Here is a 57369-nt window from a genome sequence, read left to right on the forward strand (position 1 = left end):
TTTAGCCTCTTCTGCCGCTTTTTTCTGGGCGTCAGCCGCAGATTTCGCCTGGGCATCCGCCTGAGCTTTGGCATCGGCTTTCGCTTTTGCCGCGGCGGCTTCTGCCTGTTTTTGCTCTTGTTGAGCCTGCTTCGCCGCGTCCGCTGCCTGTTTCTGCTCAGCCGCCTGTTGTGCGGCCTGCTGTTTGGCTTCTTCCTGCGCCTGCAGACGCTCTTTCTCCATCTGCTTTAGCTGCTTCTGTTCAGCAGCCTGCTTTTGCTGCAGCTCTTCCGCCTGCTGCTGCGCCTGTTTCTGGCGCTGCTGCTCGGCACGTTTGCTTTCGCTCTGCTGATTTTGCTGACGATTGTACTGTTCTACCACCGCGCCAGAATCGACCATCACTGCATCAATATCGCTACCGCCACCGCCGCCGCTGGCGTCGATGTTTTCGTCAAACGAGCTCCATACCAGTAGTGCAATCAAAATGATGTGCAAAATGACTGATACGGTTATGGCACGTTTTAACTTTTCGTCTTGCTCGGTTGCCTTCGACACTCTCGGTTCCCAAAAACGGTTCGAATGAATTAAATCGGCTGCGTCATTAATCCGACAGACTTAACGCCGGCCTGATGCAGCAAGTTGAGCGCCTTGATGATCTCGTCATAAGGCACTTCTTTGGCTCCGCCAATCAGGAACACGGTTTTCGGGTTAGCCGTGATGCGACGCTGCGCCTCGGCAACCACCTGTTCCGGTGGCAGCTGCTCCATCCGATCGTGATCAACCACCAGGCTGTACTGCCCGACTCCGGAAACTTCGACGATCACCGGAGGGTTATCATCGCTGGAGACGGTCTTAGAATCCGTTGCGTCCGGCAGATCGACTTCCACGCTCTGGGTGATGATCGGCGCCGTTGCCATGAAAATCAGCAGCAGCACCAGCAGCACGTCCAGCAGCGGTACGATATTTATCTCGGACTTAACTTCGCGGCGACCACCGCGACCACGTTTTCTGGCCATGCTAACCTCCGACTTACTTGCTGACGTCGCTTGAGAATGCCTGACGATGCAGGATAGCCGTGAACTCTTCCATGAAGTTATCGTAGTTCTGCTCCAGCTTGTTAACGCGCTGGCTCAGGCGGTTATAGGCCATAACCGCCGGGATGGCTGCAAACAGACCAATCGCCGTGGCGATCAGTGCTTCAGCGATACCCGGTGCCACCATTTGCAAGGTGGCCTGCTTCACCGCGCCCAGCGCGATAAAGGCATGCATGATCCCCCACACTGTACCAAACAGACCGATATACGGACTGATTGAACCGACGGTGCCAAGGAAAGGAATGTGGTTTTCAAGCGCTTCCAGTTCACGGTTCATGGAGATGCGCATAGCGCGCGTCGCGCCCTCTACCACCGCTTCCGGCGCGTGATTGTTGGCACGATGCAGACGGGCAAACTCTTTAAAGCCTGCGTAGAAAATCTGCTCAGAACCGCCCAGCTCATCGCGACGGGCCTGGCTTTCCTGATAGAGACGAGACAGCTCGATACCAGACCAGAACTTATCTTCGAAGGCATCCGCATCACGCGTGGCAGCATTCAGAATACGGGTACGCTGAATGATAACGGCCCAGGAGGCGATAGAAAACCCGATCAAAATCAACATGATAAGTTTGACCAGAAGGCTCGCCTTCAGGAACAAATCAAGAATGTTCATGTCAGTCACTGCTTGAACTCCGCGACAATAGACTTGGGAAGCGCTATCGGCTTCATTAGATGTGGATTGATGCAGGCAATAAGGACTTCTGCTTCATTGAGCACACGGCCTTCTGCATTAACGATGCGTTGTGCGAATGTCATGGTCGTTCTGCTCATGGCAATGACCTCGCTCTGCACGTCGAGCATATCATCGAGACGGGCAGCTGCAAGGTAATCGACCGTGATACGACGCACGACAAAGCCGACCTGCTGTTCCAGCAAAGCCTGCTGATTGAAATGGTGCTGGCGCAACATTTCAGTCCGTGCCCGTTCATAAAAAGCGACATAGCTGGCATGGTAAACCACACCACCGGCGTCGGTATCTTCGTAATAGACACGCACCGGCCATCGAAACAGCGTTGTACTCACTCTACATCCCGGTAATGCTAATCATTGGTACAGGAAAACGTTGCTACTATACGCAAGAGCTAACTGCTTGGGAATGGATTGCCAGAGGGTTACGAAAATAATTATCCGGCGGTAACAACTTCACTGATTTCAGCATATTTGTTAAACAATGATTGACAAAAAAGCAGGTAAAAAAAGATTGGCGAAGGCGGGAATGAAGTGGAATTTAGCGGGAAAAATTATGGGCCAGAGAAACCTGGCCCATGGCATGCTTAAAGGAAGAAAAATCCGACCCCGCTCAGCAATATCAGCAGCGCGGGCAGTGGCGCAAATAACCCACGCCAGCGCAGACGCTGGGGGCGGAATCCGACACCGTGGATCACCCCGGCACACACCGCCCACATCAGCAGTAACCCCTGCCAGATAGTCAGCTCGCTGCTGTTGGCTGCGAAGCGTGACGGGTCCCAAAACATGCAGCCCGCCAGCAGCAACGCCGCCACCAGGGACAGCGCCCGTAACGGGCCCTTATCCATCAGTTGATAGAGACGAGCGATGCCCTCCCCCATTACGATTTCTCTTCAGCGCTTGCCGCTTCAGCCTGCTCTAACGCCAGGGCTGTAATAATACCGAAGGCACAGGCCAGCAGCGTGCCGAGGATCCAGGCAAAATACCACATGATGACGCTCCTTCTGTTAATAGAGAGAATTGCTGTTACCTTCAATATGCTCTTTGGTCAGGCGACCAAACATTTTGTAGTAACACCAGGTTGTATAAGCCAGGATGATTGGCACAAAGATAATGGCTGCCACGGTCATCACTTTCAGGGTCAGCAACGTCGACGTTGCATCCCACATCGTCAGGCTGACGTTAGGTACGGTGCTGGAAGGCATCACGAACGGGAACATCGCTACCCCCGCAGTCAGGATCACGCAGGCCATGGTTAAGGAAGAGAAGACAAATGCCCACGCCCCTTTCTCCAGCCGCGAACACATAATGGTCAGCAGCGGCAGCACCACGCCCAGCGCCGGAATGGTCCAGAGAATCGGTGCATTATTGAAATTCACCATCCAGGCACCCGCCTGCTGACTCACTTCTTTCACCAGCGGGTTGGACGGGCCGTTATGATCCAGTACCGAGGTCACCACGTAACCATCAATCCCGTAAACGACCCAGATGCCTGCCAGCACAAAGCACACCATCATCACCAGCGCACAGATCTGCGCGGTGATGCGCGCGCGCAGGTGCAGCTCACCCACGGTACGCATCTGCAGATAAGTTGCCCCCTGAGTCAGGAACATCATCAGGCTAACGATACCTGCCAGCAGGCCAAACGGGTTAAGCAGCTGGAAGAAGTTGCCTGTGTAGAACAGGCGCAGGTCAGTATCAATGTGGAAAGGCACGCCCTGCAGCAGGTTACCGAACGCCACCCCGATCACCAGCGGTGGTACGAAGCTGCCAATAAAGATTGCCCAGTCCCACATTCCACGCCAGCGCGGATCTTCTATTTTCGAGCGGTAGTCAAAACCGACCGGACGGAAGAACAGCGAGGCCAGCACCAGGATCATCGCCACGTAGAAGCCGGAGAAGGCCGCCGCATAAACGGTAGGCCAGGCGGCAAACAGTGCACCGCCGGCAGTGATCAGCCAAACCTGGTTGCCGTCCCAGTGCGGGGCGATACTGTTGATCATGATGCGGCGTTCGGTATCGGTACGGCCGAGAATGCGCGACAGCACCCCCACCCCCATATCGAAACCATCGGTGATGGCGAATCCGATACACAGGATGCCAATCAGCAGCCACCAGATAAAACGCATTAGTTCATAAGTTAACATGTGTGCACTCCTGTCTTATCGAACCGGCTGCGGCGCAGTGGCGGACTGTTCAAAGTGATAGCGCCCGGTTTTCAAGCTGCTTGGGCCAAGGCGCGCAAACTTGAACATCAGATACATTTCAGCGACCAGGAATAGCGTGTACAGACCGCAAATCAGTCCGATGGAGAACAGCAGATCGCCAATGGTCAGTGACGAGTTCGCCACGGCGGTTGGCAGCACTTCACCGATGGCCCACGGCTGGCGGCCGTATTCAGCAACAAACCAGCCTGACTCAATGGCGATCCACGGTAACGGAATACCGTATAGCGCGCATTTAAGTAGCAGCGGGCACTTGCCGATGCGATTGCGGATCACCGACCAGAACGACAGGCCGATAATCAACAGCATCAGTACGCCACACAGCACCATAATGCGGAATGAGAAATAGAGCGGCGCCACGGCAGGAATCGAATCTTTAGTGGCCTGCTGGATTTGTGCTTCGCTGGCATCCGCCACGTTCGGCGTATAGCGTTTCAGCAACAGCCCGTAACCGAGGTCCTTCTTGGCCGCGTTGAATTCAGCACGTACGGCAGGATCCTGATTGCCGGTGCGAAGCTGCTGCAGCAGCTGATAAGCCTTCATGCCGTTACGAATACGCACTTCGTGCTCGCTCATCAGCTCTTTCAGGCCGGTCACCTGCTTATCCACGGAGCGAGTGGCAATTAAGCCCAGCGCCCAGGGGATCTGAATAGCATAGTTATTGCGCTGTGCTTCCTGATCGGGAATACCAAACAGGGTAAACGCCGCCGGGGCTGGCTGGGTTTCCCATTCGGCTTCAATAGCCGCCAGTTTGGTTTTCTGCACGTCACCGACTTCGTAGCCTGATTCATCACCCAGCACGATGACGGAGAGGATAGCGGCCATGCCAAAGCTGGCGGCAATGGCAAAGGAGCGTTTAGCAAAGGCCATATCGCGCCCGCGCAGAAGATAGTAGGAGCTGACCCCAAGGATAAACATCGCACCGCAGGTATAGCCTGCCGCCACGGTGTGAACGAATTTAACCTGAGCAACGGGGTTGAGGACCAGTTCAGAGAAGCTGATCATCTCCATGCGCATGGTTTCGAAATTGAAATCGGAGGCAACCGGGTTTTGCATCCAGCCATTTGCCACCAGAATCCACAGCGCAGAAAGGTTTGAGCCTAATGCCACCAGCCAGGTCACAGCCATATGCTGTACTTTACCCAGACGATCCCAGCCGAAGAAGAATAGCCCGACAAAGGTGGATTCAAGGAAGAACGCCATTAAACCTTCAATGGCGAGCGGAGCACCGAAGATATCCCCGACATAGTGAGAGTAGTAAGACCAGTTGGTGCCGAACTGAAACTCCATGGTAAGTCCGGTGGCGACGCCCAGAGCAAAGTTAATACCAAATAACTTGCCCCAGAATTTGGTCATATCTTTATAGATCTGTTTGCCGGACAGAACATATACGGTTTCCATGATTGCCAGTAAAAACGCCATACCCAGCGTTAATGGCACAAACAGGAAATGATACATGGCAGTCAAGGCAAACTGTAATCGCGACAGTTCGACAATATCCAACATTTCGACTCCTTGCTCCGCTAGCAGATCGCGCTGAATAATATCCGAGTAAAACACTCAGTTATTCTCGACGAAATCTCCAACAAATGAAATTTTATCCCATGGTAGTTTTCGACGCAGGGCGCGACGCCTTAGCCTGACGACTCAAGGTTACCAACGGCTTAAACACGCTAATTTTAGAGGTTTTACTATTGTACGCCTTTATACACACAACTTTAAAGCGGTTTTGTGACGACAGTATTATTTTTCCCTTTTCACATCAATTTGCTGAGTGATATAGGTAAACCCGCCAAATTGATACAGCGCAATTTAAACTAAAAGCTAAGACACTTTCCAGCAATAAAGACGATAAATAAAACTGCTTTTCTTGATCCAGATTAAGATAATGACTGGCATTAATATGGTAGTAAAAAGGAGATGTTAAGTTATTGTATGCACTTTCCAGATGGGCGTTAAATATAAACACAAGATCGTGGTTATTTTAGGTTAAATGATTTTTACCTGATGGATGGATAAAAAATAAAGTTAAATCTCAAGCTGATAAAAGTGTGGCATAAGAAGATAAAAAAGCCACCCGCAGGTGGCTTTTTTTGCTGTATTGCACAGCGTGCTTACTGAGGCAGAACCGCTTTCACCGCGTCGCCGATGTCAGCCAGGCTGCGCACGGTTTTCACGCCTGCCGCTTCCAGTGCAGCAAACTTCTCGTCAGCTGTCCCTTTACCGCCTGCAATAATTGCACCCGCATGGCCCATACGCTTACCTTTAGGCGCGGTCACGCCTGCAATGTAACCGACAACCGGCTTGGTGACGTACTCTTTGATAAACGCAGCCGCTTCTTCTTCTGCGCTACCACCGATCTCACCGATCATCACAATCGCTTCAGTCTGTGGGTCGTCCTGGAACAGCTTCAGGATATCGATAAAGTTAGAGCCCGGAATCGGGTCACCACCGATACCCACGCAGGTAGACTGGCCGTAGCCAATGTCTGTAGTCTGCTTAACGGCTTCATATGTCAGCGTACCAGAGCGGGAAACGATACCGATACGGCCCGGCTGGTGGATGTGACCTGGCATGATGCCGATTTTGCACTCGCCTGGGGTGATAACACCCGGGCAGTTTGGACCGATCATACGCACGCCAGCTTCATCCAGCTTCACTTTTACCGTCAGCATATCCAGCGTTGGAATACCTTCAGTGATGGTGATGATCAGCTTGATGCCTGCATCGATAGCTTCCAGGATACCGTCTTTGCAGAACGGAGCAGGAACATAGATCACAGAGGCAGTTGCCCCCGTGGCTTCTACGGCTTCGCGTACGGTGTTGAATACCGGCAGACCGAGGTGCTCAGTACCGCCTTTGCCTGGGGTGACACCGCCAACCAGCTGAGTACCATAAGCTAATGCCTGCTCGGAGTGGAAAGTACCCTGCCCACCGGTGAAGCCCTGGCAGATAACTTTGGTGTTTTTATCGATCAAAATAGACATTATTTACCCTCCGCTGCGGCAACAACGCGCTGCGCCGCGTCACTCAGGCTGGTTGCTGCAATAATATTCAGGCCGCTGTCTGCCAGTTTTTTGGCACCCAACTCGGCATTGTTACCTTCCAGACGGACCACTACCGGTACGTTCACGCCCACTTCAGCGACCGCGCCAATAATACCGTCAGCAATCAGGTCGCAGCGTACGATGCCGCCGAAGATGTTAACGAATACGGCTTTCACCGCGTCGTCAGACAGGATGATTTTGAACGCTTCGGTGACGCGCTCTTTGGTTGCGCCGCCGCCAACGTCCAGGAAGTTAGCTGGCTGGCCACCGCTCAGCTTCACGATGTCCATGGTGCCCATTGCCAGACCGGCGCCGTTTACCATGCAGCCGATGTTACCTTCCAGTGCCACATAGTTCAGTTCCCACTGCGCTGCGTGTGCTTCGCGTGAGTCTTCCTGGCTTGGGTCACGCATTTCGCGTAGCTCAGGCTGGCGGAAAAGTGCGTTGCCGTCGGCAGTCAGTTTACCGTCCAGGCAGACCAGATCGCCCTGCTTGGTGATGACCAGCGGGTTGATCTCAACCAGTGCCAGGTCACGCTCCAGGAACAGCGTTGCCAGACCCATGAAGATCTTGGTGAACTGGCCAACCTGCTTACCGGTCAGACCCAGTTTGAACGCCAGCTCACGGCCCTGATAGGGCTGTGGTCCAGTCAGCGGGTCCAGCGCCATTTTATGGATCAGGTGCGGGGTTTCTTCCGCTACTTTCTCAATTTCTACGCCGCCCTCAGTAGAGGCCATAAACACCACACGACGCGTGCCACGGTCGACTACCGCGCCCAGGTACAGCTCCTGGTCGATGTCGGTCGCAGATTCAACCAGAATCTGGTTAACCGGCTGACCATGTGCGTCTGTCTGGTAGGTCACCAGACGTTTGCCCAGCCAGTTTTCAGCGAATGCGCGGATGTCTTCTTTACTGTTTACCACTTTCACACCGCCCGCTTTACCACGGCCACCGGCATGAACCTGACATTTCACTACCCACGGGCCGGCACCAATTTTAGAGGCGGCTTCTTCTGCTTCGCGTGGCGTGGTGCAGGCATAACCGGTTGGTGCCGGTAAGCCATACCGTGCAAACAACTGTTTTGCCTGATATTCGTGTAAGTTCATGATGTTCTATCCATTCAGGTCTGAAAAGACTTAGCCACGTTGTGGCTACACATAGGGTTGGGCACGGCGCAAGGCCGTGCCCAGGGGGTTAGACATCCAGCAGCAGACGCTGTGGATCTTCCAGCAGTTCTTTGATTGCGACCAGATAGCCGACAGATTCGCGGCCATCGATCAGACGGTGATCGTAAGAAAGTGCCAGATACATCATTGGCTGGATCACCACCTGACCATTCACCGCCATTGGACGATCTTTAATGGCGTGCATGCCAAGGATCGCGCTCTGCGGTGGGTTGATGATCGGGGTAGACATCAACGAGCCGAACACACCACCGTTGGTGATGGTGAAATTACCGCCGGTCAGTTCATCAACGGTCAGCTTACCGTCGCGCCCTTTCACCGCCAGCTCTTTAATTTTCTTCTCGATATCTGCCATGCTCAGCGCATCAACATCTTTTAGCACTGGCGTCACCAGGCCGCGCGGCGTGGAAACCGCGATGCTGACGTCGAAGTAGTTGTGGTAAACCACATCTTCGCCATCAATGGAGGCATTCACTTCCGGGTAACGCTTCAGCGCTTCAACCACCGCTTTGATGTAGAAGGACATAAAGCCCAGACGCACACCATGACGTTTCTCGAACGCTTCACCGTACTGCTTACGCAGTGACATGATTGGCTGCATGTTCACTTCGTTGAAGGTGGTCAGCATGGCAGTGCTGTTCTTCGCTTCCAGCAGACGTTCAGCGACGCGTTTGCGCAGGCGCGTCATCGGAACGCGTTTTTCGCTACGGTTGCCGAGTGAAGTTGCTGAAGCAGCAGCAGCAGGTGCCGCTTTAGGTTCTTCCGCTTTCGCAGGTGCCTTAGCCAGATGTTTTTCCACATCTTCACGCGTGATTCGGCCACCGACACCCGTGCCTTTAATGGCTGCGGCATCAAGGCTGTGCTCAGCAATCAGGCGACGGATCGCCGGGCTCAGTGCGTCATTGCTCTCTTCTTCCAGCGAAGCAGTCTGGCGCTGTGCCGGAGTAGAATCATTGCTTTCTGCTTTAGCTGAGGTCTCTTTACCGCCGCTGTTGCCTTCTTTCAGGCGACCCAGCGCCTGGCGAGAAAGCACGGTCGCGCCTTCTTCTTCCAGAATCGCTTCCAGCACACCATCCGCAGGTGCAGGAACTTCCAGCACCACTTTATCGGTTTCAATTTCTACCAGCACTTCATCACGCTTAACGCTGTCGCCGGGCTTTTTATGCCAGGTTGCCACGCTGGCATCGGCGACGGATTCAGGCAGGTCAGGAACAACGATATCTACGCTACTCATTATTTATCCTTAATTATTCAACGTTCAGCGCGTCATTAACCAGATCTTGCTGCTGCGTCTGGTGAACGGACATATAGCCTACTGCCGGTGATGCAGATGCAGGACGACCGGCATAACGTAATGAAGCCCCAAACGGCACGACTTCGCGGAAATGGTGCTGGCTGCAATACCAGGCACCCTGGTTCAGTGGCTCTTCCTGACACCAGACAAAGTCATGCACGTGGGAATACTGTTGCAGCACATCCTGCACCGCTTTATGCGGGAACGGATAGAGCTGCTCAATACGCACGATGGCGACATTGGTTTGTTCATTTTTACGGCGCTTGTCAAGCAGGTCGTAGTAGACCTTACCGGAGCACAGCACAACGCGTTTCACGCCCTGAGGATCAAGGTCGTCGATCTCACCAATTGCCGTCTGGAACGCACCATTGGCCAGCTCTTCCAGTGAAGATACTGCCTGTGGATGACGTAACAGTGACTTCGGTGACATCACCACCAGCGGACGGCGCATGCCGCGCAGAGCCTGACGGCGCAGCATGTGGTATACCTGTGCTGGCGTTGAAGGCACGCAAACCTGCATGTTCTGCTCGGCGCAAAGCTGCAGATAACGCTCAAGGCGTGCGGAAGAGTGTTCCGGACCCTGGCCTTCGTAACCATGCGGCAGCAGCATCACCAGGCCACACATACGGCCCCATTTCTGTTCGCCAGAGCTGATGAACTGGTCGATAACCACCTGAGCACCGTTGGCGAAGTCACCGAACTGCGCTTCCCAAATAGTCAGGGTGCGCGGTTCCGCAGTCGCATAACCATATTCAAATGCCAGCACGGCTTCTTCCGACAGGACGGAGTCCCAGACTTTGAAGATGCCCTGACCGTTATGAACGTGCTGCAACGGCGTGTAAGTCGAGCCGTTAGCCTGATTGTGGATGACGGCATGACGGTGGAAGAAGGTTCCGCGCCCCATATCCTCACCGGAGAGACGGCATGGAATGCCTTCATCAACCAGCGTGGCATAAGCGAGGTTTTCTGCAGCGCCCCAGTCGAACATTTTGTTGCCGGCCGCCATCTCTGCACGGTCATTGTAAATCTTGGCAACGCGCGACTGCATTTCCACCGCTTCCGGCACCGTACTGATGCGCTTAGCCAGTTCCTGCAGGCGCTTCAGTTCGATGGTTTCAGGATAACCTTCATCCCAGTCATGGTTCAGATAAGGCGACCATGTAAAGGAGTGCAGGCTCATCGGGCGCCATTCCGGCACAACGCACTCACCGGCATCCAGCGCATCACGGTACAGGTTGACCATTTCCGTGGCATCTTCCAGGCTGGCGACTTTTTCAGCTTCCAGCTTGTCAGCATAGATTTTACGCGGTGTCGGGTGCTTCTTGATTTTCTGGTACATCACCGGCTGCGTGGCGCTTGGCTCATCAGCTTCGTTGTGACCGTGACGGCGATAGCAGACCAGATCGATAAACACATCGCGTTTAAAGGTGTTACGGAAATCCAACGCCAGGCGGGTAACAAAGGCCACCGCTTCCGGGTCGTCGGCATTGACGTGGAAGATAGGTGCCAGCACCATTTTACCAATATCAGTACAGTACTGCGTAGAGCGGGCATCTTTCGGGTTTGAGGTGGTGAAACCAATTTGGTTATTGATCACGATACGCACGGTACCGCCCACTTCATAGCCGCGCGCCTGGGACATGTTCAGGGTTTCCTGCACCACGCCCTGCCCGATTACCGCGGCATCGCCGTGAATGGTAATCGGTAATACTTTATTGCTGCTCGGTTCATCCAGACGGTCAAGACGGGCGCGTACCGATCCCATCACTACCGGGCTGACGATCTCCAGATGCGACGGGTTAAACGCCAGCGCCAGGTGAACCATGCCGCCTTCGGTTTCCACATCCGAAGAGAAGCCCATATGGTACTTCACGTCGCCGGTGCCGAGGTGCTCTTTATGCTTGCCGGAGAATTCGTCGAACAGGTCCTGAGGCTTTTTGCCCAGCACGTTGATCAGTACGTTCAGACGACCACGGTGCGCCATACCCAGCACCACTTCGCGCGTGCCGCTCTTACCGGCGTGGCGGATCATCTCATTGAGCATTGGCACCAGCGCATCGCCACCTTCCAGTGAGAAGCGTTTGGCACCCGGGAATTTCGCCCCGAGGTAACGCTCCAGACCTTCTGCTGCGGTCAGCTGTTTGAGGAAGCCTTTTTTCTCTTCAACAGAGTAAGAGGCCTGCCCCACTACGGATTCCAGACGCTGTTGGATCCAGCGCTTTTCTTCCGTGTTGGTGATGTGCATGTACTCCGCACCGATCGAACCGCAATAGGTCTGTTTCAGTGCAGCATACAGGTCCGCCAGTTTTAGCGTCTCTTTGCCAATGGCGAAGGACCCGACGTTAAAACTCTCCTGGAAATCTGCATCGCTCAGGCCGTGATAGGCTGGATCGAGATCCGGAACATCTTCCTGTTTCCACAGGCCAAGCGGATCGAGGTTTGCCTGCTGATGACCGCGGAATCGGAACGCGTTTATCAGCTGCAGTACCTTGACCTGTTTGGCATTGGTTTCAGGGTCGCTAACGGAGGCCGTATAGCGCGAGGCATCTTTCGCCAGACGGCGGAAATATTCGCGCGTGGTGGAGTGAAATTGCTCAGGTCTAACCCCAGTGCCAGGAAGCTGCTGGAAAAGGGTCTTCCAGGCATCATCGACAGAGTCAGGATCGGTTAAAAAGTCCTCATAGAGCTGCTCTATGTAGGACTGGTTCGCGCCGGCCAGCCAGGTGGAGTCCAGCCAGGGTTTCATCGCGCTGTTCTGCATTGTGATCCCTTAAGCATATGTGTGCTTTTTTTTCGCCGTGGTTGTATTAGTGGAACCTTTGCAAGTCCCCGCCGCGTTAACGGCTTACCGTGGTACGGTTCTTCGATACGAGCGAAAGGCCCGTAAGGGAACCTTTGCAAAGGGTTTCCGGCAGGGTTACAGCACCGAAAACACCTTACAAAGATCGCCTGGTAAAACACCGGGAACCTGAGGCTCCCGGTATTTAACGCTATGCGCCCCGCTGCAGCAGCATCGACTTAATATGGCCGATCGCACGCGTTGGGTTCAGCCCTTTCGGACATACGCTTACACAGTTCATAATGCTGTGACAGCGGAAAACGCTGAAAGCATCATTCAGATTGTCGAGGCGCGCATCGGTTTCGGTGTCGCGGCTGTCAATCAGGAAACGGTAAGCGGCCAGCAGGCCTGCCGGACCGATAAATTTGTCCGGATTCCACCAGAATGACGGGCATGAGGTGGAGCAGCAGGCGCAAAGAATACATTCGTACAGGCCATCGAGCTTTTCACGCTGTTCTGGCTCCTGCAGGTGCTCCCTTGCTGGTGGATTCTGCCCATTATTCAACAGGTAAGGCTTAATTTTCTCATATTGAGTATAGAATTGCCCCATGTCTACCACCAAATCGCGGATTACCGGTAAACCGGGCAGCGGGCGGATGACAATCTTCTGTTTACCATTGCCCAATGCAGAGACGGGGGTAATACAGGCAAGACCATTTTTACCGTTCATGTTGATACCGTCGGAACCACACACTCCTTCACGGCAGGAGCGGCGGAACGCTAACGTCGGGTCTTTCTCTTTCAGACGCATCAGCGCGTCCAGCAGCATCATGTCACGGCCGTCTTCTGACTCCAGCGTATATTCCTGCATACGCGGAGCATCGTCGACTTCCGGGTTATAGCGATAGATGGAAAATTCGAGTCTCATGATTATCTCCGCAAACTAGTATGTACGCGCTTTCGGCGGGAAGGCCGCACGCAGTTTCGGCTGCATGTTCACCTCACGGCGCGTCATGCTTTCACTTTGCGGCAGATACAGGCTGTGGCATAACCAGTTTGCATCGTCACGTTCAGGATAGTCGAAGCGGCTGTGTGCCCCACGGCTTTCGGTACGGAAGTTAGCTGCAACTGCGGTTGCGTAAGCTGTTTCCATCAGGTTATCCAACTCCAGACACTCAACACGCTGAGTATTGAAATCTGGAGAACGGTCATCCAGGCGGGCATTCTTCAGGCGCTCACGCAGCACTTTCAGCTCTGCCAGCCCTTTTGCCATGGCATCGCCTTCGCGGAATACCGAGAAGTTATGCTGCATACAGGTTTGCAACGCTTTACGCAGTTCAGCCGGATCTTCACCGGTCACGTTGTTGTTCCAGCGGTTGAGACGTGCCAGAGAAGCGTCGACCTCTTCTTCGGTGGCATCGCGCAGTTCGCCCTGTTCGGCAATCGACTCTTGCAAATGCACACCGGCCGCACGACCAAATACCACCAGATCCAGCAGCGAGTTTCCGCCCAGTCGATTTGAACCGTGCACGGACACGCAGGCAATTTCTCCCACGGCGAACAGGCCCGGGATCAGCACATCTTCGCCTTTGTCGTTAACGGTTAACGCCTGGCCAGTCACGCGTGTTGGAATACCGCCCATCATATAGTGGCAGGTAGGAATGACCGGAATCGGCTCTTTTACCGGATCAACGTGAGCAAAGGTGCGGGACAGCTCCAGAATACCCGGCAGGCGGGACTCCAGGACATCTTTGCCCAGGTGATCCAGCTTCAGTTTGATGTGTGGCCCCCAAGGCCCCTCGCAGCCGCGCCCTTCGCGGATCTCGATCATCATTGAGCGCGCGACCACATCGCGACCGGCGAGGTCTTTGGCATTCGGTGCGTAACGCTCCATAAAGCGCTCGCCGTGTTTATTCAGCAGATATCCGCCTTCACCACGACAGCCTTCCGTTACCAGTACACCCGCCCCGGCAATGCCGGTTGGATGGAACTGCCACATTTCCATGTCCTGCACCGGCACACCGGCTCGCAGCGCCATGCCGACACCATCGCCGGTACAGATATGGGCGTTAGTGGTCGACTGATAAATACGCCCGGCTCCGCCGGTTGCGAGAACAGTGGCTCGCGCTTTAAAGTAGACGACTTCACCATCTTCAATATTCAGCGCAGTGCAGCCGACAATAGCGCCATCGGCATTTTTCACCAGATCCAGCGCATACCATTCGGAGAAGATAGTGGTTTTGTTCTTCAGATTCTGCTGATACAGCGTATGCAGCAGAGCATGCCCGGTACGGTCAGCGGCAGCGGCAGTACGTGCCGCCTGTTCACCGCCGAAGTTTTTCGACTGACCGCCGAACGGACGCTGATAGATGCGGCCATCTTCCAGACGAGAAAATGGCAGCCCCATATGTTCCAATTCGGTCACCGCTTCCGGGCCGGTTTTACACATATACTCAATCGCATCCTGGTCGCCGATATAGTCGGAACCTTTCACCGTGTCGTACATGTGCCATTCCCAGTTGTCATCATGGGTATTACCCAAGGCAACGGTGATACCACCCTGCGCAGACACGGTATGGGAACGGGTTGGGAAAACTTTAGACAACAGGGCACAGCTCTGGCCCGATTGGGAAATTTGTAACGCGGCGCGCATACCTGCGCCGCCTGCGCCGATTACCACGGCATCAAATTCTCTTACTGGCAACTTCATTACGCACCCCACACTACTACAGTTCCATAAATCGCATATACCAACAGCGCAACCACAATCACCAGCTGCAGCATCATGCGCATCGCCAGTGGTTTAATGTAGTCGGTCAGTACCTGCCACATGCCGATCCAGCCGTGCACCAAAATGGAGAACAGCGTCAGAAGGGTGAACACTTTAGTAAAGGAGGATGCAAAAAATCCGCGCCAGATGTCATAGGTCAGGGTCCCAGACATCACAATAAAACCGAGGATATACAGCACATACAGGGTCATAACCATGGCGGCAGCACGCAGCAGCAACCAGTCATGAATGCCGTTGCGACCCAGTGCAGAAGCGTTGCTTACCATACGAGGACTCCAGCCAGGATTGAGAGCACGACAGTGATACCGAATGCAATTTGCGCGGAGAGCTTGCCAGTTTGCAAGGTTTCACCCAGGAAGCCAAAGTCCATCATCATATGGCGAATGCCGCCGGCGATATGATACGCCAGTGCGGTTAAGATGCCCCACATAATGAATTTAGCGATAAAGCTGTCCATCACGGCAGATGCCTGCAGGAAGCCTTCGGGTGAAGAGAGCGACAGACCCAGTAGCCAGAGCAGAATCCCGATCGCCACGAAGGTGATCACGCCGGAGACGCGGTGGAGAATGGACGCAATTGCAGTTAAGGGAAACCGGATCGTAGTGAGATCCAAGTTGACAGGTCTTTGTTTTTTCACGGTTTTGCCCACACAGCCTTTCTTATTTTGCTTCCTCCGGTCCTGAAGGCGGGTCAGACAGCGTTAATAAGGCAAGCATTCGCGCCAGGCACCAAAACAACAACGAACGTCCAGTGTCAAAAACGACGCGTATGAAACGCTGGGTGGCTCCTACTGCAGGGTATTTCCGGAGACCTGGCGGCAGTATAGGTGGATCACATTCTCATTACAATTCCCCTACAAACACTTTGGGAACATTTCGGCGGAACAGTGATCGGCCTCACGATTTTCACAATTGATACAATTTTAATTATCTGATTTGACAAAAGTTCAACATTCTTGTTACAAACGGACGGATAAAAGTTCTATGATGCACAAAAGTTATGGGGATACACTTTCCCCTAAGCACAAGTTATGTAACATTGGTCAGGATCATCAATAGACTATCAGGATTGGTTATCACTTTTTGTTATAGCCATACCGCACCGATGAACGACCATGTTACACATCAGAATTGCGCCACTCCGGCCAGCACGCGCCGTCACTCTGTACCCTGCACGTAAAAAGATGCCACAGAGTTGATTACCTCATGCGCCAGGCAAGAGGCTGGGGAAATGCCGCATTCTGTTGATTACGATCCCTATATAAGGCGCTAAGGAGACTGTAAAATGGCTGATAAGAAAGCAACGCTAACCCTCGATGGCGAAGCTCCTATTGAGCTTAATGTGCTAAAAGGCACATTGGGTCAGGAAGAAATTGATGTCCGCACTCTCGGCTCAAAAGGTTACTTCACTTTTGACCCCGGCTTTACCTCTACTGCGTCCTGCGAATCTAAAATCACCTATATCGACGGCGATGAAGGCATTCTGCTGCACCGTGGCTTTCCGATTGATCAGCTGGCTTTGCACTCCAACTACCTGGAAGTGTGCTACATCCTGTTGAATGGCGAAGCCCCAAGCGCAGAGCAGTTCGAAGAATTTAAGACCACGGTGACGCGCCATACAATGCTGCACGAGCAGATTCACCATCTGTTCCGTGGTTTCCGTCGTGATTCACACCCAATGGCCGTGATGTGCGGTGTAACCGGTGCACTGGCAGCATTCTACCATGATGCGATGGACGTCAACATTGAGCGCCATCGTGAAATCGCCGCTTTCCGCCTGCTGTCGAAAATGCCGACCATGGCCGCGATGTGCTACAAATATTCCATTGGTCAGCCGTTTGTTTATCCGCGCAACGACCTCTCCTATGCCGGTAACTTCCTGAACATGATGTTCTCCACGCCGTGCGAAGAGTACGTGGTGAACCCGGTGCTGGAGCGTGCGATGGATCGTATTCTGATCCTGCACGCTGACCATGAGCAGAATGCTTCCACCTCTACTGTGCGTACTGCCGGCTCTTCCGGGGCTAACCCGTTTGCCTGTATCGCGGCAGGGATCGCCTCCCTGTGGGGCCCCGCACACGGCGGCGCCAACGAAGCCTGTCTGCGCATGCTGGAAGAGATCAGCACCGTTGAGCATATTCCTGAGTTCCTGCGCCGCGCCAAAGATAAGAACGATTCGTTCCGTCTGATGGGCTTCGGTCACCGCGTGTATAAGAACTATGACCCGCGCGCCACCGTCATGCGTGAAACCTGCCATGAAGTGCTGAATGAGCTGGGGATGAAAGATGACCTGCTGGAAGTGGCGATGGAGCTGGAACACATTGCGCTGAACGACCCGTACTTCATCGAACGTAAACTCTATCCAAACGTCGATTTCTATTCAGGCATCATTCTGAAAGCGATGGGCATTCCGTCTTCCATGTTTACCGTGATCTTCGCGATGGCGCGTACCGTGGGCTGGATTGCACACTGGAAAGAGATGCATGACGACGGCGTGAAAATTGCCCGTCCGCGCCAGTTGTATACTGGCTACGATCAGCGCGATTTTACGTCGAATATTAAGAAGTAATTTGCGGGCGGACCGAAAAAGAGAGTCCGCCCCCACAGTAACAGGGTAGATTGACGTAGGGGCCGATCGTTTTTGATCGGCCCTTATTTTTTCATTTCTGACAGCCCGGACACCAGTAAAACGGCCGCGACGACAGCGTGGTGCGTTCAATGTTGGCACCACAGCGCTCGCACGCCCTCCCTTGCCGATGAAACACCTTAAAGCGAAACAGAGCGCCGTGATGATGATTCTCATCCGCCTGTCCGCGCGTCTGGTAAGAGAGTCGCGGGAGCGCCAGCAGTGCCGTAACCAGCGCATTTAACTGAGCATCATTAAGCGTTTCCGCTTTATGCTGCGGCGCCAGCGCGGCCTGCCAAAGAATTTCCACCCGCAGGTAGTTTCCCAGCCCGGCCAAAAATGACTGGTCCAGCAACAGCCCGCTGAACTGACGTCGGCGAAAACGCTTTGATAATAAACGCTCGCGCACCTGTGCTTCTGTCAGGGTCATATCTAACACGTCCGGCCCGACGCGCTGCAAAAACGGATGGCTGGCCAACCCGTCTGCATCCAGCAGCTCAATTTCCGAAGCGCTATAGAGCAGCAGGGTTTTATCCGCTGCCGCCAGTCTCACCCGCAATACGCGCTTGCTGGCAGGTTCAGTACCGCTATCCACCACGCGCCAGACGCCGTACAGCTGATTATGGCTGTACAGCGTAAGCCCGTTTGAGAAATGAGTTAGCAGCGCTTTGCCACGGGTTTCGATTGCGATGACCCGTTCACCCACCAGCGCCTGCTGATAAGTTTGCAATGCCGGAAAGGCGAACCAGACGTCGGTTAACACCTTGCCTTTAATCGCCTGTTCCAGCCGATCCGCCGCGCGGCGGATTTCAGGACCCTCTGGCATGCTCTCCTCCCTGCGAATTAATGTGTGGCGCCGCCCTCGAGAGGGATATCCTCTTTCACCGTCAGCGCAATACCGATGGCCATCTCCAGCGCCAGCGTTACCGTGGTCAGCGACATGCTGGGTACGCCAGGGTGCTTTATCGCCTGTTCCGGCAGATAGGGAATATGGATAAAGCCGCCGCGAGTTTTACGGCGCCGCAGGTGGTGCAGCAGGCCATACATCACGTTGTTACAGACATAGGTGCCCGCGGTCTGCGAGACCGAAGCGGGGATCCCCGCCTCGCGAATACCCGCCACCATCGCTTTTACCGGCAGCGTGGCAAAATAGGCAGCCGGTCCCTGCGGCTCGATAGGTTCATCAACCGGCTGCGCCCCGGCGTTGTCGGGAATGCGGGCATCATTCACGTTGATTGCGACGCGCTCCACGCTGATATCAGCTCTGCCGCCCGCCTGCCCCACCGCAATCACCAGTTCGGGTTTCAGCTCATCAATAATGCGGGTGATCTCATCTATCGCCGTACCGAACACGCAGGGTAGCTGCCTGGCGACCACTTTGGTCGAGCCAATCATCCGGTCGCTCAGTTGGCTGACTGCCTCCCAGGCCGGATTTAACAGCTCGCCATCAAAGGGTTCAAAGCCGGTAATCAATACAGTTTTCATCGTTCCCTCACAAAAACATCAGGAAATAGAGCAGGAAGGTATTGGCCACTAACAGTAGCACACCGGTTGGGATCTGAGCTTTGATCACCGCATTTCGGTCCGGCAGCTCCAGCAGGCGCGCCGGAACAATGTTGAAATTCGCTGCCATCGGCGTCATTAACGTGCCGCAGTAACCGCAGAACATGCCAATCGCCGCCATAACCGCCGGATTGCCATGATGCTGCAGCACCAGAATCGGAATGCCGATCCCGGCAGTCACTATCGGGAACGCGGCAAAGGCATTGCCCATCACCATCGTCAGCAGCGCCATACCCACGGTATACAGCACCACGGCGATGAAGCGGTTATCAACCGCCAGATAGCTTTCGGTCAGATGAGAAATCGCCGACCCCACCCCCGCGCTGGTAAACAGTAATCCGAGGGTCGCCAGAATCTGCGGCAGGATAAACGCCCAGCCGATCGAGTCCAGCAGGCGGCGCGCTTCCTGTAAAGACTGTGCCGGTGCTTCATGCGTCATCTTCAGCGCTATCAGCCACGCCAGCAGGCAGCCAACCGACATCGATAGCAGTGTCACCAGCGTCGAGTGATTCCCCGCGCCGAAGACTGCCAGCTGCAGGCCAGGAATGTTATTGAACGCCAGCACGCCAATCACCGTGACCACGGGAATAACCAGCGCCGGTAAAAACAGGCGATTGCCGAGGCGACTCGCGCTCTCTTCGCGCTGCTGCGGCGTGCGGGTAGAGTAGCTGCCCAGCCTGACGCCGCCGCAGCCGGCTATCAGTGCCATCACCACCACACCCACGCCCACACCAATATGCAGGGTGCGTGCGCCGATCCAGGCCGTTGCCCAGTCGCCGATAAAGAAAACCAGGCCGTACAGCGCCCAAAACAGCCCGGTAGTTAAGCGGCGTGGATTACTTTTATCACGCCATGACATCAGCGCCACGATCAGCAAAATAGTGCCTGCCAGCCAGAAGAGATAAGCCTGCTGGAACATTATTTAGCCCCCTTCTGCTGTAAGGCACTGGCATTTAATTTACCCAGTTCAGCCGCCAGTTTTTTATCCAGACGATGCAGGCGCACCGCATGGATCAGGAAAGCACAGACCGCGGTCGGAATACCCCACAGGGCAATATGCAGCGGTTCGGTCTGAATTCCCGCCGATTCCTGCATAAAGTTGTGCATAAAGATAATCGCGCCGAATGCCACGAAGATATCCTCACCGAAGAACAGGCCAACGTTATCCGTTGCCGCCGCCATCGCCCGCAGGCGGTAGCGCACCTGAGGCGGCAGCTCACCATAGCGGTTCTCGCTGGCGCCTTCGGCCATCGGTGCCAGCAGCGGACGCACCATCTGCGGGTGCCCGCCGAGGCTGGTCAGCCCCATGGCGGCCGTCAGCTCACGCGCCAGCAGATAGACAATTAACAGACGTCCGGCAGTGGCGCTGCGTATCCGCGCAATCCATGCCTGCGCCCTCTCCTTCAGCCCGTGGCGCTCCAGCAAGCCAACAACCGCCAGCGGCAGCAGCAGGATAAACGGCAGGTTACGGGTATTCAGGAAGCCGGAGCCCAGCTTTTCCAGGATGTCGCTAACCGGCATCTGTGCGGTCAGTCCGGTGATCACGCCAGCGGCGACCACGACAATGACCGGGTTGAAACGTAAAATAAAGCCGACGACGATGGCAGCAATGCCCAATAGCGGCCAGAGATTAATAGCAGCGTCCATGTTGATTCCTCAGAAAAAAATGCCCCGACGCGGTGGACGGGGCAGAATGAAAATTCGCCGACGTTTAGCGGCTGGTCACGTCGATATTCTGCTGGCTAAATGCCTGACGCAGCTCGCGGGCAAACGCCAGCGCGTGCGCGCCATCGCCATGCAGGCAAACGCTGTCGGCCTGCACCTTCACCCACTCGCCGCTCAGGCTTTTCACCTGACCTTTCTGAACCATGGTCAGCGTCTGGCTTATCGCCTGCTCGTCACTTTCCACCAGCGCACCGGGCTGACTACGCGGCACCAGCGAACCATCCGCCATATAGCCGCGATCGGCAAACACCTCCTGGCGGGTGGTTAAGCCGTGACATTCGGCGGCGCGAATCGACTCGCTGCCCGCCAGCCCGACCAGCACCAGCGCCGGATCAACCGCCTTCACCGCCCGCGCAATCGCATCGGCCAGCTGGGGGTCGCGTGCGGCCTGGTTATACAGCATGCCGTGTGGCTTGACGTGGACCAGCTTGCCACCTTCACTCTCGGTCAGCGCCTTCAGCGCCCCGACCTGATACAGCACCTGGGCATAGACGGTTTCCGGCGGCAGCTGCATGGCGGTACGGCCAAAGTTTTCCCGGTCCGGGAAGCTGGGATGCGCGCCGATAGCCACGCCAAACTCCAGCGCCCAGCGCACGGATTGCAGCATGGTTTCCGCATCGCCCGCGTGGAAGCCACAGGCGATATTTGCCGAGGAGACCAGCTGTAATAAGGCGCGGTCGTTTTCACACCCTTCGCCGAGATCGGCATTAAGATCGACTTTCATTGGCAAGCCCCCAGGCCATTTGTTCCAGTGAGCGCTGCTGTTCACGCTTCGCCTGCAGCGCTTCCTGTAGCGTGCAGTAGACGAAGTGAATCGGCTCGCCGAGCCGCAGCTGCGCCAGGTGGTAGAGATCGGCTTCAATCACGCAGGCAATGCGCGGATAGCCGCCGGTGGTCTGCGCATCGGCCAGCAGCACGATCGGCTGACCGTTCGGCGGCACCTGAATCACCCCCGGGATCAGCCCGTGGGAGAGCAGGTCGCGGCCGACGTTGCGCGTCAGTTTGCGCCCCTGAAAACGGTAGCCCATGCGGTTACTCTGTGGATTAAGCCGCCACGCGCTGCGCCAGAAGGCTTCCTGACTGTCTGCGCTGAACTCATGATATTCCGGGCCGGGCATCGCCCGCACCCGATTCCCCCACAGCAGCTGTCGTACGCCTGCGGGCTGGCTGAAGTCGCAGGTTGGCTCGCCCAGCGGCAGGCTGTCACCATCCTGTAGCTGACGCCCGTTAAAGCCGCCGAATCCGGCTTTCAGATCGGTGCTGGCTGAGTCGAGCCGCTGCTCAACCGCATAACCGCCATTGACCGCCAGATAGCTGCGCATTCCGCGCTGCGGCATACTCAACGTCAGGCGCTGGCCCTTTTTCACCGCGGTGCGCCAGCCCGTCCAGACGGGTTCGCCATCAAGCTGGGCCTGGCAGCCTGCACCCGCGAGGCCAATCCAGCCGTCGCGCTGGAACTCGGCACAAAACTGGCCGAGGGTAATTTCCAGCACCGCGCTGTCGGGCGCATTTCCCACCAGCATATTGGCAGTCTGCATCGCCGGGTGGTCAAGTACGCCACTCAGACTAATACCATATTGCCGCCAGCCGATACGGCCCGCGTCCTGGATACTGCTGCTCATTCCGGCACGAATAATTTTCAGCATACGCCCTCCTTCTGCGGCACAAAGCGCACGCGGTCGCCAGGGCGCAGCAGCACCGGAGGATGCTGGTCCGGGGCAAACAGTGCCGTCTGCGTCTGCCCAATCAGCTGCCAGCCACCGGGGGCGACGACCGGATAGATACCGGTCTGGCTGCCGCCAATGCCGACAGAACCCTTTGGTACCTGCACGCGCGGTTCGGCGCGGCGCGGGGTATGCAGGCGCTCATCCAGTCCGCCCAGATACGGGAAGCCAGGCTGGAAGCCGATGAAATAGACCACGTAATCCACTGATGCGTGGCAGGCCACCACCTGGCTGGCGCTCAGCCCGCTGTGATGAGCCACTTCGTCGAGGTCCGGCCCCAGCTTGCCGCCGTAGACCACCGGGATCTCTATCAGGCGCGACTCCAGCTCCAGCGCATCGCTGGTTTCCCACCACTGCTGCAGCCATTCGATCGCGTCCAGCGCGCTCTGCTGCGGGTTGCTTAACATCACGGTGATATTGTTCATCCCGGGGACGATTTCCGCTACTTCCGGACGGTCCTGCAGGCGTTGTGTCAGCCCCCAGATACGCTGCTGGCTGGCAAGGGAGACCGGAGGTTCTAACTCCAGCACCACTGCGCGTTCGCCCAGCAGGTAACAACGTGCTCGTTGCAAAAGCTGCCTCCTGACAAATAGGAAAAAGTGATACTTAATATCAATTATGACAGGTAGTTATGCGGAATTGTCGCGTGGCTGTCAACCTTCAGCGCGGCCTTAATGCTGCGCGCTGAAGGTCATTGGCAGTGAAAAAGAGGATCAGGCAGGGTTGAAAATATCGACGAAGGTGACATCCAGACCATGATGCTGCGCCAGCCAGTCGCCCAGCGCCTGAATACCGCAGCGCTCGGTGGCATGATGCCCGGCGGCGAAGAAATGCAGCCCTTGCTCGCGCGCGCTGTGGATGGTCTGCTCAGAGACTTCTCCGCTGATAAAGGCATCGACGCCAAACGCCGCGGCGTCATCAATGTAGCCCTGACCGCCGCCGCTGCACCAGGCGACGCGCTTAATCAATGCCGGTGCATTATCCCCACAGTGCAGCGGCTCACGGCCTAATACCTGAGCAATGCGCTGCGCCAGCTGCTCGCCGCTTAACGGCGTTTTCAGCTCTCCCCACGGCAGCAGCAGCGCGATCTCACCTTTGACGTCGATATCGAACATCTTCGCCAGCAGCGCGTTATTCCCCAGCTCGGGGTGACCATCCAGCGGCAAATGCCAGCCAAACAGGTTGATATCGTTGGCCAGCAGCGTTTTCAGACGCTGGCGCTTCATGCCCTTGATCGCCGGGGCTTCGCTCTTCCAGAAATAACCGTGATGCACCAGCACGGCATCGGCATCTAAGCGCACCGCCTCGTCGAGCAGTGCCTGGCAGGCAGTTACGCCGGTCACCACTTTTTTAATTTCGCCCCGCCCTTCAACCTGTAATCCGTTGGGGGCGTAATCTTTGAAATTCTCAGTGTTGAGCAGCTGGTTAACCAGCCGTTCCAGTTCAGTATTCAGCATAATCAGTCCGTCTGTTTGCGTGCCGCTTCAAAAGCGGCCAGGGTTTGCAGGCGTGCCTGTTTATGTTCCACGATCGGCTGCGGATAATCGAGGGTTTGCTGATTTTTCTTTGCCCACTCCTGCGGCTGGTGGATATATTTCTCCGGCACATCGCGCAGTTCCGGCAGCCAGTGGCGAATAAACTCACCGCTTTCATCGAAGCGCTCACCCTGAGTGGTGGGGTTAAAAATGCGAAAATAGGGTGCGGCATCGGTACCGGTAGACGCTGCCCACTGCCAGCCGCCATTGTTAGCGGCCAGATCACCATCAATCAGCTGCGACATAAAATATTGCTCACCCACTCGCCAGTCGATCAGCAGATCCTTCACCAGGAAACTGGCGGTAATCATGCGCAGGCGGTTATGCATCCAGCCCAGCGTATTAAGCTGGCGCATCGCAGCATCAACAATGGGGTAGCCGGTTTTTCCCTGCTGCCACGCCTTCAGCCCCTCGGCATCGTCGCGCCATTTGACGCCGCGCGTCCAGCGGGTAAACGGCTGATGACGGCACAGCGACGGGTAAGCCACCAGCAGATGGCGGTAAAACTCGCGCCAGATAAGCTCGTTAAGCCAGACAAACACTTTGCCGTCTTCCAGCCCGCGCGGGTGCTGCTTTAGCAGGCGATGCAGGCACTGGCGGGGTGACAGCACCCCGGTCGCGAGATAAGCCGACAGGCGGCTGGTGCCGTCAAGCGCCGGGATATCACGCTGCGCCTGATAGTGGGTCACCGGGGCCTGGCAGAATTCGCGCAGCCGGGCGATGGCGGCCTTCTCTCCGGGGGGAAACAGCGCGCTGTTGATATCCTCGCGCGGATAGTCAAACGCTTTCAGCCGGTGGGGGTTCACCGCACCTTCCGCACGACAGGCCGGCGCTGGCAGACATTCGGGCAATCCTTCCTGTAGCCGCTTCACAAAGGCTTTACTGAAAGGCGTGAAAACTTTGTACATCTCGCGGCTGCCGGTCAGCACGCTGCCTGGCGGCAGCAGCAGACTGTCGTCGAAGCCCTGTACCGTCACCTCGTCTTCCAATAGCGTGCGTTCTACCGCAGCATCACGCTGGCGCTCATTCACCTCGTACTGATAGTTGTAGAACAGGCGGTCAACCTGGTGTTCCTGACAAAACTGCCGCAGCAGCGGAACGGAGGCGTCGAAGTCGGCGCACTGCTCAAGATGCAGTGGGATACCTTTTGCCGCCAGCGACTGCTGGAGTTCCTGCAGGCTTTGCCAGATAAACTCCGCCTGCTTCGGTGCCATATGGTGTGACCGCCACTGCCCGGGCGTGGCGATGAACAGGGCAATAACCCGTGCATTGTCAGAACGACAGGCGGCGTACAGCGCATGGTTGTCGTTGATGCGCAGGTCATTGCGCAACCAGACCAGATGAGTTGTCATAATGCTCCCTGAAATTATTGTCCATACCGCAGGCGCAGTGCTTCCGGATAAGGCGCAAAGTAGCGCTGTTCGGCCAGCCACGGGTGCGGGTATTCCGCCATATAGTGTTTAAGCAGGGTTATCGGGGCCAGCAGCGGCTGCAGGCCCTGGCGATAGTGGTCGATCAGGTTAGCCAGCTCCCGGCGCTGGGCTGAAGTCAGCTCCCGGCGGAAGTAGCCCTGAACGTGCATCAATACGTTGGTGTGATTGCTGCGCGTAGCCTCATGCTTCATCAGGTCCATCAGGCGCTGACGATACTCCAGCGCAAATTCTTCCAGCGATTCCCACTGGTCCATTTTGGCGACGAACGGACCAATCTGGCGGTAGGCCGGCTGTGAATGAGACAGCAGCAGCAGCTTGTAACGGGTATGAAAGGCCATCAGTTTGGCGCGCGTCAGCCCACTGCTCCACAGCTGGTTAAACTCGTGCAGGGCATACACCCGCGCCACAAAATTCTCACGCAGATTGGGATCGTGCAGGCGACCATCTTCTTCCACCGGCAGCCACGGCATCTGTGCCATCAGCTCGCGGGTGAATAGTCCCGTGCCTTCTTTACGGTTGTTATTGTTATCAGGCTGATAGACGCGTACCCGCTCCATCCCGCAACTGGGAGATTTAGCGCAAACGATATAGCCGCAAAGGTGGCGCAGACGTTGCACTTTTTCGGCAGAGAATGCCTTCATCGCTTCGGTGACCGGATCCGCCTGGCCGTTACTGAAGCGCAGGGAGACTTCTCCGCCCTCCTCCTCTGTCAGGCGCAGTGCCGGGCGTGGTGTTGGCAGGCCAATCGCCATTTCAGGACAGGCGGGCTCATAACGTATAAACGGTGCCAGCTGCTCGGCAGCAAAAGCATTGCGTTTATGACCGCCATCGAAGCGCACTTTTTCGCCCAGTAAACAGGCACTGATACCCACCGGAATTTTTTCGCCCATAGTTATACAACCTCTAAAGCCATGTACAACTTTTAGTGTAGCGGAAAAAGCCCGACGACAGGCAAAAAAAATCCCGCCAATGGGCGGGAAACTATTCGTATAGGAGGGTCGACTGGAAATAGGTCGGCCCGCTACCGGTCGGTCAACCCCAAAAGTTACAGGAATTCACACCCTGCGGCTTCTGACTGCGCCAGCCAGACCGGCTGGTCGCTGGTTTTAACCCATACGCGATGCAGATAGCTATAGAAACGTGCGCGATCGCCACGGAATAACATCACCGGCAGGGCCAGCACACCGCAAACCACAACGGCGGCACGACGCATGAAAATCCGTGTGGGTGAATAGTTGTGATAAAGACTCATACGTCCTCCTGAATAATTGTTGAAAAGATGCTGTGTGTAATCTGACTAAAATAGTAGCGCTTCTGGTGTAATTTTACTACTGATCAGACCACTTTTGGCGAAAAAAAAGCCATTTAATTCAGTCTGACTGAAACTTAGTTACATAATTGTTAAATTCGTAGCGTGAATAGCATGATTAAAGCGACTCTGTTACCCCTCAGGTGATTGCGAACTATCACAGACGCTCTGTCTACTTTTTGCTAAATTAGCTTCTATTACGCGGTTATGCAGCAGAGGCAATGTGGTCACCATTCTGATTGTGGAAGATGAAAAAGAGATCCGCCGTTTTCTGCGCCTGGCGCTGGAGGGGGAAGGTTTTCGTGTCGTTGATGCAGACACGCTGAGCCGCGGTCTGATTGAAGCAGCAACGCGCAAGCCGGAGTTGACGATCCTCGATCTCGGGCTGCCGGACGGTGATGGCAGCCAGTTTATCCGTGAGATCCGCCAGTGGAGCAGCATGCCGGTTATCGTGCTCTCCGCCCGCAGCGATGAGCAGGATAAAATCGCGGCGCTGGATGCCGGGGCCGATGATTTCCTCACCAAGCCTTTCGGCGTGGGCGAACTGATGGCGCGGGTGCGCGTGGCGCTCCGCCACCGTCCGGCCCAGAGCAGTGACAGCCTCAGCTCACAGGTCACTTTTGGCAGCGTCAGCGTGGATATCGCCACCCGTCGCGTTACCCGTCACGGTGAAGAGCTGCATCTGACGCCGATAGAATTTCGCCTGCTGGTCAGCCTGCTTAATCATCCCGGCAAGGTGATGACTCAGCGCCAGCTGCTGACTCAGGTCTGGGGACCCAATGCGGTTGAGCACAGCCACTATCTGCGCATCTATATGGGCCACCTGCGCCAGAAGCTGGAGCACGACCCGGCACAGCCGCAGCATCTGATCACGGAAACCGGCGTCGGCTACCGCTTTATTCCGTAATTCTGCAATAAAAAAAGGGCCACTCACAGCGCGAGCAGCCCTTATTCAGCGTGTCAGCAATCAGGCGTTTTTCAGTACCGCACTGACAATTTCCACGGCTTCTTTTTCAATCAGCGCACGATGCTCGGCGCCGAGGAAACTTTCACAGTAGATCTTGTAAGCGTCTTCAGTACCCGAAGGGCGCGCGGCAAACCAGCCGTTTTTAGTCATTACCTTCAGGCCACCGATGGAAGCACCGTTACCCGGAGCCGCCGTCAGACGCGCAGTGATCGGATCGCCCGCCAGCGTGTCGGCACTGACCATTTCAGGCGACAGTTTTGACAGCGCGGCTTTCTGCGCGGAGGTTGCCGGAGCCTGAATACGGTTATAGCTCGGTGCGCCAAAACGGGCCGCCAGCTCATCGTAATGCTGCTGCGGGTTCTTACCGGTCACAGCCGTGATTTCAGCCGCCAGCAGGCACATGATGATGCCGTCTTTGTCAGTCGACCACGGCGTACCGTCGAAGCGCAGGAAGGAAGCTCCCGCACTCTCTTCGCCACCGAAACCGAAGCTGCCGTCGAACAGGCCATCAACAAACCACTTGAAGCCAACCGGAACTTCCACCAGCTTGCGGCCCAGATCGTCCACCACGCGGTCAATCATCGCGCTCGACACCAGGGTTTTACCCACGGCGACGTCTTTGCCCCACTGCGGACGATGCTGGAACAGATACTGAATCGCCACCGCCAGATAGTGGTTCGGGTTCATCAGACCGGCCGGAGTCACGATACCGTGGCGGTCGTAGTCCGGGTCATTGGCAAAGGCCAGGTCAAATTTGTCACGCAGCGCCAGCAGGCCCGCCATGGCAGATTCAGACGAGCAGTCCATACGGATCACGCCGTCATGGTCCAGATGCATAAAGCGGAAAGTCTGGTCGACAGCATCGTTTACGATAGTCAGATCGAGGTTGTAGAACTCCGCAATACGCTGCCAGTAGGCGATACCGGAACCGCCAAGGGGATCCACACCAATTTTCAGACCCGCTTTCTGGATCGCCGGAATATCAACGATCTGTGCCAGACCTTCAATATAAGGCTGGATCAGATCTTTTTCCGTCAGGTGGCCGCTGGCCCAGGCCTGATCCAGCGTCATGCGCTGCACGCCTTTCAGGCCATCTTTGATCAGCGCATTGGCACGATCTTCCACCACTTTGGTGACGTTAGTATCCGCCGGACCACCGTTCGGCGGGTTGTATTTGATGCCGCCATCTTCTGGTGGATTGTGCGAAGGCGTGATGACGATGCCGTCCGCCTGTGCGCCGCCAGATTTGTTGTGCTCAAGGATAGCATTGGAGATCGCCGGCGTTGGCGTATAGCCATTATCCTGCTGGACAATCACATCCACCCCGTTGGCAGCCAGCACTTCCAGCACGGAAATAATGGCGGGCTCAGACAGCGCGTGGGTATCTTTACCCACGTAGCACGGGCCGGTAATACCGTTCTTTTTACGCTCTTCGGCAATCGCCTGCGCGATAGCCAGAATGTGATTCTCGTTGAAGCTGTGACGACCCGCGCTACCGCGATGGCCGGAGGTGCCAAATTTCACCGCATGCTCTGCATTGCCCAGTTCAGGCTGCAGGACATAATACTGAGATGTTAATTGTGCAACGTTAATCAAATCGCTCTGCTGGGCGGGTTGCCCGGCACGGGGGTGATTGGCCATTGGCGCTTCTCCCTGACGCTTCAGTTAGAGGGTACCGCAAACTTTCTCAGTCAGTTCCGTCGGGAACTGCATCGACTGCATTATGTGTTCAACCATGCTGCGTTTACGGCCAGTATTTGTGTTGGTGATCACCCAGTACGGCGTGCCCGGAACGTGCTGCGGCTTGGTATGGGTGCCATTTTCTACCAGCGTTTGCTGATTGCCCGCGAAGTAAACGCGCGTGCGACCGTGCAGAGACTCTGTCGCTGCGCCAAACGCTTTGGCATCCAGACTGTATAAAGTCGATAAAACCAGCATAAAGCGGTTCACTGCTCTTTTCTGATCGGCATACTCATCAGAAAGCAGCAGTTCACGTACCGCACGCACACGATCCTGCGGACGGGCTTCAGTTTTCACCGCCGTGTTCGCTGCTGGCTCTTTCCCCGCCGCTGCAGCGGATGTTGCCGCTGTAGCCGGAGCCGTCTGACCCGCAGTGAACTTCAACATGCGGCGCAAAATATCCGATGCGCTTTCACCAATATGCTGAGTGTGGCTGGCAATATAACGGTATAGCTCTTCGTCGACTTCTATCGTTTTCATCTTTATCCAGTACGGTTAGTGCTTGTGTCAGAACGCGGGTCACAGAGACGAAAACGATCGTCGGGATCGCCCGTGCTCAACCGATCCAGTTCTAACATCAGGATTATAAAGTTAAATCCTGCCGGGTTGTAGCGCCAGACCCATTTCAGGGCAAAAGTCGGAATATGCCGCAAAAAGATCGTAACCGCATATGGCGCCTGCGGCAGAAATTGTGGGATCCATGATACCCTAAGCCTTCACATCAACTGTAAGAACTTTCTCTATGAATTTAAACTTCCGCCTGCAATCTGAACAATCCGCATCAAACGATCTTCCGCTGGTGCTAATCCACGGTCTGTTTGGCAGCCTGGATAACCTTGGCGTGCTGGCGCGGGGGTTAAAAGATGACCGTCGTCTGATTCAAATTGATGTGCGCAATCATGGGCTTTCGCCGCGGGCTGATGAGATGAGCTATGCGCTGATGGCGCAGGATATCCTCGATACGCTCGATGAACTCAAGGTTGAACGCTTCAGCCTTATTGGCCACTCGATGGGTGGCAAGATCGCGATGGCGCTGACCGCGCTGGCCCCCGAGCGTGTAGGTGAGATCGTGGTCATCGATATCGCCCCCGTGGCTTATAGCACTCGCCATCACGACGACATTTTTGCCGCCTTGCAAGCGGTGTCGCAGGCCGGAATTAAAACGCGCAGCGAAGCCGCCGCGCTGATGCGCCTGCATATAGATGAAGAAGGCGTGATCCAGTTTCTGTTGAAATCATTCCATGAAGGTGACTGGCGCTTCAACGTGCCGGTGCTGTGGGAGTGTTACGACCAGATTATTGGCTGGCAGCCTCTGGCTCCCTGCCCGCATCCGGCACTGTTTATCCGCGGCGAACGCTCGGCTTATCTGGCGGATGAGTACCGTGATGCCCTGCTAGCTCAGTTCCCTCAGGCGCGTGCGCATGTGATAGCCGGAGCCGGCCACTGGGTACATGCGGAAAAACCTGATGCCGTGTTACGCGCAATCCGTCGATTTTTTGCGCTGTAAAAACAATTATTTCCTCGGGTTGATATAGCCAAAATAATTCGAGCTGCAGAAAGGCGGCAAGGCCATGAGTCCCCGGCAGCATAGATCGCTCTGTGACAGGGGTCCCGAAGGGGGGAGGTCCAGGGATGGGCCGAATAATGGATGAAGCCAACGCATCTGCGGCTTGAAGAATGAAGGGTATAAATGATTGTCGTCATCACTTTCGCTGGGGTATGATGGCGCGCTAAAATTTGCCGCTGCTGATTCTTCACGCGGCATAACGACCCTGGTCTTCAGAAATTCAGCCTTTCAGTATCACTATCCCTATGGCAAAAGAGAACACGGACCGCACAACGATCGATCTGTTCGCAGATGAACGTCGCCCGGGACGACCTAAAACGAATCCGCTAACGCGTGATGAGCAGCTACGCATCAACAAGCGCAACCAGCTGAAGCGGGATAAAGTGCGCGGCCTGAAGCGCGTTGAGCTGAAAATGAACAGCGACGCGGTTGATACCCTGAACCAGCTGGCAGAAGAGCGCAATATGAGTCGCAGCGAACTGATCGAAGAGATGCTGCTGGAACAGCTGCAGCGTCATCAATCCTGATCGCCTGGCTTAAGCACTCAGCGACAAAACCAGCAGCATTACACGTTTATCCGCTTCCGGCGGTCTGTTATCATTAGCGATATCTGCGAAAAATTCAGCAGTCACCATATCATTAAGATTCAAGAGGTTATTAAACTCATGGCACTCGTCGGCATTTTCTTCGGCAGCGATACAGGCAATACGGAAAACATTGCAAAACAGATCCAGAAACTGCTGGGTAAAGATGTTGCAGAAGTTCGTGATATTGCCAAAAGCAGCAAAGAAGACCTTGAAGCCTTTGATATTCTGCTGCTGGGCATTCCCACCTGGTACTACGGTGAGGCCCAGTGCGACTGGGATGACTTCTTCCCAACGCTGGAAGAGATCGACTTCAACGGTAAGCTGGTCGCGCTGTTTGGCTGCGGCGATCAGGAAGATTACTCTGAATATTTCTGTGATGCGATGGGTACCATTCGCGACATCATTGAACCGAACGGGGCGATTATCGTTGGTCACTGGCCGACCGAAGGCTATCACTTCGAAGCCTCTAAAGGCCTGGCAGATGACAACAACTTCCTCGGTCTGGCGATTGATGAAGACCGCCAGCCAGAACTCACTAACGAACGCGTTGAAAAGTGGGTAAAACAGATTTTTGATGAACTTCAGCTGAAAGAAATCATCGAAGCCTAACCACAGCGGCTTGATGTGGGAGTTATCTCACATCAAGTCAGTGGTTTTTCCTATAGAAGTAATAGATACATGTTTGTAACTTTCACCTGCAAAACTGTACAATAACCCCATCGGTTACCCGCTTACTCAGCGCCCGTCACACTGTTTGACGACACTTGGTTTACCGAGTGTGATGAGATGAGGGAGAACGAAATGTTAACCCAGCATAATTCGGGCGCGCGCTTCCCAGGATGTAACGACATTAATCCTTACATCCCTCAGCGGTTCAGGCATCCCTTTTAGTTTTCATTTCGAACTATCAGCTCTATACTGAGACGCATTCAGCTTTAGCGTCGACCGATGTTCATGGCTTTTCAGCCACTAAGTGACTAGCAAAGTAACAGGACAATATCCGCATGACTGACAATAACACCGCATTAAAGAAGGCCGGCCTGAAAGTCACGCTTCCCCGACTGAAAATTCTGGAAGTGCTTCAGGAACCAGAGGGCCATCACGTCAGTGCGGAAGACTTGTACAAACGCCTGATTGATATGGGCGAAGAAATTGGTCTGGCCACGGTTTACCGCGTGCTGAACCAGTTTGACGACGCGGGGATCGTTACCCGCCATAACTTTGAAGGCGGCAAATCCGTTTTCGAACTGACCCAGCAGCACCATCACGATCATCTGATCTGCCTGGACTGCGGTAAAGTTATCGAGTTTCGTGATGAATACATCGAGGAGCGCCAGCGTGAAATCGCTAAGCGCCACGGCATCAAACTGAGCAACCACAGCCTCTATCTTTACGGTCACTGTGCTCTGGGCGACTGCCGCGAAGACGAGACTCTGCACGACCAGTAATCTCCATGATTGTGTAAAAACCGCTGCCTGCCAGCGGTTTTTTTATGCCTGCTATTCGCCGAATACCGGCAGCCAGTGACCGTATGAGAGCAGCGATACCAGGGCATTCAGCACGCCAAAGCAGAGCACCAGTACGATGGGCGCAACGCCGCCCCTCACCCGCCAGGCCGCGGTGGCAAAGCGGCGGCGCGACTGCCAGGCGAGCAGCGCGGGCGTGATCACCGCCCAAAGGGTAGCAGCCAACCCGGCATAACCTATCGCCAGCAGAAAGCCGTTGGGCCAGATCAGCGCGGCGGTAAGCGGGAAAATAAAGGTCAGCACGGTGGTCTTCAGGCGCCCTGTGGCAGAGTTATCCAGCTTAAACAGGTCGGCAAGGTAGTCAAAAAAGCCAAGGCTGACGCCGAGGAATGAGCAGGCCACGGCAAAGTTGGAGAAGATATCCAGCAGCAGATTCAGGTACTGACTGTGCAGTACGCCGGACAGCGCCGCAACCAGCACATCGATATTCCCCCCCTGTGCGGCAATCGCTTTAAAGTCATGGCGTGGAATATTGCCCATGGTGCCGATGATCCACACCAGGTAAATTGCCAGCGCCAGCAGCGTGCCGTAGATCAGGCAGCGGCTGACGCGCCCGGCGTTTTTACGGTAGTAACTCACCAGCCCGGCAATATTGCCGTGGTAGCCAAATGAGGCCAGGCAGAACGGCACTACCGCCCAGAGATAACGCAGGTAGTGGCCGTCTTCCGCCGCGCTGTCGAGCAGATTCACCGGCTCGATGTGCCACAGCAAGCCGCCAAAAATCATCAGGAATGTGATCACCTTCGCGCCCAGAAATATCAGCGTCATGCGGCTGACCACAGCCGTGCCCAGCCAGATAAACAGCGCTACCAGCAGCGCAAACAGCAGCCCGGCGGTGCGGGCAGAGAGATCGACACTCAGCTGGCTCAGGCTATGCTGAATAATCGCCCCGCTGGCGGAGATATAGGCGTAGGTCAGAATACCGAGTACAAAAACCACCGACAGCCCGTTAATCAGATTCCAGCCGCGCCCTAACAGATCGCGCGTAACGGTATCGAAGCTGGCGCCCGGCGGATAATGCAGGCTGGCCTCAAGATAGAGCAGCCCGGAAAGCAGCATGCAAAACCAGGTGAGGATCAGCAACAGTGAAGACCAGAGGAACCACGCCCCCGACATGACCACCGGCAGGGAGAACATCCCGGCACCGATAATGGTGCCGCTGATGATTAAGGTCCCCCACAGCGTGGAGGGTAACGGAGCAGCAGAAGCAGGCAGAGCCATGGCAAATCCTTAGCGAGAAACGGTAACAAAACGCACGCGCCGGGATATTCCACTGGCTAAACGGCATTAATGCCGCATAGTCTACACAAAATCACACTCGCGAACTAGTACGGTAACTAGTCGGCAACCATCGTTTCCTGCAAATAGCGCCAGCGTGGTGGGGTTGCGCTGCAGTCAATCACCGCCAGCGAGATACGATGAGTATGCACATCCCCCTGCTGCTGCAGCTCATGGTAGTGAATCACCACATCCTGATCTGACTGCGAAATAATTTGGCACTGCTCAATACGAATCACCACGCCCTGACGTCCGCCAGTCAGGCGGGTAAACAGTGCGGCAACGTCTGCCAGCGCCAGCATTTTTCCACCGGGAGTGACCATGGTGAATTCGGGGGCAAAATGAGCGAGCAGTTCGGGCACTTTACTGCCGTCGCCGTGAAACACTTCGGCGATCAGTTCATGCAGCACAATCACGCTGCGACTGGCTTGTTCGGCTAATCCAGACATGCAATATCCTTCAGGTGAGATTGTCGATACGTCGCTGATAGCGGTATCCAGCGGACGAAAAAAAAGGGCGAATCATCGCCCTCTTATATAGCTGATTACGGCTTATTCGCCCATTTTCGCCCAGGTATCGCGCAGGCCAACGGTGCGGTTAAACACCAGATTGCTGGCGCTGGAATAGACGCTGTCGGCACAGAAGTAACCTTCACGCTCGAACTGGTAAGGTGCAGAAGCTTCAGCCTGCTGCATGCCCGCTTCGACGTAACCGTGACGAATCACCAGGGATTCCGGGTTAACGGTGGTCAGGAAATCTTCTGCTGCGCCCGGGTTTGGCACGCTGAACAGACGGTCATACAGGCGGAACTCCGCAGGCAGGCCGTGAACTGCGGACACCCAGTGGATCACGCCTTTCACTTTACGACCATCGGCCGGATCTTTGCTCAGGGTATCCACGTCGCAGGTGCAGAACAGGCAGGTAATGTTGCCCTCTTCATCTTTGGCTACGCGCTCAGCTTTGATCACGTAGGCATTACGCAGGCGCACTTCTTTGCCCATCACCAGACGCTTGTACTGCTTATTCGCTTCTTCACGGAAGTCAGCACGATCGATCCAGATCTCACGGCTGAACGGCACTTCGCGCGTACCCATCTCCGGCTTACTCGGGTGATTCGGCATGCTGATCATCTCTTCATGATGCGCAGGCAGGTTTTCGATCACCACTTTTACCGGGTCAAGAACGGCCATCGCACGCGGCGCGTTTTCGTTGAGATCGTCGCGAATACAGGATTCCAGCGCGGCCATTTCCACGTTGTTATCCTGTTTGGTCACGCCAATACGGCGGCAGAACTCACGAATTGATTCCGCGCTGTAACCGCGGCGGCGCAGGCCAGACACGGTCAGCATGCGCGGGTCATCCCAGCCCTCAACCACTTTCTCAGTGACCAGCAGGTTGAGCTTACGCTTGGACATGATGGCGTATTCAAGATTCAGGCGTGAGAACTCATACTGACGCGGATGCACCGGGATGGTGATGTTGTCCAGCACCCAGTCATACAGGCGACGGTTGTCCTGGAACTCCAGCGTACACAGCGAGTGGGTGATCCCTTCCAGCGCATCGGAGATGCAGTGGGTGAAATCGTACATCGGGTAGATGCACCACTTATTGCCGGTCTGATGGTGCTCGGCGAATTTAATGCGGTAGATAACCGGGTCGCGCATCACGATAAAGTTGGACGCCATATCGATTTTTGCACGCAGGCAGGCGGTGCCTTCAGCAAAACCACCGGCGCGCATTTTGGCAAACAGCTCAAGGTTCTCTTCCACGCTACGGTCGCGGTAAGGGCTGTTTTTACCCGGCGCCGTCAGGCTACCTCGGTATTCGCGGATCTGCTCAGGTGACAGTTCGTCAACGTAAGCCAGACCTTTACCGATCAGCTCAACCGCATAGTTGTGCAGCTGTTCGAAATAGTCAGATGAGTAGCGTACTTCGCCGCTCCACTCAAAGCCAAGCCACTTCACGTCACGTTTAATTGACTCAACAAACTCCAGGTCTTCTTTCACCGGGTTGGTGTCATCAAAACGCAGATTGCACTGCCCGTGATAATCCTGCGCGATGCCAAAGTTCAGGCAGATAGATTTTGCATGACCAATATGCAGGTAACCGTTCGGCTCAGGCGGGAAGCGGGTATGCACGGTGGCATGCTTACCGTTCGCCAGATCTTCGTCGATGATCTGACGAATAAAGTTAGTTGGGCGGGCTTCAGCCTCACTCATCTCAATTTCCTCAATAATGCATGGCATTTACTCTAGATAATTCGAGTTGCGGCAAGGCGGCAAGTGTGAGAATCCCCGGGAGCTTACAAAGTAAGTGACTGGGGTGAACACACGCAGCTAACACAGCTGCAACTTGAAGAATGACGAGTATAAATTAGCTGTCAAATAACGGAGTATGATCCACAAAGCGGGGAGGCGAAACAACCGTTTGTTGCGGGAATCTCATAAAAAAAGGGCGGGAATCGCTTCCCGCCCTTTTAATCAAGCCTCAGCCGGGTGGCTTAGCCATTAATTTCGTATAACCGGGTCTCACCGGCAACCACCGTTTCACCCGCCAGCAGCGTGATGCCAGTGAAATCATCGATGTTGCTGACCACGACCGGGCTCACCATCGAACGGGCATTGGCATTGAGGAACTCAAGGTCCATTTCCAGCACCGGTTGACCGGCGACCACCTGGCTGCCCTCTTCCACCAGGCGGGTGAAACCTTTTCCTTCCAGCGTCACGGTATCCAGCCCCATATGCACCACTACTTCAACCCCTTTTTCCGTTTCCAGGCAGAAGGCATGGTTGGTATTGAAGATTTTCACCACGGTGCCTGCAGCAGGGGATACAACGGTGCTGCTGGTAGGCAGAATCGCCAGGCCATCGCCTACCGCTTTACTGGCAAAGGCTTCATCCGGAACCTGGTCAATGGCGACAACTTTGCCGCTGACCGGCGCAACCAGCGTGCCGATAATGCCTTTCGCCACGTTTGGCACGGCTTGTGGAGCCACAACCGGTGCCACAGGTGCTGCGCTGGCAGCAGAAGCCGCAGCCACCGGGCCTTTAGCAATCTGCTTTTTCATCTCTTCAGCAATCGATTCGGCTTTCGCACCGACGATCACCTGAATCGTCTGCTTGTTCAGTTTCACCACACCGGAAGCACCAAGGCGCTTACACTGAGCGTCATTAACCAGGGAAGCATCTTTCACCGACAGACGCAGACGGGTAATACAGGCATCAATCACGTTCAGGTTTTCGGAGCCGCCAATTGCACCAATGTAGCTACGCGACAGCTGGGCCAGCCCCTCTTCGGTATTGCTATTCGCTTCGTCGGTCACCACCAGGTCACTGGCATCTTCACGACCCGGCGTTTTCAGGTTCAGCATGCGGATAACCGCACTGAACAGCACGAAGTAAACCAGGAAGGCGATAACGCCCATCACCAGCAGCATCCAGACGTTCTGACTGGCCGCAGGCAGTTTGTACATCAATACGTAGTCGATAGCGCCGGCAGAGAACGAGAAGCCCGCGTGGATGCCCAGAGTGGTGGCAACGAACAGGCTGATACCGGTCAGCAGGGCATGGATCAGATACAGCATCGGCGCCAGGAACATGAACAGGAATTCCAGCGGCTCGGTGACACCGGTCAGGAAGGCGGTAACCGCAACGGACAGCAGCATGCCACCGACCATTGGACGACGCTCTTTCGGCGCGGCCAGATACATCGCCAGCGCGGCACCCGGCAGACCAAACATCATGATCGGGAAGAAGCCAGACATAAACATGCCCGCCGTGCCATCGCCCGCATAGAAGCGGTTAATGTCACCGTGGAATACCGCACCGGCCGCATTGGTAAACTCACCAATCTGGAACCAGGCAATGGTATTCAGCACCTGATGAAGACCGGTTGGGATCAGCAGACGGTTAACGAAACCGAAGATACCGGCGCCTAACGCGCCTTCAGAGACGATCCACTCACCGCCTGCGTGAATGCCCGCCTGCACCGGTGGCCAGACGTAACCAAATATGGCGGCCAGCACCAGACAGAAGAAGCCGGTGGCAATCGGAACAAAGCGTTTACCACCAAAGAAGCTCAGGAAGTCAGGCAGTTTGATGTCGGACCAGCGGTTGTAAGTCATACCGGCAACCAGACCCGTAATAATCCCCGCCAGCACGCCCATATTGACCGTTGGGTTAATGGTGACCATCGCTTTGGTGAGGATAAAGTACCCCACCGCACCCGCCAGCGCAGCTGCACCGGCGTTATCTTTCGACCAGGTTGATGCCACACCGATAGCGAATATCAGCGCGAGATTGTCAAAAATCGCACCGCCCGCCTGGGCAATAAACGGCATGTTGAGTAAGTCGGGCTGGCCGAAGCGCAGCATCAGTGCTGCAACTGGCAGCACGGCAATCGGCAGCTGTAACGACCGCCCTAATCTTTGAAAGAAGCCTAGAATATTCACCATTTCCCCCTATGAGACCCGATATAGCACCAAAAACCGCTTTGATTTTTTTACACGGTTTTTTGGAATTTGTATGACACTACACACCACGAGGCGAAGTGTAAAAAAAAATTAATTCGCTTCGCAAATTAAAGCACCGTATCTGTGACTAAAATCACCAAAAAACGCATTATTCTTAGCATGCAGCTGGCGATCGGCACAAACTTATTTTATGATTCGAAAAATCATAACGGATAAATCCCTCTGTTCTCCTGCGGTAATCACGTTACGCTTACCCTGAGCCATTACAGAGCACCGTTTTTAACCCATTCCAACTCTGCATAAAATGAGGTGCAACATGAGACTGATTCCTCTGGCAACGCCAACTCAGGTCGGCAAGTGGGCCGCACGCCACATTGTTAACCGCATCAACGCTTTTAACCCGACTGCCGACCGTCCTTTTGTATTAGGTCTGCCGACGGGCGGTACGCCGCTTGAAGCCTATAAGCATTTAATCGATATGCATAAAGCGGGCCAGGTTAGCTTTAAACACGTTGTCACTTTCAACATGGACGAATACGTAGGCCTGCCAAAAGAGCACCCGGAAAGTTACCACAGCTTTATGTACCGTAACTTTTTTGATCATGTTGATATTCCAAGTGAAAACATCAATCTTCTCAATGGCAATGCCCCGGATATTGACGCAGAATGTCGCCAGTATGAGGAGAAGATCCGTTCTTATGGCAAAATCCACCTGTTTATGGGCGGTGTCGGTAACGACGGTCATATCGCTTTCAATGAGCCGGCGTCATCACTGGCTTCACGCACCCGCATTAAAACGCTGACTCACGATACCCGTATCGCCAACTCACGTTTCTTCGGCGGTGATGTTGATCAGGTACCAAAATATGCGCTGACCGTCGGCGTGGGTACGCTGCTTGACGCGGAAGAGGTGATGATTCTGGTGACCGGCCACGTGAAAGCTCAGGCCCTGCAGGCCGCCGTTGAAGGCAATGTGAATCACATGTGGACCATTAGCTGCCTGCAGCTGCACGCCAAAGCAGTCGTGGTCTGTGATGAGCCCGCCACCTCAGAACTGAAAGTCAAAACCGTGAAGTATTTCCGCGAAATGGAAGCAGGAAATATTAAAGACCTGTGATGCCCGCATCACTGAACGGCTCTGCCTGAGCGCAATAACCGCCGGGCAGAGCCGGAATTATCAGGAAAGTCAGGAGAAAAATTATGTACGCGTTGACCCAGGGCCGCATTTTCACCGGCCACAAAATCCTCGATAACCATGCTGTTGTCATTGCCGATGGTCTGATCGAGCGAGTCTGCCCGCTGGAAGATCTGCCCGCTGGCATCGAAACTCGCGATGTCGGTGGTGCGATTATTGCCCCTGGATTTATCGACCTGCAGCTCAACGGCTGTGGCGGCGTGCAGTTTAACGATGACATTGCGGCGATCAGTGTAGAAACGCTGCAAATCATGCAGAAAGCCAACGAAAAATCAGGCTGCACCAGTTTCCTGCCTACCCTGATTACCAGCACCGACGAATTAATGAAGCGCGCAGTTGAAGTGATGCGCGCTTATCTGGCGCAGAATGCCAACCAGGCACTGGGCCTGCACCTGGAAGGGCCATGGCTCAACCCGCTAAAAAAAGGCACCCATGACCCTGCCCTGATCCGTGCGCCAGACCAAGAGCTGGTCGATTTTCTCTGCGCGAATGCCGACGTGATTACTAAAATCACCCTTGCCCCGGAAAAAGTGGATGCAGCAATAATCCGCCAGCTGCGCGCAGCCGGGATCGTCATCTCTGCGGGACACTCGCACGGGACCTATGAGGAAGCTGCCGCCGGAATCGATGCAGGCGTGACCTTTGCTACTCATCTGTATAATGCCATGCCTGCCACCAGCGGACGCGAGCCGGGGCTGATTGGTGCGCTGTTTGATTCACCAGATGTATGGTGTGGCGTGATCGCCGACGGTTTACATGTGCATTACGCTAACATTCGTAACGCTAAACGGATCAAAGGCGACAAGCTGATCCTGGTGACCGATGCCACCGCCCCTGCCGGAGCCAGTATTGATCGGTTCATTTTTGCTGGTAAAACAATATACTATCGCAACGGGCTGTGTGTTGATGAGAACGGCACTCTGAGTGGTTCTGCGCTAACTATGATTGAAGCTGTAGAGAACAGCGTTGAACATGTTGGCATCTCCCTCGATGAGACGCTGAGAATGGCAACACTTTACCCAGCCCGCGCAATGGGGGTGGATAACCAGTTAGGTTCAATTGAAGCCGGAAAAGTGGCAAATCTGACCGTGTTCACCCGCGATTACAAAATCATTCGGACCATCGTTAATGGTAACGAGGTCTTAAGCGAGTAGCGATTTAATGACCACCGGCGGCCAGGCTCAAATTGGAAATGTTGATCTCGTTAAACAACTTAATAGCGCAGCCGTTTACCGGCTGATCGATCAGCAAGGACCTATCTCACGTATTCAGATAGCCGAGCACAGTCAGCTCGCGCCCGCCAGCGTCACCAAGATCACCCGCCAGCTCATTGAGCGCGGGTTGATCCGTGAAGTCGACCAGCAGGCCTCCACCGGGGGCCGCCGGGCGATTTCTATCATTACGGAAACACGCGGCTTCAATACTATTGGCGTGCGCCTTGGGCGCAATGACGCCACCGTCACCCTGTTCGACCTTAGCGGAAAATCGCTGGCGGAAGAGCACTACCCGCTACCGGAACGCACCCAGGAAACCCTGGAAAATGCCCTGTTCAACGCCATTGCCGATTTCAGTGAGCAGCACCAGCGTAAGCTTCGCGAGCTGATTGCCATTTCAGTGATCCTGCCCGGCCTGGTTGACCCTAAAAATGGCATTATCCGCTATATGCCGCATATCAGCGTCAGCCACTGGCCGCTGGTTGCCAATATGGAAAAGCGCTTCAACGTTACCAGCTTTGTCGGTCACGATATTCGCAGCCTGGCGCTGGCAGAGCACTATTTTGGCGCATCGCGCGACTGCGCAGACTCCATTCTGGTGCGTGTGCATCGCGGAACCGGGGCCGGTATTATCGCTAACGGGCATATTTTTCTTGGCAGCAACGGCAACGTGGGCGAGATTGGGCATATCCAGGTTGACCCACTCGGCGAGCGCTGCCACTGCGGAAATTTTGGCTGTCTGGAGACGATCGCGGCCAACAGCGCGATTGAAAACCGCGTGCGCCACCTGCTGACTCAGGGCTATCCAAGCAGCCTGACCCTCGACGATTGTCATATTCAGCCGATCTGCCGGGCCGCAAACCGCGGCGATGCGCTGGCCGCTGAAGTGATTGAGCACGTGGGCCGCCATCTCGGCAAGGCGATTGCGATTGCCATCAATCTGTTTAATCCACAGAAAATTGTGATCGCGGGTGAAATTACCGAAGCCGATAAAGTGCTGCTGCCCGCTATTGAAGGCTGCATTAATACTCAGGCGTTGAAAGCATTCCGAAAAAATCTGCCGGTGGTCCGTTCCGAAATTGATCACCGCTCGGCTATTGGCGCCTTTGCCCTGGCGAAACGCGCCATGCTGAATGGCATCCTGCTGCAACGTCTGCTGGAAGGTTAATAGAAAATGGATTCCGAACGAATGACTATAAAGAACGTCATCTGCGATATCGACGGCGTACTGATGCACGACAATACCGCCGTGCCGGGTGCGCGTGAATTTCTCCAGCGTATTATTGGCAACAATATGCCGCTGGTGGTGCTGACCAACTACCCTTCGCAAACGGCGATGGATCTGTCGAACCGCTTTGCCTCTGCCGGAATCGAACTGCCGGACAGCGTGTTCTACACCTCAGCCATGGCCACCGCTGATTTCCTTAAGCGCCAGGAAGGTAAAAAAGCCTATGTGGTCGGTGAAGGCGCACTTATCCACGAGCTGTATAAAGCCGGATTCACCATTACCGACATTAATCCTGACTTTGTTATCGTTGGCGAAACCCGGTCGTTTAACTGGGACATGATGCATAAAGCGGCCTTTTTCGTGGCGAACGGCGCGCGCTTTATTGCCACCAACCCGGACAGCCACGGCCACGGCTTCTCCCCGGCCTGCGGCGCACTGTGCGCGGGTATTGAAAAGATCTCCGGTCGCCAGCCATTTTACGTTGGTAAACCCAGCCCGTGGATTATGCGCGCCGCGCTGAATAAGATGCAGGCGCACTCGGAAGAGACGGTGATCGTTGGCGATAATCTGCGTACCGATATCCTCGCCGGTTTTCAGGCAGGGCTGGAAACGATTCTGGTACTTTCCGGCGTCTCAACGCTTAGCGATATCGACGCTATGCCGTTCCGTCCGACCTGGGTTTACCCCTCTGTGGCCGACATCGACATTATTTAGTTATCCCCTGCCCGGTTTACCGGGCTCTCCCTGCCCTACTGGATAGTTTTCATCCACTTTCCGGCGTTTATTATCGATTCCACAATAAAAAAAGCCATAAACTGAAAATCCGTTAAGGATTGGCGCACGTCAACAGCCTATTTTTCACCTATTAGCTAAATTACTTGCATCACCTGCCGCGTTAGCGCATTTTCTTATACATCACGCGGCAACTGTCGCTTAAACCAATATCACCACCGCAAGGTAAGTCGTTAGGGAGCTGTTTATGTGTTCTATTTTTGGTGTACTCGATCTGAAAAGCGATCCGGTTGAACTGCGTAAGAAAGCGCTGGAGCTTTCCCGCCTGATGCGTCACCGTGGCCCGGACTGGTCCGGTGTCTATGCTGATGATAAAGCGATCCTCGTCCATGAGCGCCTGTCGATCGTTGACGTGAACAACGGCGCACAGCCGCTGTACAACGCAGCACATACCCATGTTCTTGCGGTAAACGGTGAAATCTATAACCATCAGGCGCTGCGTGCTGAGCTGAGCGATCGCTATGAGTTCCAGACCGAGTCTGACTGCGAAGTGATCCTCGCGCTGTATCAGGAGAAGGGCATCGACTTTCTCGACGACCTGGAAGGCATGTTCGCTTTCATTCTGTATGACAGCGTGAAAAACACCTGGCTGATCGGTCGTGACCATATCGGTATCATACCGCTGTATATGGGCAATGATGAGCACGGCAACCTCTATGTTGCCTCAGAAATGAAAGCGCTGGTGCCGGTGTGCCGCAGCATTAAAGAGTTCCCGGCGGGCAGCTACCTGTCGAGCACCGACGGTGAAATCCGCCGCTACTGGCAGCGCGACTGGTTTGATTACGCTGCGGTCGAAAACAACGTCACGGACGCCGCGGCGCTAAAAAGCGCGCTGGAAGAGTCAGTAAAAAGTCACCTGATGTCAGACGTACCTTATGGGGTGCTGCTGTCCGGCGGTCTGGACTCATCAATTATCTCGGCTGTTACCAAGCGTTTTGCTGCCAAGCGTATTGAAGACCAGGATAAGAGCGAGGCCTGGTGGCCACAGCTGCACTCCTTCGCGGTCGGTCTGGAAGGTTCACCCGACCTGAAAGCGGCAAAAGCGGTAGCGGAACATCTTGGCACCGTGCACCATGAAATTCATTTCACCGTGCAGGAAGGTCTGGATGCTATCCGCGATGTGATCTATCACATTGAAACCTATGATGTGACCACTATCCGCGCCTCCACGCCGATGTACCTGATGTCACGCAAGATTAAAGCAATGGGCATTAAGATGGTGCTGTCAGGTGAAGGTGCTGACGAAGTGTTTGGTGGCTACCTCTACTTCCACAAAGCACCGAACGCCCAGGAATTCCACGAAGAGAACGTGCGTAAGCTGCACGCGCTGCATATGTTTGACTGCGCGCGCGCTAATAAGGCGATGTCTGCCTGGGGCGTTGAAGCCCGCGTCCCGTTCCTTGATAAGAAATTCCTTGATGTCGCGATGCGCATCAACCCGCAGGATAAAATGTGCGGCAGCAACGGCAAGATGGAAAAACACATCCTGCGCGAATGCTTCGAATCTTACCTGCCGGAGAGCGTGGCATGGCGCCAGAAAGAGCAGTTCTCTGACGGCGTTGGCTACAGCTGGATTGATACCCTGAAAGAAGTGGCAAAAGAGCAGGTCAGCGATCAGCAGCTGCAAACCGCGAACTTCCGCTTCCCGTACAACACGCCGAACTCGAAAGAAGCGTATTTGTACCGTGAAATCTTTGAAGAGCTGTTCCCGCTGGCCAGCGCGGCAGAGTGCGTGCCGGGTGGCCCGTCAGTGGCCTGTTCTTCCGCTAAAGCGATTGAATGGGACGAAGCGTTCAAAACCATGGACGATCCGTCTGGCCGTGCCGTAGGCGTGCACCAGTCCGCTTACTAATAAGTCATGGATTAAAAAGCTAAAACGGGCCGCTCAGGCCCGTTTTTATTTACCCGTTGCGTCTGTTAGCATCAGAATTCGTTGATTTTATCGGCATGATGGTTACAAGGCGTGCAAACAACACGCTTGTGATAAAAAACGGCAAAAAACTTGTTGACGCTTTTGGACCAACTCCGCATAATGCGCCCCGCAACGCCGCAGAAGGTTACGCGAAAAAAGATGGCTACTTAGCTCAGCTGGTTAGAGCACAGCACTCATAATGCTGGGGTCACAGGTTCGATTCCCGTAGTAGCCACCATCTTTTTTGCGCGGGAGTGGCGAAATTGGTAGACGCACCAGATTTAGGTTCTGGCGCCGCAAGGTGTGCGAGTTCAAGTCTCGCCTCCCGCACCATTTCCAAGCGCGGTTTGCACGGATGGGGTATCGCCAAGCGGTAAGGCACCGGTTTTTGATACCGGCATTCCCTGGTTCGAATCCAGGTACCCCAGCCATTTTTTTTGGTAGTATGTATTAGCAGTAAAGCAGTAAAATTAGGCTACTTAGCTCAGCTGGTTAGAGCACAGCACTCATAATGCTGGGGTCACAGGTTCGATTCCCGTAGTAGCCACCAATTTTATTGGGGTGTCGCCAAGTGGTAAGGCTCTGGTTTCTGATACCAGCATTCCGGGGTTCGAATCCCTGCACCCCAGCCATATTTAGACGGCTGGTAATACGAGTCGCAAAGAAAAAGACGCCTGGTTCGCCAGTCGCATAAGTAATAATTGGGGTGTCGCCAAGTGGTAAGGCTCTGGTTTCTGATACCAGCATTCCGGGGTTCGAATCCCTGCACCCCAGCCAATTAGTAAAGAAGCCCGCGCAAGCGGGCTTTTTTACGTCTGAATAAAGGCGCGATCGGAAAAACATCGGCCTCGACGAAATGACCGGGCACTGTTGCTAACGGTAGAGGCTGACCCTCTGGTTCGGTCAGCCTGCCATCCCACCGTTGCTACAAACCTAACGCATACCTCAATGCCTGACGCTTAAGCACGCCCGAATGCTGCGCGACAATCAATCCAAGGTTACGCAACACCTTCAGGGGTGCCGACTGATTGCTGAAGGCAAAATAGAACAGGTCCATCCCGCTCTGCATCAGCAGGTTGTCCTTCAGGCGTTTGCGCTGATAGCGCTGTAATACCGCTGCGGATGCCCAGTCCTCCGCACGCAGCCGCGACTCACTCAACACCTCAATCAGCGCGTCCACGTCGCGATAGCCGAGGTTCACCCCCTGCCCGGCCAGCGGATTAATGGTGTGAGCCGCATCGCCCACCAGCGCCAGACCGGGCAGCACATAGCGCGTGGCATGGCGGCGCACCAGCGGGAAGGAACCGGCGGCGACCGGGGTCACTCTGCCCACTCGCGGCGGGAAGTGTGCCTGGATCTCCTTTTGCAGCTGGGGCATGCTCATCGCCTGCAGCTGGCGGATGCGTGCCGGGCTGTCATACCATACCAGCGACGCCCAGCGATCAAACAGCGGCAGGAATGCGCGTGGGCCATCCGGAGTGAACTGCTGCCAGGTGGTGTCGCCGGCGTCATGCTCACAGCGCACGCTGATCAACATGCACGACTGAGAATAATTCCAGCCGTGTATACCAATCCCGGCCAGCTGCCGAACCTGAGAGTTCGCCCCGTCAGCGCCGACCACCAGCCGTGCGTGCAGCTGCTCACCGTTATCCAGCGTTAACTGCCAGCCGCCGTTTTCACTTTGCAGATCGCGCAGGCGAGCCGGGCAAAGTAGCTGAACCGGTTGTTGCTGCAGACGCTGCCACAGAGCCTGCTGCAACACGCTGTTTTCCACCATAAAACCCAGTTCTGGCAGGCCAAGCGACTCGGCATCAAAATTAACTGCTGCGGTCTGCCACTCCCAGGTTTCCAGCTTGCGGTAAGGCACTGTGCGCATCGCCAGCACCGCAGGCCAGACATCAAGCTGTTTTAGCAGCGCAGCGGAGGCAGCACCGATAGCGGAAATACGTACATCCGGATCGCTCCCCGCCACAAACCCTGCCGGCGTTTCCTGCTCCAGCACTGCAACCTGAAAACCGTGCTGCGCCAGACCACTCGCCAGCGCTGCCCCCACCATGCCGCCACCGACAATGGCCACGTCCACTTTCTGCTTTATTTCCGTCATTTTTTTTCCTTCGCCGGCCTGACCTGGCGTGCTGTGTGGCTACACCTCAGCGGCTAAATTCTGTTATCCTGAGCGTGATTAAGTGTACCGGAATTTTCTGTGACAATCAGATCGCCGCAACACGGGCTTAATGGGCGTCTCTGCACGACAGAATACGCGCCCTGCTCCTCTTTCTGCATGACAAATGGCAAGTCGATGACAAAAAAACTACATATCAAAACCTGGGGCTGTCAGATGAATGAGTATGACTCATCCAAAATGGCTGACCTGTTAAACAGCACACACGGCTATGTTCTGACTGAAGAGGCGGAAGATGCCGACATACTGCTGCTCAACACCTGTTCGATTCGTGAAAAGGCCCAGGAAAAAGTTTTTGCGCTGCTTGGCCGCTGGAGAAAGCTGAAGGAAGCGAACCCCGATGTGATTATCGGCGTTGGCGGCTGCGTGGCCTCGCAGGAGGGTGCCCAGCTGCGCCAGCGCGCCAGCTGTGTCGATATCGTCTTTGGCCCACAGACGCTGCACCGCCTGCCGGAGATGATCAACACCGTGCGCGGCAGTAAAAGCCCGGTGGTGGATGTCAGCTTCCCGGAGATAGAAAAGTTTGACCGCATGCCGGAACCGCGGGCTGAAGGACCGACCGCTTTTGTCTCGATCATGGAAGGCTGCAACAAATATTGTACCTTCTGCGTGGTGCCCTACACCCGCGGTGAAGAGGTCAGCCGCCCTTCTGACGATATTCTGTTTGAAATTGCTCAGCTGGCCGCGCAGGGCGTGCGTGAAGTTAACCTGCTGGGCCAGAACGTCAATGCTTATCGCGGAGCCACCTATGACGGCGGGATCTGCTCGTTTGCCGAGCTGCTGCGGCTGGTCGCTGCCATTGATGGTATCGACCGTATCCGTTTTACCACCAGCCATCCGATTGAATTCACCGACGATATCATTGACGTCTATCGCGATACGCCGGAGCTGGTGAGCTTCCTGCATCTGCCGGTGCAGAGCGGCGCAGACCGTATTCTGACCCTGATGAAGCGCGCCCATACCGCGCTGGAGTACAAAGCCATCATCCGAAAACTGCGCGCTGCACGCCCGGATATTCAGATGAGCTCTGACTTTATCATCGGCTTCCCGGGCGAAACCCAGGCCGACTTTGAGCAGACCATGAAGCTGGTTGGTGAGATAAACTTCGATACCAGCTTCAGCTTTATTTACTCCGCGCGCCCCGGCACGCCAGCCGCCGATTTGCCGGACGATGTCTCGGAAGAAGAGAAAAAGCAGCGTCTCTATATTCTGCAGGACCGCATCAACCAGCAGGTGATGAGTTGGAGCCGCAGCAAGCTCGGCACCGTGCAGCGCATTCTGGTGGAGGGCACCTCACGCAAAAATGTGATGGAACTCTCCGGGCGTACCGAATGTAACCGCGTGGTGAACTTTGAAGGCACTCCGGAGCACATCGGCAAGTTTGTCGATGTGGAAATCGTTGATGTCTACGCCAACTCGCTGCGTGGCGTGCTGGTGCGCGCTGAAGATCAGATGGAGCTGCGCACTCTTGAATCCCCAGCCTCCGTTATTGCACGCACGCGCAAAGAGAACGAACTCGGCGTGGGAACTTTCCAGCCTTGATCCCCAATTTTTGCGGCACGTCTTCAGATGTGCCGCATCATTTCATCGCGTTACACTTGCTTTCTGAAACACGCGCCCAAATATCCACACGGACGCTTGCAGCTTTGCGCTTCGCCATAAATAATTTCGCTATGGCTCTGCTGTTAAAGCCCGTCTCGCCATCCATTTCTCAACCTGGCCCTGTGTGACCCAAAGGATTAGTTTGAATATTGAAACACGTGAAATAACTCTGGAACCCATCGACAATACCCGGTTGCTGAGCCTGTGTGGCCCGTTTGATGACAATATCAAGCTGCTCGAGCGCCGTCTGGGGATTGAGATTAATCGCCGTGAGAATGCCTTTAAGCTGGTTGGCCGTGCGCTGAGTGTCGACGCCGCTGCCGATATCCTGCGCCATCTGTATGTGGATACCGCCCCGATACGCGGCCACATTCCGGATATCGATCCGGAACAGATCCATCTGGCGGTGAAAGAGAGCCGCGTACTGGAGCAGACAGCCGACAGCGTGCCTGAGTTTGGCAAAGCGATTCACATCAAGACCAAGCGTGGCGTGATTAAGCCACGTACGCCAAATCAGGCGCAGTATGTGGCCAACATCCTCGACCACGATGTGACCTTCGGCATCGGCCCTGCCGGAACGGGTAAAACCTATCTGGCCGTGGCGGCAGCGGTCGATGCGCTGGAGCGCCAGGAGATCCGACGCATTCTGCTGACCCGCCCGGCGGTTGAGGCCGGAGAAAAGCTTGGCTTCCTGCCGGGCGACCTGAGCCAAAAGGTTGACCCTTACCTGCGCCCGCTGTACGACGCTCTGTTCGAGATGCTCGGTTTTGAGCGCGTTGAAAAGCTGATTGAGCGCAACGTAATCGAAGTCGCGCCGCTGGCCTATATGCGCGGCCGTACGCTGAACGATGCCTTCATCATCCTCGATGAAAGCCAGAACACCACCATCGAACAGATGAAAATGTTCCTCACGCGCATTGGATTTAATTCCAAAGCGGTGATCACCGGTGACGTGACGCAGATTGACCTGCCGCGCAACCTGAAGTCCGGCCTGCGCCACGCCATTGAGGTGCTGTCCGACGTGAAAGAGTTGAGCTTTAACTTTTTCCACAGTGAAGACGTGGTGCGCCATCCGGTGGTGGCACGTATCGTCGTGGCCTATGAAGCCTGGGAAGCCGCCGACCAGAAACGTCGCGATGCTCAGGCAGAAGAACGTAAACGTGAAGCGCTTGCTGCTCAGCAGGCTTCACAGGAGAACAAATGAGTAATGTGATTCTTGATCTGCAGCTTGCCTGCGAGAACGCGCAGGGTCTGCCGCCAGAGTCGGACTTTCAGCGCTGGCTGGAGGCGGTTCTGCCGCAGTTCCAGCCGGAAAGCGAAGTCACTATCCGTCTGGTTGATGAGGCGGAGAGCCGTGAGCTGAACCACACCTATCGCAGCAAGGATAAGCCGACCAACGTGCTCTCATTCCCGTTTGAAGCACCGCCGGGTATTGAGCTGCCGCTGTTGGGCGATCTGATCATCTGCCGTCAGGTGGTTGAGCAGGAAGCGGCAGAGCAGGAAAAAGCGCTGGAGGCCCACTGGGCGCACATGGTGATCCACGGTAGCCTTCACCTGCTGGGTTATGATCACATCGAAGATAAAGAAGCCGAAGAGATGGAATCGCTGGAAACCGAGATAATGCTTGCTCTCGGGTATCCCGATCCGTACATTTCGGAGAAAGAATAACTGAATCAACCCAAAATGATTCGAATTGCAGCAAGGCGGCCAGATCGAGAGTTCCCGGCAACACAGTCAGCTATGTGACGGGGGCGAGCGAGCGCAGCCAAGGCACCTGCCGTTCGAAGTATCAAGGGTAAACACGCCTGCCCCTGAATAATTCGGGGCAGCCGATCACACAACAGAGAGACAAACTCAAAAACGCCATGAGCGATGACCATTCACAAAACAATGACAGTCCCCCGAGTAAAAAGGGATTTTTTTCACTCATTCTCAACCAGCTTTTTCACGGTGAGCCAAAAAACCGTGACGACCTGCTGGAACTGATCCGCGACTCCGAACAGAATGACCTGATTGACCCGGATACCAGGGACATGCTGGAAGGGGTGATGGATATTGCCGAACAGCGGGTACGTGACATTATGATCCCCCGCTCCCAGATGGTGACGCTGAAGCGTAACCAGACGCTGGAAGAGTGCCTTGGGGTCATTATTGACTCCGCGCACTCACGTTTCCCGGTAATCAGTGAAGACAAGGACCATGTTGAAGGCATCCTGATGGCCAAGGATCTGCTGCCGTTTATGAGCAGTGAATCTGAGCCTTTCAGCATCGAAAAAGTTCTGCGCCCTGCGGTGGTGGTGCCGGAAAGCAAGCGCGTTGATCGCATGCTGAAAGAGTTCCGCTCGCAGCGGTACCATATGGCGATTGTGATTGATGAATTCGGTGGCGTTTCCGGTCTGGTTACCATTGAGGATATCCTCGAGCTGATTGTCGGTGAAATTGAAGATGAGTATGACGATGAAGAAGATCGCGATATTCGTCAGCTGAGTCGCCACACCTACACTATCCGGGCACTGACGCCGATCGAAGATTTTAATGAAGTCTTCGAGACCAGCTTCAGTGACGAAGAGGTCGACACCATCGGTGGCCTGGTGATGCAGGGCTTCGGCCATCTGCCGGCCCGCGGTGAAAGTATTGAGATTGACGGTTACCAGTTTAAAGTGGCGATGGCGGACAGCCGTCGTATTATTCAGGTCCATGTCCGTATCCCGGAAAATTCGCCGCAACCGACTCTGGAAGAGTAACTACCGTATGGCAATTGCCTCAATCTACCAGCGCCAGCGGGTTCGCCTGCTTTTAGCGCTGATTACGGGTGCCATTGGCACCCTTTCTTTCTCCCCCTATGATTTCTGGCCTGCTGCTTTAGTTTCACTGTTTGGCCTGCAGGCATTAACCCTTAACCGCACCACCCGCCAGGCCAGCGCCATTGGTTTTGTCTGGGGCTTTGGCCTGTTTGGCAGCGGTATCAACTGGGTGTATGTCAGCATCGCAACCTTCGGCGGAATGCCAGGGCCGGTAAATGTTTTCCTTGTACTGCTGCTGGCCGCCTATCTGTCGCTCTACACGCTGCTGTTCACCACGCTGCTTAACCGCCTGTGTCCGAAAGCCTCGCTGCTGCGCCTGGCGATTGCGGCTCCGGTGCTGTGGCAGATCAGTGAATTCCTGCGTGGCTGGGTGCTGACCGGCTTTCCGTGGCTGCAGTTTGGCTACAGCCAGATCAACGGCCCGCTGAAAGGGTTAGCTCCGCTGCTGGGCGTAGAAGGCATCACCTTCCTGCTGATGGTGATTGCAGGCCTGGCGGTTTATGCCCTGGTGCAACGCCGTCTGGTCCCTGCTATCGCCGCCGCCGCCCTGCTGCTGCTGCCGTGGCCGCTGCGTCTGATTAGCTGGTTCCAGCCGCTGCCTGAACGGGCGGTGAACGTTGCAATGGTGCAGGGCAACATTGAGCAGTCCCTGAAGTGGGACCCGAATCAGCTGATCAATACGCTGAAAACCTACACGGCGCTCAGCCGCCCATACGTGGGTAAAGCTCCGATCATCATCTGGCCAGAATCCGCCATTCCCGATCTGGAAACCAACCAGCAGCCGTTCCTGAAGTCAGTGGATGACCAGCTGCGCGACAGTGGCAGCAGCCTGGTGACCGGCATCGTCGATTCACGCCTGGAGAGTAATCGCTACCACGATTACAACACCATCATCGTGCTGGGCGGCCCGCAGCCTTACAACTACTTCAGCGGCAACCGCTACCAGAAGAATCATCTGGTGCCGTTCGGGGAATTTGTCCCGCTGGAGTCGCTGCTGCGGCCGCTGGCGCCCTTCTTCGACCTGCCGATGTCCTCATTCAGCCGCGGCAGCTACGTCCAGCCGCAGCTGCAGGTGGCGGGCTATAACCTCACCGCCGCCATTTGCTACGAAATCGTGCTGGGGCAGCAGGTGCGTGACAACTTCCGTCCGGATACCAACTTCCTGCTCACGATTTCGAACGATGCCTGGTTTGGTCACTCTATCGGGCCGTGGCAGCACTTGCAGATGGCGCGTATGCGCGCGCTGGAGCTGGGCCGCCCACTGCTGCGCAGCACGAATAACGGCGTGACGGCGGTGGTCGATGCCAGCGGTGACATCACCCACATCATTCCGCAGTTCAAAGCGGAAGTGTTAGCGGCGAAAGTGACCCCGACTACCGGCCTGACGCCTTATGCCCGCTTCGGTAACTGGGGCATCTGGGCGATCTCATTGCTGTTTGCTATTGCCGGTCTGATTGGTTCACGTCGTTGTCGTCGTAAGTAGTCAGTCGGGGTCGACCCTCTTTTCGCTCGACCCTTGCCTGCCCTGTTGCGGGCTGACCGGAAAAAATGGTCAGCCCCTACTCAGGCTACTCCTCCCCCTTCCCCACAGTTTATGCTGCACTTTTGTTAAAACTCCCCCCTTGGCACGATGATTGCTACGTTTTTATGGATTGTTTCCATGGAAACCTGTGCTGGCCCCCGACGAATGTCACGATGAAATCGTCCCCGCACCGCTAAGGCGCATTAATTGCACCCTTGCGGAGCATTGCCTGGAATACCGCCCACATTTGGTGCGGCGCACCTCGCAAAAAAGAAACTTTTTCATTTCATGCCGTTAACATTCAGCTATGTTATTGGGGAACCACACGCGTTAAGCCGTGAAAAAAAACAGATAATTAGCAGGAAATACACACACAACATCACGTCGGCGCAGTTTTATTTCGCGCCACAACTGCAAAGGAGTAGGAACATGAAATTACGGAAACTGGGGCTTTGCCTTGCACTGGCAGGATTCGCCTCCGGTATCGCTCATGCTGAGGACGCCAAACCACAGGCCGCTGCAGATGCTCAACAGCAAATGCCTACCCTGGAAAAAATTGCCAAAAACGGCGTCATCGTCGTAGGTCACCGTGAATCATCCGTCCCGTTCTCCTATTACGATAATGCTCAGAAAGTGGTGGGCTACTCTCAGGACTATTCAAACGCGATTGTTGACGCCATCAAGAAAAAACTGAACAAGCCCGACCTGCAGGTAAAAATGCTGCCGATCACCTCGCAGAACCGTATCCCACTGTTGCAGAACGGCACCTACGATTTTGAGTGTGGTTCCACCACCAATAACCTCGAGCGCCAGAAACAGGCTGCGTTCTCTGACAGCATCTTTGTTGTCGGCACCCGACTGCTGGTGAAAAAAGGCGGCCCGATTAAAGATTTCGCCGATCTGAAGGGCAAAACCGTGGTTGTGACGTCCGGCACCACCTCGGAAATTCTGCTGAACAAGCTGAATGACGAGCAGAAAATGGGCATGCGTATTATCAGCGCTAAAGATCACGGTGACTCGTTCCGCACGCTGGAAAGCGGCCGCGCCGTGGCGTTTATGATGGATGATGCCCTGCTGGCCGGTGAACGTGCCAAGGCGAAAAAACCGGATGGCTGGGAGATCCTCGGTACGCCACAGTCGAAAGAAGCCTACGGCTGTATGCTGCGTAAAGGTGACGGTGAGTTTAAAAAGCTGATGGATGACACCATCGCTCAGGCACAGACTTCCGGTGAAGCAGCTAAGTGGTTCGATAAATGGTTCAAGCAGCCAATCCCACCTAAGAATATGAACATGAACTTTGAACTGTCCGACGACATGAAAGCCCTGTTCAAGACACCTAATGACAAAGCATTGAATTAATAATCAAAAGAAATCCTGAATAATTAGCGTGGCGACAAGGCGGCAAGCGCATGAATCCCCGGGAGCTGACGAAAGTAAGTGACTGGGGTGAAAGAGTGAAGCCAACGCAATAGCAACGTTAATTAGGACGGGTTAAGGGCAGGTAGCTGCCCTACGATTGTTGAAAACAGGCTCGGACAGACACAGCCAGGCTGATATGGCTCAAACCATACGGCCCGGTGAAGGTGCAAGCCGGTCGTTCCCCGGCGAGCACAGCAGAGCCTCTCATCAATCTTCAGGGTAGCGGTCGCTACCCTTTTTTTACCGGAGCTTTTTATGTCTATTGATTGGAACTGGGGAATATTCCTGCAGGAGGCCCCCTTCGGCAATACTACCTACCTCGGTTGGTTATGGTCTGGTTTCCAGGTCACCATTGCCGTCTCGGTCTGCGCCTGGATAATCGCCCTGCTGGTCGGTTCACTGTTCGGTATTTTACGTACCGTACCTAACCGCCTGCTCTCTTCACTCGGCACCTGTTACGTTGAACTGTTCCGTAACGTGCCGCTGATTGTGCAATTCTTTATCTGGTATCTGGTGGTGCCGGAACTGCTGCCAGAAGGGATAGGCATGTGGTTTAAATCGGAGATCGATCCGAACATCCAGTTCTTTACCTGTTCCGTGCTATGCCTGGGCTTATTTACCGCCGCGCGCGTCTGCGAACAGGTACGTGCGGCGATCCAGTCGCTGCCTTCAGGACAGAAGAATGCCGGTCTGGCGATGGGCCTGACGCTGCCGCAAACCTATCGCTATGTACTGTTACCGAATGCCTACCGCGTGATCGTGCCGCCGATGACCTCGGAGATGCTGAACCTGGTAAAAAACTCGGCTATCGCTTCGACGATTGGCCTGGTCGATATGGCCGCTCAGGCCGGGAAACTGCTGGACTACTCGGCACACGCCTATGAATCTTTCACTGCTATCACCCTCGCCTACATTGCAATTAACGCGGTGATCATGCTGCTGATGAGCCTGGTTGAACGCAAAGTCCGCCTGCCGGGCCAGGGAGGCAAATAATGTACGAATTTGACTGGAGCACCATCGTTCCTAATCTGCCCTACCTGTGGAATGGCATGGTCATCACGCTTAAGATCACCGTCACCGCGGTGGTCTTTGGCATTATCTGGGGCACGCTGCTGGCAGTAATGCGCCTGTCGACGTTTAAGCCGATCAGCTGGTTTGCCAAGATTTACGTCAATCTGTTCCGTTCTGTGCCGCTGGTGATGGTGCTGCTGTGGTTTTACCTGGTGGTGCCGAGTTTCCTGCAGCAGGTTCTGGGGCTGTCGCCGAAAACGGATATCCGCCTGATCTCAGCCATGGTGGCCTTCTCGCTGTTTGAAGCGGCCTACTATTCGGAAATAATCCGCGCCGGTATTTTGAGCATCGCCCGCGGTCAGGGCAACGCCGCGCTGGCGCTGGGCATGACCCAGTGGCAGTCCATGAAGCTGATTATCCTGCCGCAGGCGTTTCGCGCCATGGTGCCGCTGCTGCTGACGCAGGGCATCGTGCTGTTCCAGGATACCTCACTGGTGTATGTCTTAAGCCTTGCCGATTTCTTCCGTACTGCCGATACCATCGGGGTGAATAACGGTACCGAGATTGAAATGGTGCTGTTTGCCGGTGCGGTTTACTTTGTTATCAGCCTTAGCGCGTCGCTGTTGGTCAGCTATTTAAAGAAAAAAAGGACTGCTTAAATGATTACCCTGAAAAATGTTTCTAAGTGGTATGGTCACTTTCAGGTGCTGACCGACTGCTCAACCGAAGTGAAAAAAGGTGAAGTGGTGGTGGTTTGCGGTCCTTCCGGTTCCGGTAAATCCACGCTGATCAAAACCGTTAACGGCCTTGAGCCGGTGCAGAAGGGGTTGATCGAAGTTAATGGCACCCCGGTCAACAATAAGAAAACTAACCTGGCGCAGCTGCGCTCAAAAGTCGGGATGGTGTTCCAGCACTTTGAACTATTTCCGCACCTGTCGATTGTTGAAAATCTGACGCTGGCGCAGGTAAAAGTTCTGAAGCGTAATAAAGAAGAAGCGCGTCAAAAGGGTCTGAAGCTGCTGGAGCGTGTCGGGCTGGGCGCACATGCCAACAAGTTCCCTGGCCAGCTCTCCGGGGGTCAGCAGCAGCGCGTGGCGATTGCCCGCGCGCTCTGTATGGATCCCATCGCCATGCTGTTCGACGAACCGACCTCGGCATTAGATCCGGAGATGATCAATGAAGTGCTGGACGTCATGGTCGAACTGGCTAACGAAGGCATGACGATGATGGTGGTGACGCACGAGATGGGCTTTGCGCGTAAGGTGGCGAACCGCGTCATCTTTATGGATGAAGGCAAGATTGTTGAAGACTCACCGAAAGATGAGTTCTTTAACAATCCGCAGTCGGAGCGTGCTAAA

At 55.0% G+C, this 57369-nt stretch carries 54 protein-coding genes and 6 tRNA genes (2 of these 60 running past the window's edge); 26 read left to right on the plus strand and 34 right to left on the minus strand.

Annotated elements, in window-relative coordinates; all coding sequences use genetic code 11:
- From tolA to sdhC, 16 genes are all read right to left on the minus strand, one after another.
- Positions 1-534, minus strand: the 5' end (the start) of a protein-coding gene (gene tolA, locus ID864_RS13340; protein ID WP_099753592.1) for a cell envelope integrity protein TolA. Its footprint begins 750 nt before the window's first position; 534 of the gene's 1284 nt are visible here — the first part of the coding sequence; its start codon is at positions 532-534; its stop codon lies beyond the left edge, outside the window.
- 29 nt (positions 535-563) lie between these two features.
- Positions 564-995, minus strand: coding sequence for a colicin uptake protein TolR (gene tolR / locus ID864_RS13345; RefSeq protein ID WP_048916715.1), 432 nt, complete (start codon positions 993-995; stop codon positions 564-566).
- A 13-nt stretch (positions 996-1008) separates the two neighbouring features.
- On the minus strand, positions 1009-1686 hold the full coding sequence (tolQ, locus tag ID864_RS13350) for a Tol-Pal system protein TolQ (RefSeq protein WP_180276721.1): 678 nt from the start codon (positions 1684-1686) through the stop codon (positions 1009-1011).
- A gap of 5 nt (positions 1687-1691) precedes the next feature.
- A complete protein-coding gene (ybgC, locus tag ID864_RS13355; RefSeq protein WP_048916717.1) occupies positions 1692-2096 on the minus strand; it encodes a tol-pal system-associated acyl-CoA thioesterase in 405 nt (134 codons plus the stop codon).
- 251 nt (positions 2097-2347) lie between these two features.
- Positions 2348-2641, minus strand: coding sequence for a cyd operon protein YbgE (ybgE, locus tag ID864_RS13360; RefSeq protein WP_048916718.1), 294 nt, complete (start codon positions 2639-2641; stop codon positions 2348-2350).
- Positions 2641-2751 carry a cytochrome bd-I oxidase subunit CydX gene (cydX, locus tag ID864_RS13365; protein ID WP_099753591.1) on the minus strand — a complete coding sequence of 37 codons (111 nt, stop codon included), beginning with the start codon at positions 2749-2751 and terminating at the stop codon, positions 2641-2643. Before cydX ends, ybgE begins: the two co-directional genes overlap by 1 nt.
- A gap of 16 nt (positions 2752-2767) precedes the next feature.
- Positions 2768-3907, minus strand: coding sequence for a cytochrome d ubiquinol oxidase subunit II (gene cydB / locus ID864_RS13370; protein WP_187497434.1), 1140 nt, complete (start codon positions 3905-3907; stop codon positions 2768-2770).
- Positions 3908-3922: 15 nt separating this feature from the next.
- The gene (gene cydA, locus ID864_RS13375; RefSeq protein WP_099753589.1) at positions 3923-5491 is read right to left on the minus strand and encodes a cytochrome ubiquinol oxidase subunit I; all 1569 of its coding nucleotides are present in this window, start codon (positions 5489-5491) and stop codon (positions 3923-3925) included.
- Positions 5492-6099: 608 nt separating this feature from the next.
- The gene (sucD, locus tag ID864_RS13380) at positions 6100-6972 is read right to left on the minus strand and encodes a succinate--CoA ligase subunit alpha (RefSeq protein WP_048916721.1); all 873 of its coding nucleotides are present in this window, start codon (positions 6970-6972) and stop codon (positions 6100-6102) included.
- The gene (gene sucC, locus ID864_RS13385) at positions 6972-8138 is read right to left on the minus strand and encodes an ADP-forming succinate--CoA ligase subunit beta (RefSeq protein WP_048916722.1); all 1167 of its coding nucleotides are present in this window, start codon (positions 8136-8138) and stop codon (positions 6972-6974) included. The genes sucD and sucC overlap by 1 nt, the downstream gene beginning before the upstream one ends.
- An 88-nt stretch (positions 8139-8226) precedes the next feature.
- On the minus strand, positions 8227-9450 hold the full coding sequence (gene odhB / locus ID864_RS13390; protein ID WP_191149945.1) for a 2-oxoglutarate dehydrogenase complex dihydrolipoyllysine-residue succinyltransferase: 1224 nt from the start codon (positions 9448-9450) through the stop codon (positions 8227-8229).
- 13 nt (positions 9451-9463) lie between these two features.
- The gene (gene sucA / locus ID864_RS13395; RefSeq protein WP_133624163.1) at positions 9464-12271 is read right to left on the minus strand and encodes a 2-oxoglutarate dehydrogenase E1 component; all 2808 of its coding nucleotides are present in this window, start codon (positions 12269-12271) and stop codon (positions 9464-9466) included.
- 229 nt (positions 12272-12500) lie between these two features.
- Complete coding sequence (locus ID864_RS13400) at positions 12501-13217, minus strand: succinate dehydrogenase iron-sulfur subunit (RefSeq protein ID WP_048916725.1); 717 nt, start codon at positions 13215-13217, stop codon at positions 12501-12503.
- Between the two features lie 15 nt (positions 13218-13232).
- Positions 13233-14999, minus strand: coding sequence for a succinate dehydrogenase flavoprotein subunit (gene sdhA, locus ID864_RS13405; RefSeq protein ID WP_048916726.1), 1767 nt, complete (start codon positions 14997-14999; stop codon positions 13233-13235).
- Positions 14999-15346: a succinate dehydrogenase membrane anchor subunit gene (gene sdhD / locus ID864_RS13410; RefSeq protein WP_048916727.1), complete on the minus strand. Its 348-nt coding sequence runs from the start codon at positions 15344-15346 to the stop codon at positions 14999-15001. Before sdhD ends, sdhA begins: the two co-directional genes overlap by 1 nt.
- Entirely contained in the window at positions 15340-15729 is a 390-nt protein-coding gene (gene sdhC, locus ID864_RS13415; RefSeq protein WP_048916728.1) for a succinate dehydrogenase cytochrome b556 subunit, read from the minus strand. Before sdhC ends, sdhD begins: the two co-directional genes overlap by 7 nt.
- A 635-nt stretch (positions 15730-16364) precedes the next feature.
- On the opposite strand from sdhC, the gene ID864_RS13420 reads away from it, so the two are divergent.
- On the plus strand, positions 16365-17648 hold the full coding sequence (locus ID864_RS13420) for a citrate synthase (RefSeq protein WP_048916730.1): 1284 nt from the start codon (positions 16365-16367) through the stop codon (positions 17646-17648).
- 91 nt (positions 17649-17739) lie between these two features.
- Here ID864_RS13420 and nei read toward each other — a convergent pair whose 3' ends face one another.
- The 11 genes from nei to ID864_RS13475 form a co-directional block, all read right to left on the minus strand.
- Positions 17740-18531 (minus strand): endonuclease VIII, encoded by a 792-nt coding sequence (gene nei / locus ID864_RS13425; RefSeq protein ID WP_099753587.1) that lies wholly within the window; start codon positions 18529-18531, stop codon positions 17740-17742.
- A gap of 17 nt (positions 18532-18548) precedes the next feature.
- Positions 18549-19190 carry a pyroglutamyl-peptidase I gene (pcp, locus tag ID864_RS13430; RefSeq protein WP_048916732.1) on the minus strand — a complete coding sequence of 214 codons (642 nt, stop codon included), beginning with the start codon at positions 19188-19190 and terminating at the stop codon, positions 18549-18551.
- A gap of 7 nt (positions 19191-19197) precedes the next feature.
- On the minus strand, positions 19198-20187 hold the full coding sequence (locus ID864_RS13435) for a DUF979 domain-containing protein (RefSeq protein WP_048916733.1): 990 nt from the start codon (positions 20185-20187) through the stop codon (positions 19198-19200).
- Positions 20187-20915 carry a DUF969 domain-containing protein gene (locus ID864_RS13440; RefSeq protein WP_099753585.1) on the minus strand — a complete coding sequence of 243 codons (729 nt, stop codon included), beginning with the start codon at positions 20913-20915 and terminating at the stop codon, positions 20187-20189. The genes ID864_RS13435 and ID864_RS13440 overlap by 1 nt, the downstream gene beginning before the upstream one ends.
- A 64-nt stretch (positions 20916-20979) precedes the next feature.
- Positions 20980-21717 (minus strand): 5-oxoprolinase subunit PxpA, encoded by a 738-nt coding sequence (pxpA, locus tag ID864_RS13445; protein WP_048916735.1) that lies wholly within the window; start codon positions 21715-21717, stop codon positions 20980-20982.
- Complete coding sequence (pxpC, locus tag ID864_RS13450) at positions 21701-22639, minus strand: 5-oxoprolinase subunit PxpC (protein ID WP_048916736.1); 939 nt, start codon at positions 22637-22639, stop codon at positions 21701-21703. Before pxpC ends, pxpA begins: the two co-directional genes overlap by 17 nt.
- A complete protein-coding gene (gene pxpB, locus ID864_RS13455; RefSeq protein ID WP_048916737.1) occupies positions 22633-23289 on the minus strand; it encodes a 5-oxoprolinase subunit PxpB in 657 nt (218 codons plus the stop codon). Before pxpB ends, pxpC begins: the two co-directional genes overlap by 7 nt.
- A 141-nt stretch (positions 23290-23430) precedes the next feature.
- The gene (locus ID864_RS13460; protein ID WP_048916738.1) at positions 23431-24174 is read right to left on the minus strand and encodes a type 2 GTP cyclohydrolase I; all 744 of its coding nucleotides are present in this window, start codon (positions 24172-24174) and stop codon (positions 23431-23433) included.
- A 2-nt stretch (positions 24175-24176) separates the two neighbouring features.
- Positions 24177-25604 carry a deoxyribodipyrimidine photo-lyase gene (phrB, locus tag ID864_RS13465; protein WP_048916739.1) on the minus strand — a complete coding sequence of 476 codons (1428 nt, stop codon included), beginning with the start codon at positions 25602-25604 and terminating at the stop codon, positions 24177-24179.
- Between the two features lie 14 nt (positions 25605-25618).
- On the minus strand, positions 25619-26575 hold the full coding sequence (locus tag ID864_RS13470) for a YbgA family protein (RefSeq protein WP_048916740.1): 957 nt from the start codon (positions 26573-26575) through the stop codon (positions 25619-25621).
- A 155-nt stretch (positions 26576-26730) separates the two neighbouring features.
- Positions 26731-26937 (minus strand): YbfA family protein, encoded by a 207-nt coding sequence (locus ID864_RS13475; RefSeq protein WP_048916741.1) that lies wholly within the window; start codon positions 26935-26937, stop codon positions 26731-26733.
- Positions 26938-27217: 280 nt separating this feature from the next.
- On the opposite strand from ID864_RS13475, the gene kdpE reads away from it, so the two are divergent.
- On the plus strand, positions 27218-27901 hold the full coding sequence (gene kdpE, locus ID864_RS13480; protein ID WP_191149946.1) for a two-component system response regulator KdpE: 684 nt from the start codon (positions 27218-27220) through the stop codon (positions 27899-27901).
- Between the two features lie 60 nt (positions 27902-27961).
- On the opposite strand, the gene pgm is transcribed toward kdpE, so the two are convergent.
- Both pgm and seqA read right to left on the minus strand, forming a co-directional pair.
- Positions 27962-29602 (minus strand): phosphoglucomutase (alpha-D-glucose-1,6-bisphosphate-dependent), encoded by a 1641-nt coding sequence (pgm, locus tag ID864_RS13485; protein WP_048916743.1) that lies wholly within the window; start codon positions 29600-29602, stop codon positions 27962-27964.
- Between the two features lie 24 nt (positions 29603-29626).
- Complete coding sequence (gene seqA, locus ID864_RS13490; RefSeq protein ID WP_048916744.1) at positions 29627-30181, minus strand: replication initiation negative regulator SeqA; 555 nt, start codon at positions 30179-30181, stop codon at positions 29627-29629.
- 262 nt (positions 30182-30443) lie between these two features.
- Here seqA and ybfF point away from each other — a divergent pair, with 262 nt between their 5' ends.
- The 4 genes from ybfF to fur all read left to right on the plus strand — a co-directional run bounded on the left by ybfF (position 30444) and on the right by fur (position 33303).
- The gene (gene ybfF / locus ID864_RS13495; RefSeq protein WP_191149947.1) at positions 30444-31208 is read left to right on the plus strand and encodes an esterase; all 765 of its coding nucleotides are present in this window, start codon (positions 30444-30446) and stop codon (positions 31206-31208) included.
- 305 nt (positions 31209-31513) lie between these two features.
- Positions 31514-31795 (plus strand): LexA regulated protein, encoded by a 282-nt coding sequence (gene ybfE / locus ID864_RS13500; RefSeq protein ID WP_048916746.1) that lies wholly within the window; start codon positions 31514-31516, stop codon positions 31793-31795.
- 138 nt (positions 31796-31933) lie between these two features.
- Entirely contained in the window at positions 31934-32464 is a 531-nt protein-coding gene (gene fldA, locus ID864_RS13505; protein ID WP_048916747.1) for a flavodoxin FldA, read from the plus strand.
- A 395-nt stretch (positions 32465-32859) separates the two neighbouring features.
- Positions 32860-33303 carry a ferric iron uptake transcriptional regulator gene (gene fur / locus ID864_RS13510; RefSeq protein ID WP_048916748.1) on the plus strand — a complete coding sequence of 148 codons (444 nt, stop codon included), beginning with the start codon at positions 32860-32862 and terminating at the stop codon, positions 33301-33303.
- Positions 33304-33354: 51 nt separating this feature from the next.
- Here the strand turns inward: fur and mtr are convergent, their stop codons facing one another.
- From mtr to nagE, 4 genes are all read right to left on the minus strand, one after another.
- A complete protein-coding gene (gene mtr / locus ID864_RS13515; RefSeq protein ID WP_191149948.1) occupies positions 33355-34602 on the minus strand; it encodes a tryptophan permease in 1248 nt (415 codons plus the stop codon).
- A gap of 116 nt (positions 34603-34718) precedes the next feature.
- On the minus strand, positions 34719-35108 hold the full coding sequence (locus ID864_RS13520) for a hypothetical protein (RefSeq protein ID WP_099753580.1): 390 nt from the start codon (positions 35106-35108) through the stop codon (positions 34719-34721).
- Positions 35109-35210: 102 nt separating this feature from the next.
- Positions 35211-36878, minus strand: coding sequence for a glutamine--tRNA ligase (glnS, locus tag ID864_RS13525; RefSeq protein ID WP_048916751.1), 1668 nt, complete (start codon positions 36876-36878; stop codon positions 35211-35213).
- A 281-nt stretch (positions 36879-37159) separates the two neighbouring features.
- A complete protein-coding gene (nagE, locus tag ID864_RS13530) occupies positions 37160-39109 on the minus strand; it encodes a PTS N-acetyl glucosamine transporter subunit IIABC (protein ID WP_099753593.1) in 1950 nt (649 codons plus the stop codon).
- 337 nt (positions 39110-39446) lie between these two features.
- On the opposite strand from nagE, the gene nagB reads away from it, so the two are divergent.
- The 11 genes from nagB (at position 39447) to ID864_RS13585 (ending at position 46248) form a co-directional block, all read left to right on the plus strand.
- Positions 39447-40247 (plus strand): glucosamine-6-phosphate deaminase, encoded by an 801-nt coding sequence (nagB, locus tag ID864_RS13535; protein WP_048916752.1) that lies wholly within the window; start codon positions 39447-39449, stop codon positions 40245-40247.
- Positions 40248-40330: 83 nt separating this feature from the next.
- Positions 40331-41479: an N-acetylglucosamine-6-phosphate deacetylase gene (gene nagA, locus ID864_RS13540; protein ID WP_048916753.1), complete on the plus strand. Its 1149-nt coding sequence runs from the start codon at positions 40331-40333 to the stop codon at positions 41477-41479.
- A 7-nt stretch (positions 41480-41486) separates the two neighbouring features.
- The gene (gene nagC / locus ID864_RS13545) at positions 41487-42707 is read left to right on the plus strand and encodes a DNA-binding transcriptional regulator NagC (RefSeq protein ID WP_048916754.1); all 1221 of its coding nucleotides are present in this window, start codon (positions 41487-41489) and stop codon (positions 42705-42707) included.
- 21 nt (positions 42708-42728) lie between these two features.
- On the plus strand, positions 42729-43481 hold the full coding sequence (locus ID864_RS13550) for an HAD-IIA family hydrolase (protein ID WP_062818349.1): 753 nt from the start codon (positions 42729-42731) through the stop codon (positions 43479-43481).
- Positions 43482-43746: 265 nt separating this feature from the next.
- Positions 43747-45411 carry an asparagine synthase B gene (gene asnB / locus ID864_RS13555; RefSeq protein WP_099753577.1) on the plus strand — a complete coding sequence of 555 codons (1665 nt, stop codon included), beginning with the start codon at positions 43747-43749 and terminating at the stop codon, positions 45409-45411.
- 221 nt (positions 45412-45632) lie between these two features.
- A tRNA-Met gene (locus tag ID864_RS13560) sits at positions 45633-45709 on the plus strand.
- A 10-nt stretch (positions 45710-45719) separates the two neighbouring features.
- A tRNA-Leu gene (locus tag ID864_RS13565) sits at positions 45720-45804 on the plus strand.
- Between the two features lie 23 nt (positions 45805-45827).
- A tRNA-Gln gene (locus ID864_RS13570) sits at positions 45828-45902 on the plus strand.
- A 42-nt stretch (positions 45903-45944) separates the two neighbouring features.
- Positions 45945-46021 (plus strand) — tRNA-Met (locus tag ID864_RS13575).
- Positions 46022-46028: 7 nt separating this feature from the next.
- A tRNA-Gln gene (locus ID864_RS13580) sits at positions 46029-46103 on the plus strand.
- Positions 46104-46173: 70 nt separating this feature from the next.
- Positions 46174-46248, plus strand: a tRNA-Gln gene (locus tag ID864_RS13585).
- A gap of 148 nt (positions 46249-46396) precedes the next feature.
- Here the strand turns inward: ID864_RS13585 and ubiF are convergent.
- Positions 46397-47575 (minus strand): 3-demethoxyubiquinol 3-hydroxylase, encoded by a 1179-nt coding sequence (gene ubiF / locus ID864_RS13590; protein ID WP_048916757.1) that lies wholly within the window; start codon positions 47573-47575, stop codon positions 46397-46399.
- Positions 47576-47770: 195 nt separating this feature from the next.
- Between ubiF and miaB the strand changes: the two genes are divergently transcribed.
- From miaB to ID864_RS13635, 9 genes are all read left to right on the plus strand, one after another.
- Entirely contained in the window at positions 47771-49195 is a 1425-nt protein-coding gene (gene miaB, locus ID864_RS13595) for a tRNA (N6-isopentenyl adenosine(37)-C2)-methylthiotransferase MiaB (protein WP_048916758.1), read from the plus strand.
- A gap of 202 nt (positions 49196-49397) precedes the next feature.
- Positions 49398-50459, plus strand: coding sequence for a PhoH family protein (locus ID864_RS13600; protein WP_048916759.1), 1062 nt, complete (start codon positions 49398-49400; stop codon positions 50457-50459).
- Positions 50456-50923 carry an rRNA maturation RNase YbeY gene (gene ybeY / locus ID864_RS13605; RefSeq protein ID WP_191149949.1) on the plus strand — a complete coding sequence of 156 codons (468 nt, stop codon included), beginning with the start codon at positions 50456-50458 and terminating at the stop codon, positions 50921-50923. Before ID864_RS13600 ends, ybeY begins: the two co-directional genes overlap by 4 nt.
- Before the next feature lie 197 nt (positions 50924-51120).
- Positions 51121-51999, plus strand: a complete 879-nt coding sequence (corC, locus tag ID864_RS13610; protein ID WP_048916761.1) for a CNNM family magnesium/cobalt transport protein CorC — start codon at positions 51121-51123, stop codon at positions 51997-51999.
- 7 nt (positions 52000-52006) lie between these two features.
- A complete protein-coding gene (lnt, locus tag ID864_RS13615) occupies positions 52007-53542 on the plus strand; it encodes an apolipoprotein N-acyltransferase (protein ID WP_099753575.1) in 1536 nt (511 codons plus the stop codon).
- A gap of 468 nt (positions 53543-54010) precedes the next feature.
- On the plus strand, positions 54011-54940 hold the full coding sequence (locus ID864_RS13620; RefSeq protein ID WP_048916763.1) for an amino acid ABC transporter substrate-binding protein: 930 nt from the start codon (positions 54011-54013) through the stop codon (positions 54938-54940).
- 315 nt (positions 54941-55255) lie between these two features.
- Positions 55256-55993, plus strand: a complete 738-nt coding sequence (locus ID864_RS13625; protein ID WP_048916764.1) for an amino acid ABC transporter permease — start codon at positions 55256-55258, stop codon at positions 55991-55993.
- Complete coding sequence (gene gltK / locus ID864_RS13630; RefSeq protein ID WP_048916765.1) at positions 55993-56670, plus strand: glutamate/aspartate ABC transporter permease GltK; 678 nt, start codon at positions 55993-55995, stop codon at positions 56668-56670. Before ID864_RS13625 ends, gltK begins: the two co-directional genes overlap by 1 nt.
- Positions 56671-57369 carry the 5' portion of an amino acid ABC transporter ATP-binding protein gene (locus tag ID864_RS13635; protein ID WP_048916766.1) on the plus strand. Its footprint extends 27 nt past the window's final position, so the window shows 699 of its 726 coding nt (coding positions 1-699); it begins with the start codon at positions 56671-56673; the stop codon falls past the right edge of the window.

This window comes from Erwinia aphidicola, assembly GCF_014773485.1.
Lineage (GTDB): Bacteria > Pseudomonadota > Gammaproteobacteria > Enterobacterales > Enterobacteriaceae > Erwinia > Erwinia aphidicola.

Excerpts from the sequence above, each read along its gene's own strand:
- nei (WP_099753587.1), bottom strand. The coding sequence starts at position 18,531 with ATGCCAGAGGGTCCTGAAATCCGCCGCGCGGCGGATCGGCTGGAACAG.
- cydX (WP_099753591.1), bottom strand. The coding sequence starts at position 2,751 with ATGTGGTATTTTGCCTGGATCCTCGGCACGCTGCTGGCCTGTGCCTTC.
- nagB (WP_048916752.1), top strand. The coding sequence starts at position 39,447 with ATGAGACTGATTCCTCTGGCAACGCCAACTCAGGTCGGCAAGTGGGCC.
- miaB (WP_048916758.1), top strand. The coding sequence starts at position 47,771 with ATGACAAAAAAACTACATATCAAAACCTGGGGCTGTCAGATGAATGAG.
- sucD (WP_048916721.1), bottom strand. The coding sequence starts at position 6,972 with ATGTCTATTTTGATCGATAAAAACACCAAAGTTATCTGCCAGGGCTTC.
- cydA (WP_099753589.1), bottom strand. The coding sequence starts at position 5,491 with ATGTTGGATATTGTCGAACTGTCGCGATTACAGTTTGCCTTGACTGCC.
- ybfF (WP_191149947.1), top strand. The coding sequence starts at position 30,444 with ATGAATTTAAACTTCCGCCTGCAATCTGAACAATCCGCATCAAACGAT.
- ubiF (WP_048916757.1), bottom strand. The coding sequence starts at position 47,575 with ATGACGGAAATAAAGCAGAAAGTGGACGTGGCCATTGTCGGTGGCGGC.
- sucA (WP_133624163.1), bottom strand. The coding sequence starts at position 12,271 with ATGCAGAACAGCGCGATGAAACCCTGGCTGGACTCCACCTGGCTGGCC.
- ybgE (WP_048916718.1), bottom strand. The coding sequence starts at position 2,641 with ATGGGGGAGGGCATCGCTCGTCTCTATCAACTGATGGATAAGGGCCCG.
- sucC (WP_048916722.1), bottom strand. The coding sequence starts at position 8,138 with ATGAACTTACACGAATATCAGGCAAAACAGTTGTTTGCACGGTATGGC.
- gltK (WP_048916765.1), top strand. The coding sequence starts at position 55,993 with ATGTACGAATTTGACTGGAGCACCATCGTTCCTAATCTGCCCTACCTG.
- ID864_RS13400 (WP_048916725.1), bottom strand. The coding sequence starts at position 13,217 with ATGAGACTCGAATTTTCCATCTATCGCTATAACCCGGAAGTCGACGAT.
- mtr (WP_191149948.1), bottom strand. The coding sequence starts at position 34,602 with ATGGCTCTGCCTGCTTCTGCTGCTCCGTTACCCTCCACGCTGTGGGGG.
- ID864_RS13470 (WP_048916740.1), bottom strand. The coding sequence starts at position 26,575 with ATGGGCGAAAAAATTCCGGTGGGTATCAGTGCCTGTTTACTGGGCGAA.
- ybeY (WP_191149949.1), top strand. The coding sequence starts at position 50,456 with ATGAGTAATGTGATTCTTGATCTGCAGCTTGCCTGCGAGAACGCGCAG.
- ID864_RS13520 (WP_099753580.1), bottom strand. The coding sequence starts at position 35,108 with ATGTCTGGATTAGCCGAACAAGCCAGTCGCAGCGTGATTGTGCTGCAT.
- ID864_RS13475 (WP_048916741.1), bottom strand. The coding sequence starts at position 26,937 with ATGAGTCTTTATCACAACTATTCACCCACACGGATTTTCATGCGTCGT.
- fldA (WP_048916747.1), top strand. The coding sequence starts at position 31,934 with ATGGCACTCGTCGGCATTTTCTTCGGCAGCGATACAGGCAATACGGAA.
- nagA (WP_048916753.1), top strand. The coding sequence starts at position 40,331 with ATGTACGCGTTGACCCAGGGCCGCATTTTCACCGGCCACAAAATCCTC.
- seqA (WP_048916744.1), bottom strand. The coding sequence starts at position 30,181 with ATGAAAACGATAGAAGTCGACGAAGAGCTATACCGTTATATTGCCAGC.
- ID864_RS13460 (WP_048916738.1), bottom strand. The coding sequence starts at position 24,174 with ATGCTGAATACTGAACTGGAACGGCTGGTTAACCAGCTGCTCAACACT.
- pxpA (WP_048916735.1), bottom strand. The coding sequence starts at position 21,717 with ATGAAAGTCGATCTTAATGCCGATCTCGGCGAAGGGTGTGAAAACGAC.
- pxpC (WP_048916736.1), bottom strand. The coding sequence starts at position 22,639 with ATGCTGAAAATTATTCGTGCCGGAATGAGCAGCAGTATCCAGGACGCG.
- ybfE (WP_048916746.1), top strand. The coding sequence starts at position 31,514 with ATGGCAAAAGAGAACACGGACCGCACAACGATCGATCTGTTCGCAGAT.
- odhB (WP_191149945.1), bottom strand. The coding sequence starts at position 9,450 with ATGAGTAGCGTAGATATCGTTGTTCCTGACCTGCCTGAATCCGTCGCC.
- corC (WP_048916761.1), top strand. The coding sequence starts at position 51,121 with ATGAGCGATGACCATTCACAAAACAATGACAGTCCCCCGAGTAAAAAG.
- phrB (WP_048916739.1), bottom strand. The coding sequence starts at position 25,604 with ATGACAACTCATCTGGTCTGGTTGCGCAATGACCTGCGCATCAACGAC.
- sdhD (WP_048916727.1), bottom strand. The coding sequence starts at position 15,346 with ATGGTAAGCAACGCTTCTGCACTGGGTCGCAACGGCATTCATGACTGG.
- ID864_RS13550 (WP_062818349.1), top strand. The coding sequence starts at position 42,729 with ATGACTATAAAGAACGTCATCTGCGATATCGACGGCGTACTGATGCAC.
- asnB (WP_099753577.1), top strand. The coding sequence starts at position 43,747 with ATGTGTTCTATTTTTGGTGTACTCGATCTGAAAAGCGATCCGGTTGAA.
- pcp (WP_048916732.1), bottom strand. The coding sequence starts at position 19,190 with ATGAAAACTGTATTGATTACCGGCTTTGAACCCTTTGATGGCGAGCTG.
- ID864_RS13440 (WP_099753585.1), bottom strand. The coding sequence starts at position 20,915 with ATGGACGCTGCTATTAATCTCTGGCCGCTATTGGGCATTGCTGCCATC.
- glnS (WP_048916751.1), bottom strand. The coding sequence starts at position 36,878 with ATGAGTGAGGCTGAAGCCCGCCCAACTAACTTTATTCGTCAGATCATC.
- pgm (WP_048916743.1), bottom strand. The coding sequence starts at position 29,602 with ATGGCCAATCACCCCCGTGCCGGGCAACCCGCCCAGCAGAGCGATTTG.
- fur (WP_048916748.1), top strand. The coding sequence starts at position 32,860 with ATGACTGACAATAACACCGCATTAAAGAAGGCCGGCCTGAAAGTCACG.
- tolR (WP_048916715.1), bottom strand. The coding sequence starts at position 995 with ATGGCCAGAAAACGTGGTCGCGGTGGTCGCCGCGAAGTTAAGTCCGAG.
- lnt (WP_099753575.1), top strand. The coding sequence starts at position 52,007 with ATGGCAATTGCCTCAATCTACCAGCGCCAGCGGGTTCGCCTGCTTTTA.
- tolQ (WP_180276721.1), bottom strand. The coding sequence starts at position 1,686 with ATGAACATTCTTGATTTGTTCCTGAAGGCGAGCCTTCTGGTCAAACTT.
- ID864_RS13625 (WP_048916764.1), top strand. The coding sequence starts at position 55,256 with ATGTCTATTGATTGGAACTGGGGAATATTCCTGCAGGAGGCCCCCTTC.
- ID864_RS13420 (WP_048916730.1), top strand. The coding sequence starts at position 16,365 with ATGGCTGATAAGAAAGCAACGCTAACCCTCGATGGCGAAGCTCCTATT.
- cydB (WP_187497434.1), bottom strand. The coding sequence starts at position 3,907 with ATGTTAACTTATGAACTAATGCGTTTTATCTGGTGGCTGCTGATTGGC.
- ID864_RS13620 (WP_048916763.1), top strand. The coding sequence starts at position 54,011 with ATGAAATTACGGAAACTGGGGCTTTGCCTTGCACTGGCAGGATTCGCC.
- nagC (WP_048916754.1), top strand. The coding sequence starts at position 41,487 with ATGACCACCGGCGGCCAGGCTCAAATTGGAAATGTTGATCTCGTTAAA.
- sdhA (WP_048916726.1), bottom strand. The coding sequence starts at position 14,999 with ATGAAGTTGCCAGTAAGAGAATTTGATGCCGTGGTAATCGGCGCAGGC.
- ID864_RS13435 (WP_048916733.1), bottom strand. The coding sequence starts at position 20,187 with ATGTTCCAGCAGGCTTATCTCTTCTGGCTGGCAGGCACTATTTTGCTG.